A 56,494-nucleotide genomic window follows, 5' to 3' on the forward strand; every position below is an offset into this window, starting at 1 on the left:
TCGCCGTCTACTCGAATGTCGCGCGCTAATCAGCGTGCCCGTGCCGTTCAGGCTCCGCCGCTTGGGACATCAGCTCGGTCGGAACCCCCGGCGCTTGCTTGGATGTCCGGATCACGAGCGAGGTCTTGACGCTCTCCACGTTGGGCGCCGCCGTGAGCTCGTGAATGATGAAGTCCTGGAACATCGTCAGGTCCGGCGCCACGCAGCGCAGCAGAAAGTCGATTTCGCCCGACAGCATGTGGCAATCGCGGACCACGGGGCTCGCGGCGACCCACTTCTCGAAGGCGATCAGATCCGCCTCGGCCTGGCTGTGAAGCTTGATCATGGCGAAGGCGGAGACGTCGAAACCGAGCGCCCGATCGTTGAGCAGGACCGTGAAGCCCTTGATGATGCCCGCTTCTTCCAGCGCCCGGACACGCCGCAGGCAAGGCGGCGCCGAAATGCCCACTTTGCGCGCCAATTCGATGTTCGTGATCCGGCCATCGGCCTGCAATTCACGCAAGATCAGCCAATCCGTGGAATCGAGGCGGGCGGCACGCATCGGGCCCCATGCTCCCTAGACGATCGCGGGCCCATCGCGGTAGAAGGCGCGATGGCAGGTCACTGACGTTCAGTGGGGAAGTTTTGCATACTTTTATGCCTCCCACACAACGGAATCGAAAAGAATTTGAGCATTTCCCATTCTGGAAATTCTCGTGAGTAGGATTTAAGGAAGCCCATGCCGGAAACCTGGATCGTCACGGACGGCGCGGTGGGCATGGAGGCACAAGGTATTGCCGTGGCTGAAGCGGTGGGCCTGCCCTATGTCCTGAAGCGCGTGAAGCCCACGGGGCCGATGCAGCTGATTCCGACCCGTTTCCAGCACCTTGTGCCCGCGAAGGGCCGGATTTCAGCCTCGCAGTCGAACACCCCGCTCGCCCCGCCCTGGCCGCGCCTGGTCATCTCGATCGGGCGGCGCAGCGTGCCGCTGGCCCTAGCCATCAAAGAGATCGGCGGCGCCTACGGCGTCCACATCCAGAACCCCAAGGTCCCTGCGCACTTTTTCGACCTCATTGCCGCGCCCCTGCATGACGATTTCGAGGGGCCGAACGTGATCACGACGTTCGGGGCCGTTCATCGGGTGACGGCGGACAAGCTGGCCGAGGCCGGCGCGCGCTACGCGCCGCGCATCGCCGATCTGCCTCACCCCCGCATCACCGTTCTTCTGGGCGGCGAGAGCCGCGCCTTCAGCTTTCCGCCGGAAGCCGGTTCGCGATTTGGGCAAGCGTTGGCAGCGGCCGCCCGCGAGACCGGCGGATCGCTGCTGATCACGCCGTCGCGCCGCACGCGCCCCGACACGCTGCGCGCCGTGGCCGAGGCGGTGAAGGACGTGCCGCACGTCGTTTGGGACGGGAGCGGCGAGAATCCGTATCTCGCCTTTCTGTCGCTGGCGGACGCCATCGTCGTCACCGAGGACTCCGTCAACATGGTCACCGAGGCCACGGGCACCGGCAAACCCGTCTACATTCAGCCCCTGTCCGGCCGCTCCACGCGGCTGGCGCGATTCCACGCCTTGATGCGCGAACGCGGCGCCACAAGGCCCTTCGAAGGCCACGTCGATCCGTTCGACTATGCACCGGTGAACGACACGGAGGCGGTCGCCGCCCCGATCCGCGCGGCGCTCGGTCTTGATTCGACGGGACAAAAGAAGTTGTGAAGCAACTTGGGTTGCAGGAGGGCGCGCAACTGCTTACCTCTCGCACCCAACGCGACAAGGAGAGGCAAAGCCCATGGGTTCCCGCCACGAGAAGCTGATCATCATTGGCGCCGGTCCGGCCGGCTACACCGCGGCCATCTATGCGGCCCGCGCCATGCTGAAGCCGCTCCTGATCGAAGGCATCCAGCCCGGCGGGCAGATGACCATCACCACCGATGTGGAGAACTATCCGGGCTTCGCCGATGTGATCCAGGGGCCCTGGCTGATGGAGCAGATGCGGGCGCAAGCCGAGCATGTCGGCACGGAGATTATTTCCGACACCGTCGTCGAGGCGGATATCTCCCAGCGTCCCTTTCGGCTGAAAGGCGACAGCGGCGAGGAGTACACGGCCGACGCGCTGATCATCGCCACAGGTGCGAAAGCGCGCTGGCTCGGCCTCCCCTCCGAGGACAAGTTCCAGGGCTTCGGCGTTTCGGCCTGCGCCACGTGCGACGGCTTCTTCTATCGCGGCAAGAACGTCATCGTCGTCGGCGGCGGCAATACGGCCGTGGAGGAAGCGCTCTATCTCGCCAACTTGGCGGACAAGGTGACGCTCGTGCATCGCCGCGATGAGCTGCGCGCCGAGAAGATCCTGCAGGAGCGCCTGTTCAAGAACCCGAAGATCGAGGTGATCTGGGACCACAATCTCGTCGAGGTGATCGGCGCGGACGATCCGCTTGGCGTCACCCATGCCAAGCTTGCGCACACCAAGACGGGTGATGAGACGACGATGGAGATCGACGGCATCTTCATCGCCATTGGGCACTCGCCCCAAACCGAGCTGTTCAAGGGTCAATTGGAGCTGAAGTCCGGCGGCTATATCCAGACCGCGCCTGGCTCCACAACCACCAGCGTGGACGGTGTGTTCGCAGCCGGCGACGTCACCGACGATGTGTACCGCCAGGCGGTGACGGCGGCCGGGATGGGCTGCATGGCCGCGCTGGATGTGGAGCGGTATCTCGCCAGCGTCGAGGCCCACGCCGAAGCCGCCGAGTGACGGTCCTCGAGCGTCCTTAGAACCACACCGACGCGACGCCGAACAGGCTCTCGCCCGCCACTAGCCCCGCGGCCACGCTCAAGAGGAAGCGCGTGGCCCAGCGGGGCGCGGATTTGTGCGCGATGGCGGCGAGGCCCGCGCCCGCGAACAGCATCAGCGACGTGCTTGCCGGGATCACGAACGCGAGGCCCAGCGCGGCCCCGCTCGGCACGAAGACCAGGCGTTTGGGATCGAGCCGGCGCTCCAGCAGCGCCAGCACCACGCCGAGCACCCCGCCGACGGCCATGGCCCATAGCGCGGACGGCGCGATCCCGCCAAGCCCGTCGCTGAGGGCCTCGGCCACGGCTTTCCAAACGGCGACGGCGGGCGCCGGCCATTCCGGCGTGAAGAGCTGCGTGGCCGGGTCCGGGATCAGCATGAGGTAGACGAGGCTGCTGACGATGCTGCCGACGACGACCCCCGCGCACTGGGCCACGACCTGACGCGTGGGATGCGCGCCGACCTCGTGGCCCGCGCGGAAATCGTTCAGGAGGTCCGCCGACTGCCCCGCCGACCCGCCGGCCACATTGGCGGTCATGAGATTGGTGATGGGCTGACCCGGCGCCATCACCCCGAACGTCAGCTGCGAAACCTTGCCGATCGCCCCGATGGGCGCGACCGACGTCTCCCCGACCACGCGCGCCGCCACCGTGGCCAGCACGAAGGCCACGGGGATGGACGCAAGCGCCATGGTCCAGTGCACATCGAACAGGATGACTTGCAGCACGATGGCAAGCGCCGCCGCGGCGGTAAACCCGGCGATCTGAAGCCGGCCGGTACTGGACCGCTGTCGGCCCGCGCGCCCGTGCCGGCCGTGCTTCGACGCCGCGAACAGCGAGGCGGCGAAGCTGGTGAGACTGGCCGCCACCATCACGGCGACGCCGGGCCACAGGAGCCAGCCGACCAGCGGCTCGAACCAGCTCACTTGGCTTGCCGAAACCTGAACGATGCCGTGATCGATCAAGGCGGGCCCGATCAGCCCCCAAGCGAGGAGCGCGCCGATCAGCAAGCCTAGCCCCGCCCGCAAGCCGATGATGCCGCCGAAGCCCAGCAGCAGCAGCGACGGGTCGAACACGAAGGTCAGCTTGGAGGCGGTCAGGGAGGGCCCCACCCTCGGGATCTGCCACACCAGCTTGTCGAGCACGTTGAACAGGACGGCCCCAACAAGAGACGACATCAGAACCTTGACACGCGACATCGCCTCGTCCGCATGGGCGAACATGTCCCGCATGGTTTGCGCCGCCGCCATGCCGGCGGGAAACACGAGGTCCGACTGCTCGATCATGCGCGGCCGCAGGAACCAGCCGATCCAGACGCCGAGGAAGCTCACTGAGAACACCCAGACGATGAGAGGCAGCCAGGGCAGGTTCTCGCCCGTCATCGCAGCGAGTGCCGGGATGGGCGCGACGAGACCGCTCGAGGTGATGGCGGCGGCGGCCGAGGCCGTGGTTTGATTGATATTGCTTTCGAGCATGCCCCAAGCGGGGCGCCGCAGAAGCCGCGTCACAGGCGCCCAGAACGCGAAGGCGAGCAGCAAGGCGGTGATCGACATGTTGAAAGCCCAGCCGATCTTCAGCCCTGAATAAACGTTGCAGGGGGCCAGCAGGGCGCCGAGGATCAGGCCGGTGGCCAGCGCCCTTGGCGTAAGCTCCCTCGGCGCAAGCTCTCTTGGCGTCATCCCCCGCTGTGAGGGAACGGCATCCGCCTTGGCTGACGAACCCGCCGTCGAGCTGTCGTGAATCCCCGCCATTACTTCAGCTAACTGCCACGATCGGATCGCCGCACCAAGCGAGAACTGGCCCGGAAGGCCCCAAAAGCGCGATTTTCGGGCCTTTGGCTGGATGGCCCGGCAAGCGTTCCTTAAGGCCCGTGCCGTAGCTTTCGTGGCCTAATATGCTGTATTCTATCTCCTGTATCGCGTTGGGCTCAGGGCCCTTTGAAGAAGAGAGCCGAGCTGAAAGGGAACCCATGAATAAGAAGCAAATGTTCGAATTTCCAACAGACATGCGTGACTTGGCCGAGAAGAACGTCGAGCAAGCGCGCGTGGCTTATGGCCAGTTCATGGAGTTCATGAGCCAAGCGATGAACGCCTGGTCCGCCTCCGGCGTGCCAGAGGCGAAGAATTTCAAAACCATCCAGGAACGTGCGATCGGCTTCGCCAAGGAAAACGCCGAGCGCTCGTTTGCGCTGGCGAGCGACATGGCCAAGGCCCACGATCTGCAGGAAGTCATGACGCTGCAGAGCCGCTACGTGCAAACGCAGATGCAGACCTTCGGCATCCAGGCCCAGCAATTGTCGTGGCTCATGGCCGATGCGCTGCAGAACATGCAGTCGGGACGCACGAAGCGTTAGAGCGGCAACCAACGCAGCCGACGGCGCGGATGGGTCACCCACAACCCAAGGGTCCTACGTGCATGGCGCAATGGCCATGCGCGCGCTTTCGTGTGCGCAGGATTACGCGCACGAGACATCAAGCGCCGATTGCCAACCTGCGAATCCTCACGCTACAACGGCTGCCACGGGGAACGGAGCTTTGCTTGATAGGCTCGAGCGAAACGAGAACGCTCTGGCCGGAGGACACTCAAGGACGGTGGCTCGGGACGGCTCTCGCCCGGGGCGTCGTGAACGATGGAAGGCCCTGATGGCGTATACCCGACTGATCGCGCTCGCGAGCGCTCTGCTTGTTCTGGCCACTGCCCCGGCGCTCGCCGCGCGCTGCGGCAACAATGCTTCCGGTTTCGAAAGCTGGAAGCGCTCTTTTGCACAGGAAGCCAAGGCCAACGGCATCGGCCAGCGCGGAATCAATGCGCTGATGGGCACCCAATACGCCTACGGCACCATCAAGGCCGACCGCGGCCAGCACAGCTTCAAGCTCTCGCTGGACCAGTTCATGAAGAAGCGCGGCGCCTCCGCCATCGCCTCGCAAGGCAAGCGCTACAAGGCGTCGAACGCGGCCCTCTTCAATGCGATCGAACGCCAATATGGCGTTCCGCCCGGACCGTTGCTCGCGATCTGGGGCATGGAGACGGGCTTTGGCCGCTATATGGGCCGGCAGAACACGCTCTCGGCCGTCGCCACCCTCGCCTACGACTGCCGGCGTCCCCAGTTTTTCACGCCGCATCTCTACGCCGCCCTGCAGCTTATCGACCGCGGCGCCTTGAGCCCGAGCCAGGTCGGCGCCATGCATGGCGAGGTGGGCCACACCCAGTTCCTGCCGCGCAACGTCCTGCTCTACGGCGTCGACGGCAGCGGTGACGGGCGTGTCGATCTCAACAACAAGGCCGACGCACTGGCCTCGACCGCCAACTTCCTGCGCGGTCACGGTTGGCGCCCCGGTGCCGGTTATCAGCCCGGCCAGCCAAACTATCGAGCCATCCAGGGCTGGAACGCGGCAGGCGTCTATCAGCAAACGATTGCGATTGTCGGCGCCCAGATCGATGGCCGCTAATGGCCCGGAAGACGACCTCCAAATCCCGGAGTAGCACGTCGACTCGCCGGCGCCCAACGCGGATGACGCGGCAAACGCTCATCAACCAGTTGGGGCGGGCCATCGCCCTGCTGCTCGTGCTGGGGCTGGTGCTGCTGCTCAACCGCTATTGCGGGATGGAGACCGAAGAGATCGGTCCGGGCGCGAAGCTCGTTGCCGTCGACGGCGACTCGCTGCGGGCCGGCAGCGGTGAGGAATACCGCATCTTCGCCATCGACGCGCCGGAGCTCCACCAGACCTGCACCGACGCCAACGGCAAGGAGTGGGACTGCGGCCGCGCCGCGAAAACCGAACTCGCCAAACTCATCAAGCGCGGCGACGTGTCGTGCGTCGAGAAGGCGACCGACAAATACGGCCGCAACGTCGCCCAGTGCCGGGCCAAGGGCGTGCCGGATATCGGCGAGACCATGGTGCGGGAAGGCTACGCGATCGATCTCGGCCGGCAGACGGGCTACGCCTACGCCGGCGCCGAAAGCGAGGCCCGCGCGGCCGGCAAAGGCATCTGGGCCGGAACCTTCCAGCGCCCCGGCGAATGGCGCGAGCAAAACCCGCGTTAAGATTGAACGCGCCAGCACGGCGGCAGCACTGCGGCCACCACTGTCATCGATTTCACGACCGAAGTTGCCTTCCGGTCGGCGCGCGACGAGCTTCGTCGCAGCGCAAGAGCGCCAGTGTTCGGTCTTTCGCCACCCGCGTGAAGCCGTAGAACGTGTTCACCGAAGGCAGTCTCCACGCCCTCGCCGTTGCTCAGGGGCGGCGCCAGCCCCGCATAATCGCGCGCTCGAAGAGTGCGCCGCATTACACGCTCGGTAACGCGCCATCGCCGAAATGTGACAGGGTTTGAGGCGAGTCTCGTCTCAAGCGCTGGTAGCGTTCTCGCGCGCACCAGACCAACGAGGTGCGCTAGGAAGAAACCCCAACGAAACCTGGAGTGCAAACATGAAGCTGAATGGAAAATCCGGCGCAGCGATCGCCGGAGCAGCAGCCGTATTGGTGCTTACCGCTACGGCTCCGTTGACGCCTGCCGCTGCCGCCGCCGACGTTCAATGCTTCGGGCTCAATTCCTGTAAGGGCCAGGGCCAATGCAAAACGTCAGCGAATTCGTGCAAAGGCCAGAATAGCTGCAAGGGCAAAGGCTTTATCATGATGGACAAAGCCAGCTGCCTGTCCCAGGGCGGAAGCTTGAGCCTCGGCTAAGCCTTCCGTGAGCCGAGACTTCTCGACCTCAAGGTCTGGAGTCTCGGCTCACTCTATCCTTCAATGTCCTGCGCGGATATCTACGCGGCCTTGGCGTAGCAGGACTTCAGCTGGTTCATGACCTGAGCCTTGTCGAACTCGGCGCCCATGACCGGAATGGCGCCAGCAGAACCCGCGCATCAACTGACCTTTCGTCGCTTGCTCTGATCGAACCTCGGCGCCTAAGGCGTAGCGGGCTTTTGTTCCGTGAACGTCCAATATCGGCCGCTATCGGTCGTCACTGGTGCAAGCCGCGAGCGCTTGTCCGGGCGTTTGCCTTCGAGAATGAGATCGCGCAGATCGCCGAGCACCGTGTCCGAGTCCCCGTAATAGCCGTGCCCCACGAAGTCGGTCCGAATGGCGCTGGCATCGATCGTGTCGACACCCGGCGCAATGATCACGCCATCGGCCGTGTCGCCCGCGCGCGGATAGCCGGCAAAGGTCTTTGAGGCCAGCAGCGCATAGTCGCCTGATGAGGCATACAGCGTCGTCTTGCCCTCCCCTGCCAGGATCTTCGGCGCGATGTCGCGCTTGAACGTGTCCGCGTCGATATCGGGCGCCGCAAGGATGATCTCGTCGAACTTGTCGCGGATACTCGGGTCTTCCAGCACGAGCTCCTTCAGCGCGCCGGTCAGGACACGCGTCCCCATGCTGTGGGCGATGAGATAGATGTGCTCCGCGCCGGACTGCGCGACGAAGTCCTTCAGGAAGTTCTTGAAGTCGAGCCGCGCCCACTCGGCGTTCGTCTCGTCCACCTTGTACGAGGCGTAGCTCGCTTGCGATGGCCAGCTATAGAGCACCGGCGCGCCACCGAAGCCGAGGTCGTAGGTCATCTGCGCCGTGCGCCGCACGGCATCGACAAAGGCCACGTTGTAGCCATGCACGAAGACGAAGGCGGACTTGCGGTCCGAACTCTTCACGCGGGCCACGACGTCTTCGAAGAATTTTTCCTTGTCGACCTCGTCCACCGAAAGCAGGACCACGAACTGTTCCGGGTCGTTGCACCATTCGAGCCGCCAGATCGACGGGGTTTCGACGACGCCGACCTTGTGTTGGGGCGGGATGCTGACCTCCGCGACGCCGAACGTCAGCGGTCCCCTGTCGCCGCCATAGACGGAGGCCGGATCGGTCTTGCCGGTGTTCTTGCGATCTGTGGCGTAGAAGACCTTTACCACCGCGTAAGAGGTCTCCTGGCGCAAATAGGCATAGCGATGCTTCTTCTTGCCTTCGAGCTTGCGGGCGGCGGCAAACGTCTTCTCCGCTTCCTTGGTGCGGCCCGCAGCCATGTAGATCCCAGCCAGCGCCTCCATCGTCGCGATGGACTTTTCGTTGCGTGCGCCGTACGCGGCTTGCCGGATGGACAGCGCGCGCTTCATCGAGCGCACCGCGTCCTTGTAGCGCTTGGCGCTCTGATAGAGATAGGCAAGCTGCTCGGCACTATCGGCCACCTCGACGCTGCGCGGGCCGAACGCGGCGACGCGGATCGCGAGAGCCTTCTTCAGCAGCGCCTCGGCCTTGCCGAAATCGCCCTGCTGCTGGTAGACGAACGCGGCTTCGAGCAGCGCCGGCACCAGTCCCGGCTGATCGGCGCCATATCGTTCCTTGGCCAGCGCCACATAGTGGTCCGCCAGCCGGGCGGCTTTCGCGTCCTTGCCCTTCGCCTGAAGCTCCTGAATTTCGGCCGGCAGCGCCTCGAGCATGCCGCGCCCAACCGCCTTCGCGCGGATGGCCTCCACGCGGACGAGAAGCGGCTCGGCGTCCGCAGCCCGGTCCTGCTGCTGGTAGACGCCGGCGAGATTGTTCAGGCTGGTCGCAACGAGCGGATGGTCTGGCCCGTAGGCCTTCTCGCGGATCGCAAGAGCCTGCTTGAGCAGGGGCTCGGCGTCGGCATAGCGCTGTTGTTGGCTGTAGACCCAGCCGAGCCAGGTGAGCGCCGTGGCGTATTCGGGACTGTCCTTGCCGGTCTCGGCGCCGGCCTCCGCCACATAGCGCTGCGCCAGGGCCTCTGCCGCGTTCATCTTGGCGCGTGCCGCAAGCGCGGGAATTTCGCGGCTGATCTCGGAAAAGTCTTCAGGCTCTTCCGCTTGCGCGCGGATGCCTGGAACGAAGAGGAAGGAAAGCGCGATCAGCGCCACGGCCAAGGGCACGGGCGCTGATCGCAGTGTTCTAACAATCCGGCGGCCTTGCGAAGCCATTCAACTCTCCCGACCGGGAAGAGGATCGCCGGGCTGATCCGTCTTACGCGGCCTTCGCGTAGTAGGACTTCAGCTGGTTCATCACCTGAGCCTTGTCGAACTCGGCGCCCATGGCGAGCATGGCGTCGGCGAAACGGCTGACGATCTCGGTGATCTGCTCAGGCGAAAGCTGGTTGAGGATACCGATACGGACCTGAACCGGCTCGGACAGGGTCGGCCAGATGCCGAAGCCCTGCGCGCGTGCGCCCTGGACCAGCTCCTTCTCGCGGCCGGCCAGCTTGCCTGGCAGGTTCAGCACCACAAGGCTCGGCATGTTCGACGTGACCTCGCAGCCCATGGCCTCGACGGCCTGGCGCAGCGCGGCTTCGTGATACTTGTAGTCCGACGCCTTGCGGGCGCGGCCATAGCCCAGAATGATGCGGAGCGCCTCGTGGAACGCGGCGATCGCATAACCAGAGTGCGTCTGGTGGTAGACCGGCGCATCGACGTCCTTGCCGTCGATGATGCCCCAGTGCCGTGCATCCAGGATCGGATGATGGACATAGGTGCGGCAACCCCGCTTCTTGACCACCTCGATCGCCTTGTCGGTGAAGCTCACCGGCGCGTAGGTCAGCGGCAGGGACAGCACGCCCTTCTGCGGACAGGAGGCCCAGGCCACGACTCCCGGATAGTCGTCGATATTGAAGTCGCCGACGCCAAGGCTCGAGACGGCATCGACCATGCCCATGACACCATGCTTCACGCAGGCATCCGAGAAGCCCTTGAGGTCGTTCACGCGGCCCGAACCCGTTTCCCAGTGCGCCATGAAGGCCCACATCGGCTTGTGCTCGGCGAGGGCCTTGTCGATGGTCTCGGCGGAAATGGACTGGCCGTGCGGCGTGTCGATGATCGTCACGCTGGCCGGCTTCGGATCGAGCGAGTTCTCGGCGAGCTCCTCATCGGTGGCGGCCTTCATGCGAATGGTCAGGCCGTCGATGCTGGAAAAGGTGCCGTTGACGAAGGCCACGACCTTGTCACCGGGAAGGATTAGGCTGTGCATGCAATCGAGACCGTCCCAGCCCGTGCCGGCGACGCCGAAGGTGTAGACATTCTTGGTGCCCCACAGTTCGCGGAGCATCAGCTTCGCCTCCTTCATGCCGCGGAGAACGTCCGCCTGCATGTGGTCGGCGACGCCGGTCTTGGCAAACGCCTCGAGCACGCGCGGATCCGTGTTGCCGGGCCCGGGGCCTGCGGCAAGGGTCTCCGGGATTACGAGCGCTGGAAATACAGTCATGGGATTACCCTCTGGAAGCTAACTGACATCGTACGAAAGTATAAGGCACCATCGTCTACCGGTATGGGAGACGCGGGGCAAGGCCCGGGGCCAAAATTTGGTAGCTCCAACCCTACCAGACGGCCCAGAACGAATCACCCCGCCCACCCTTGATTGAGCGCGATCAGGCGGCCTGATCGCGCCGGTGGGACAGGACCTGATCGGCCGCTTTGCCCACCAATTCGGCCAAATGATCGTGCCGGGCCTGGAACGTCCCCACGCCCGCCGTCGCCGACCGCAATTCCACGATCAGGGTCTGGATTTCGGCTTCGGGGATATGGGCTTGGACCACGTCCCAGCCCGGCCAGCCCGGTCGGGCGTCGAAGCCGAGAATCTGGCCGCGGTGCGAGGAGACGATGGAGTTGACCCGGGGGGTCGCCTCCGACGGCACCGCGATCTCCACGGCCATGATCGGCTCCAACAGCACCGGCTGGCACTGCGGCATCCCTTCGGCCATCGCCAGCCGGCCGGCCTGGCGGAACGCCATGTCCGAGCTGTCGACCGAGTGGTAGGAGCCGTCGACCAGGCACACCGCCACATCCACCACCTGGAAGCCGAGAGGCCCCGTGTTCAGATAGTCGCGCACGCCATGTTCGACGGACGGGATGTAGTTCTTCGGCACCACGCCGCCGGTAATGGTCTCGGAGAAGGTGAACCCGCTCCCGCGCGGTAGCGGCTTGATATCGAGCACCACATCGCCGAACTGGCCGTGGCCGCCCGACTGCTTCTTGTGGCGTCCGCGCACCTGTGTCGGCTTGCGGATCGACTCCTTGTAAGGGACCTCCCGCGGATAGGTGGAAGCCGCGGCCCCGTATTTGCGGATGAGGCGCTCCAGGGCGACGCGCAAGTGCATCTCCCCCTGCCCCCACAGGATCATCTGGCCCATGTCTTGATCGTGGGCGACGGAGATCGACGGATCCTCCTCGACGATCTTGGCAAGACCCGTGGTCAGCTTCACCTCGTCCTTCTTCTCCTTGGCGACCAGCGCCAAGCCGAAAACGGGCTCGGGCATCGCGGCCCGTTCGATCGAGGGGACCGCATTCTTGTCGGTCGACAAGGTGTCACCGGATTGCACGCTCTCGAGCCGCCCGAAGGCGACCGTATCGCCCGGCTTGCCGGGACCGCGCTTGACCGGCTCTTGCCCCAAGACGTCGAAGGTGCCGGCGATACGCTCCTCGGCCTCGCCGCCGAAGACCGCGTCCCCGTCAGCGAACGTGCCGGCGAATATCCGCGCCAGCGACAGCTTGCCCGCATGGGCCGTATGGATGGTCTTCATCACGTACGCGCAGGACGCGGCATCCGCGACGCCCAAACGCGCGGCCGCGACCTCGACGAACGGCGCCTCGTGGCGAAGGGCCTTGAGAAGCCGGGCAATGCCGTTGCCGTTCTCCGCCGAGCCCAGCAGCACGGGACAGATCACGCCTTCACGCAGGTCCTCGGCCAAGTCGTCGAAGATCTTGTCGCGCGGCGGCGGCACGTCCTCGAGAAGCTGCTCCATCAGCTCGTCGTCGTAATCGGCAAGCTGCTCGAGCATCGAGAAGCGCGCCTCCTGCTCCCGGTCGGTGAGAGCGTCGGGGATGTCGACCACCTTGGACGGCGCGTGCTCGCGATAGACGTGGGCGCGCTCCAGGGCGAGATCGATGAAGCCCGTCACGATGCCGCTCTCCCAGATCGGCACCTGCCGCAGCACCAGCGGCACGGTCGACGCGGGCTGCAGCATCGGCACGATGTCGCGCACGCGCGTCTCGGCCTTGTCGATCTTGTTCAAGAACAGGAGGTGCGGGATGCCCCGGTCCTCGAGTTGCTTCAGGATGAGCTGCAAGGCGGGCACCTTCTTCTCGTCCGGCTCGCACACCACGACCGCCGCGTCGCAGGCGCCAAGCACATTGGCGGCATCGGCCTGGAACTCGATCGAGCCCGGACAGTCGAGAAATGTGAATGTGTCACCGAGAAATTCGACCGTGGCGGCGTTGAGCTCGACGCTCATGCCGTGATGTCGGGCTTCCTCCGAGGCGTCTCCGACCGTGTTGCCGGCGGTCGCCGTACCCTGCCTGTTAATGGCGCCGGTCCGCGCCAGAATGGCTTCTAGAAGTGTTGTCTTACCGCTGAGATAGGGGCCAACCAGTGCGATGCAGCGGGCGCTGCGGGCTGGTTGGCCCTGCGCTTGGCCCATATCTTCCTCCCTTGGCAAAACGCGCCAGGTGGGCCGATTTTTTCCGGCCCTTCGTCCTTACGCGAGCCTTTACGACACCATCGTGACAAGGGAAATCGGGTCTGGCAAGAGCCCCGTCTTCAACCCCGGGAAACGGCCCCTCGCCCCTTCTGATCCGCTAGCTGAGACAGTATGGTGTCGCCGAAAGCTGCCGGGAGTTCCTCATGCGTCTTGCCACCGCCTTCGTACTGTTGAGTGTTCTTTGGTTGTCGCCCGTTTCGACCGGCCAGGACCGGGCCGCGGCCTTCTCCGCGCCGTCCCAGCCGGGCACGACGCTTGTCCAACGGGCGAAGATCGTGTGCGGCGACACGCCGGAAGGATATCGCTGCCGCAGCGAAGGCGGCGCCATCCGGCGCGGGAAGATGCCCGATATTCCGGACACCGGCCAACCGAGCGCGCCGAGCGGCGGCTCGTCCGGCGGCTTGTGGGGCGGCGGCGGACTGTGGGGCGGCGGATCGCTCTGGGGCGGCAACAAGAACGAAGCCCCGGCAGCCGCGCCATCCACCGGCGGAGCGGGCAGCGCCGCGGCAGGCGGCTGTCCTCCGAGTTCCGAAATGCTCGGCGGTCACTGCATCCCCTACAAACAAACCTGCAGCCGGGGGCTGGCCGCGAACGCCGCGCCGCAATCCTGCCGCAGCGCGCAGGAGAAGCTTGTCTGCGATTTCCGCGCCGACGGGCTGAAGGACTGCTGCTGCCGCATCTACAGCCAGAACTGACGGACCGCGCTTACTCGGAGGCCGCGTGCGGTCCGAGCGGCTGCCCGTACGAGAACTCGACGATGTAGCCGGTGGGGTCCTTGACCCCGCAAAGATACCCGGTGGGCGGCGCGTACTCGCGCGGCTCCCAGTGCAGACAGCCTTCGTCCCGGGCAAGAGCGGCAATCCGGTCCACCTCTTCTCGCGTCGCGACGCCGAATCCGTAATGGGTCATGTCGCCCTCGTCCTGCTCACGCATGGCGCCGCCGCCGAGGAGAACGAGAACGAACCGGTCGCCCGCGCCCGGGCTCGCCAGCCAGACCACGCGCTTGTCGTCCTCCCCGTGCTCCTTGACGATCTCCATGGCGCAGTAACGCGCATAGAAGTCGATGGACTTTTCGAGGTCGGCCGCCTGAAGGGCGCAATGTGTAAACGCTACCGTCATCGGACCCTCATTGGATCACAGACTGGGGGCATGGCGTAGGCTTCAAACGCCCGTAGTTTAAGACAGCGCGATGTCACAGATCGATGGTGCCGTAGACATCGATATCATTGGAGCCGTCGGGTTGCGTGGGGCCGCTCGCAGTGCGCTTCCGGCGCGGCGGCTTTGTCCGGATCCTGTCGAGGATGCGCTCGAACGAGCCGAACAGCCAGTAGTGTCCCATGCCCTCGATGACCTCGAGCCGGCAATTTGGCAGAACGTCCTCGAGACGATACGCCGCCTCGGGCGGCACGATCGTGTCTTCACTCCCCTGCCAAATCGTAACCGGTGTCTCCAGCTTGTGCAGGTTCAAGCTCCAAGGACGGCAGTAGAGGCGCAGATCCTGGACCGCCCCCTCGACCGAACGGCTCAGACCTTCACGCATGCTAGTGCCCAGGGAGTGGCGGAGACCGTACCGATCCAAAATGGCGCGATCCGTCTCGGTCGCGTACTGGGTCACCAGATATTCGGCGCTGTGCGGGAACCAGGAGACCATCGAACGCACGCCCTCAAAGTAGACGCGCGCCGCTGCCTCGGAATGCCCCAGATAGGAGAAGATGAAGTGCTGCAGGCTGGTCATGGAGACGCGCTCGGCATCGGCAACGAGGCCGACCGGAGAAATCAGGGCGACCTGCTGGATCCGGTCTCGCATCAGGAGCGCCGCCGCCAAGGCATGGGGACCGCCGCCGGAGAAACCGACCAGGAAGAAGCGGTTGATGCCCAGACCGTTCACCAAGGCTTGGATATCGTAGGCCGTATCCTTGAGGGTTGCGTGGTAATGCGGATCCGATAGGCCATAGCCGGCCCGGTCGAGCGCAACAATTCTGAACCCCATTTTGCGCGCAACGGAGTCCGTGCTTTCGAATAGCATCCGCGACCCCGGCGTGCCGTGCAGCACAACGACCGGCAGCCCCTCGGGCGCTCCGTACTCCGCAAATCCGATGCGACGTCCCTTTTCCAGCCGCAGCACACATGCCGTGCGGTCAACAACAGTATGGGGTTCGTCCAAGACGCGCTGGTCCATGACCTTACGGTGTTCGATGTTGACTGGAACTTGGATGCAATGGCTCTGCAGGGTGCGCGGCTCCAAAGGGCCGCAGCCGTCGAAGGCACGGTTGGGCACCCAGCGCTATTCGCAACCGATCATGATGTCGACGGGGTTGACGATCAACGTGACCGCCTTGCCCTCGTAGAGCTTGAGCGTTTCGAGGGACGCGATCGTCACGCTGACTTCAACCAACGTATCGCCGGCAATCTGCACGTAAACGATGGCCGTCACGGCCCCTTTGCGGATCTCCATGATCTTACCCGCGAACTGGTTCGCGGTACTGAGCTTGGAGAACTTCATCCCCGGTTCGTCTGACATCGCCCCCACCTCTTCAGTCGTTATTGGTTTTGTTAGCGTCGCGCGCTCACGAGAGACTAGCGCAGAAGCGCTGAATACGCATGCACGCCTCTTTCAGCGCCTCGATCCCGGTCGCATAGGAAATACGGAAGAAGGGCGACAGACCGAAGGCCTCGCCATGCACGACGGCAACGCCCTCCTCCTGCAGAAGCAGTTCGGCGAAGTCGCCGTCGTTGTTGATCACATCGCCCTTCGGGGTCTTCTTGCCGATCGTGCCTGCGCACGAGGGATAGACATAGAACGCACCCTCGGGCGTCGCACAGGTGATGCCTTCGGCCTCGTTGAGCATGGACACGACGAGATCCCGGCGCTCCTGGAACGCCTTGACCCAATCGGTCAGGAAGTCCTGGGGCCCGCGCAGGGCCTCGACGGCCGCCCACTGGCTGATCGAACACGGGTTCGACGTGGACTGCGACTGCAGCTTACCGATGGCCTTGATGAGCGCGGCCGGGCCGCCGGCGTAGCCGATACGCCAGCCCGTCATCGAGTAGGCCTTGGACACGCCGTTCAGCGTCAAGGTGCGATCCTTGAGCTTGGGCTCGACCTGCGCCGGCGTCGAAAATTCGAAGCCGTCATAGACGAGATGCTCGTAGATGTCGTCGGACAGGATCCAAACACGCTCGTGACGCAGCAGCACATCGGTGAGAGCCTTGACCTCATCGCGCGTGTAGGCCGATCCGGTCGGGTTCGACGGGGAATTGAAGATGAACCACTTGGTCTTGGGCGTGATCGCCTTTTCCAGGGCCTCGGGCGTCAGCTTGAACCCGTCTTCGAGCCTTGTATCGACGACGACAGGCTCGGCGCCGGCCAGCAGCACGATATCGGGATAGCTCACCCAATACGGCGCCGGAATCACGACCTCATCGCCGGGATCGAGCGTGGCCAAAAGCGCATTATAGAGGACGTGCTTGCCGCCGCTGCCGACGGTCACTTCCGCGGGCTGGTATTCCAGGCCGTTCTCGCGCGCGAACTTCTCGCAGATCGCCTGCTTCAGTTCCGGGATGCCGTCGACGGCCGTGTACTTCGTTTCGCCCCGGTTGATGGCCTCGATCGCGGCCGCCTTGATGTTGTCCGGCGTGTCGAAATCGGGCTCGCCGGCGCCGAGGCCGATGACGTCGAAACCGGCGGCCTTCATCTCACGAGCCTTGTTCGTGATGGCCATTGTCGGTGAGGGCTTGACCCGTTCAAGCGTGCGGGAAACCAGTCCCATGAAGTGCTCCTGATGATTTCAGAGGGCTGCAAAAGCGCAGTCGCTGCGGAAAAATCTGGGCAACCCTATGCGTGCGCCTGTTCTGTCGCAAGTGCATTGCACCATAGATTTTCGGAAGCCTCGACTGTGGGGAACAAACGGCCCGGGCAGGGTTTCAGATGAGCGCCGATCGCAAGCAGCAGCGTGCGCAAACCGGCGAATATCGCCCCGGCGGAGCTCACGCTTGCGTGTGGTAAACGGGCGATGCTCGTTCCGCATCAGGCGTATCGCGCGCAGCGGACCCACACAATGTCATTTAAATACAATAACTTAACTGAAGGCAGGCTGCAGCAACCCTCCTGTCACACTTGCATACCGGGCCGTGGGCACCCGGTCCTCACGGCCGTCACGCCCATCAGCCCTCTTTCGGAGGCCCAAGTCTGTGGTAATGTTGCCGACCATGCGGGAATCGGCCCAGCCTGGGGCCGGAGAAAGTGACGGGACCCTTGGGAATGCTAGAAGCCTTGGCACTATGCGTTTTTCTGCTGGCAACGCTGGGCGTTGTTGCGCGGCAATTGCGGCCGCAGCCCGCGCGCGTCAAGGCTGCGCCGCGGCGGAGCCGGAGGAGCCTCTGATGCAGAGACTGACCCTGAAGCCGTCCTCTCCGCCCGCACCGCGCCGGCGCATCGCCGCGAAGACGTGCCTGGCCGCATCCGCCGCCCTGGTGGCGATGTTCGCGGCATCGGGCGTTCGCGACGTCTTTCCCGCCATGAACCAAGACGGTTTCGCACAATCCTTGCGTCAAAGCGCCTGGACCAAGGCCCTGTCCGATGAATCGGCTGCCGAGGCGTGGCCATGGCAGAACGTTTCGCAGAACATGTCGGCGTTGCCGTCGGCGAAAGTGCGCCGGCTGGGACTGAGCGCGGCCTTGCGCGACATGACGGAAACGCCGATCGAGCCTGTCGCGGCCCGCGACTCCAGCCCGTCTCTGACCAGCCAGAAGCCCATCCCTCGCTCTACGCAGGGCGACGTGGCGCTCGGTGATGTCGGTTCCGGCACGGTTGCCATCGGCGACAGCATCACCTTTACGGCGAACGACGGGGCGACCTGCGTCTATCGCGTCACCGGCCGTCCGGTTGTGGATCCGCACCTCGGGTCCCGCCAGGCCGAAGGCGCCAGGGACGAAGCCGGATTGTTCGAGTGCAGCCCGCTCGACACCTTCATCATGCGCGCAACGCAAGGGGCCCAGAAGGCTGCACCTGAGGCGCACCCGCTCGAGCACCAGCGCAAACTTTAGGTCTCTGACGGCAAATAGGCTTTAGCGCGCGCGGCGACGGTAGACTCCGGTCCGCGCGGCATTCAGTGCTGCCCGGCACATTGCTCGGAACCTTAGGGCTGCTGCGTGGGAGCCTCGGCGGCAGGAGCCTCGGCCGCCGGAGCATCGGGAGCCGGCGTCTGTTCCGGCACCACCGATTCACCGCCTTCAGGCGTTCCGGCCGCGGGGGTCTCCACCGGCGCCACCGGCACGACGGGCGCGGTCTGCGGGCTTGCTTGCGCCCTTGTGGACTCGACTGTCTGCTTCAGCTTCTCCAGGCCGTCTTCGTAGACCTCGCCGATATAGCCGTCGAGCATCAAGCCCTTCCAGCGCTTGATTGGGCTGGAGCCGGATTCGAATTCAAACGACCAGGTGACCTTGGATCCGGCGCCATCGGGCACGAGCTCAAAATTGCTCGTCCCCTGCACGCCTTTCACATCCGCAGCCAGCGTCAGGCTGTGGGGCGGGTCCGATTCGACGATCTGCATGCTGCCGTCGCCCACGGCGGCGACATCGCTATCCCACTGCACCTTTGCGCCATTGCCCTCGGGCGGACCCGAATAGGTCATCTTGATATTCTCGTCCTTGACCGCCCACGGCGCCCATTCCTCCTGTCGGCGCAGATTGTTCAAGTAGGGATAGATCACGTATTCGGGTGCGTTGATGACGACCGACCGCGTGGCGGTGACATAAGCCGGGAGTCCGAGCGCGACCGCCGAAAGAATCAGAACAAGTACACCAAGCCCAAGGATGAGCCGCATCATCGGCGCCATACCTACATCTCCTGTATTCCCGGCGATGAACCCTGCAAACGGCCGCCACTGTGGCGCGAGCGCCACGGTTCCGCGCTCGCAAAGTCACAGAAAACGATTACAGTTTCAACGTCAACATGAGGGAGGGTTTGACATGAATCTATCTGCGCCAACGACCATGGTCTTCGTCATCTCGATCGTTTTGGCGATTTTGGCGGTGCTCAGCACATTTATGCCGCTGCCGATTATCGGCGAGTACAAGTTTTGGGTCGCGATTGCGGCCTACGTGATCCTCGCCATCGGCAATATTTTCAGGGGCGTATAGGTTTCGATCCCGCGCGGCTGGGCCTTGCGGCGGGCAAAGACCGGCCGCGCACGTGCCCCCTTGGGATGCCGCAACGGCTTGAGAGCGCACGAAACGCGAGGGCGCACAAAATAAGAAGGGCCAGCATCGCTGCTGGCCCTTCGTGTTTTCATCCACAGCCGCTCTAGTCGTCGTCCCGCGCCCACGAAGGCCGGTAGGGCATCGGCGTGGGCGTTGGCCCCGGCGTGCTTCCAGGCATTGGTGGCCGCGGAGGCTGATAGCCGGGTATTGCGCTTCCGGGGCTCACGTGCCGCGGAGGCGTACCGCCGGCGCCTGGCGACGACGGACGTGCCGGCGACGGCGAGGGCTGAGCCAATGGCGGCCGTTGTGCCGGCTGGGCCACAGGCGGCCTTGGCGCCGGAGACGCGACAGGCTTTGGCGTGGGTGCCACGGTCTTCGGCTCGACCTTCTTCGTCTCGACCTTCTTCGGGGCGGCCTTCTTCGGGGCGGCCTTTTTCGGGGCGGCTTTCTTCGCAGCCGCCTTTTTCGGCGCCGCTTTCTTCGCGACCGTTTTCTTCTTGGCGACGGTCTTCTTGGCCGCCGTCTTCCGGGCCGCTGTCTTTTTCTTCGCAGCCGACTTCTTTACCGCCGGCTTCCTGGCTGCAGTCTTCTTCTTGGCAGCTGTTCTTTTCTTAGCTGGCGCTTTTCGGGCAGACGCCTTTCGCGCCGATTTCTTGGCTGCGGATTTCTTCGCCGCAGACTTCCGAGCCGTGCCCCGCCGGGCCGCGCTCTTCCGAGCCGTCGACTTGCGAGCGGTGGACTTGCGCGCAGCAGACTTGCGGGCCGTGGATTTGCGGGCCGTCGATTTCCGCGCCGCTGTCTTGCGAGCAGCTGTCTTGCGGGCGGGGCTTCTGCGGGCCGCTGTCTTCCGAGCCGCACTCTTACGTGCCGTCGACTTCCGTGCGGTCTTCCGCGCTGCGGTTTTGCGAGCCGCAGTCTTGCGCGCGGGGCTCTTCCGGGCCGCCGTCTTCCGAGCCGCACTCTTACGTGCCGTCGACTTCCGAGCGGTCTTCCGTGCTGCCGTCTTACGAGCAGCGGTCTTGCGCGCCGGGCTTTTCCGAGCCGCCGTCTTCCGGGCCGTGCTCTTCCGCGCCGTCGATTTGCGCGCCGTCTTACGAGCGGCAGTCTTACGCGCGGTCGTCTTGCGGGCAGCCGTCTTCCGGGCTGCCGTCTTGCGCGCGGCCGGCCGACGCGCCGCCGTTCGCCGTGCCGCCGTCCGGCGGGCTGGTGTCTTCTTACTCGCTGTACGTTTCTTCCCAGTTGTTCTCGTAGCCATTGGTTTGCTCCGATGCTGTTTGGTGTCGCTCAGCGACCCGTTCACGAGGACGCGTACTCCAGATTACGCTTCACTAGTGCTCCAGGCTTGCCGCACCACATGGCAAGTGAACTCTTTTTATTTGGTATACGCACATATAATGCGCATTGTGGCAATTCAACAGATCACACCGTTGAACTGCAACACGCGAATCTTTCACAGCGCGCTTCACAATACAGCCGTTCGTGCCTCACGGTCATCAACCGATTCGCCTTGTCCGTAGAAAGCGCCGCGTTCTTATTGCAGTGCGGGACGTCCTCAAAACCCCTGCGCCGACCGGTTGAACCGTACACGGCTTTTCCTGCGCACGCTCCAACCGGCGCACGCCATGGCCTTAGTTCATCTGCAGCAATGCGTCGGCGAACGGCCCTTTTGAAATGTGCGGATCGCCCGTGAACGGAAAGTCGAAGGCGATCCCGAGAAACAGCGTCAACGCCAGCAGCGCCGACAACGACGCAGTCATGAGCACCTGGGCATACAGATTGTACGAGGCAAAAAACGCGGGATAGCCGACCGTGATCATGCCGCCCACGATAAGCACGAACCAGAGCACCCCCGGCACCGAACCGTTCGCGCTGTCCAGCCGTTCGTTGCGGTTGTCCGTGATCAGCGTAAGCAGGTTGATCGCCTGCTGGAACAGCACCTGCTCCTTACGGCTCGAGGGTTCCAGATCGAGTATCGCCTGATTGAGCGCTACGAGGTTGCGGCCAACGACCTCGCTTCGTCCGCCGAGGGCCATGGAATCCCACGAATTGTCGTAGACGCTCTTCGTGTACCGCAGAACGGCCTCACGGACATTGCTGCCCTCGTCCGGCAACGCCAACGCGACGTGATACAGGTCGATGGCGGCTTTGGCCTCGTCCCGGACCGAGTCCTCGGTATGGCTGTAATCCTCCCAGACCGCGATCACGACGAAAGCGAGCAGCACGGCATACAAAACGCCGACCACGGCGTATTTGAAGCCCGCGACCTCGTTGTTCTCCTTCAGGCGGTCCGCACCGTACCGATACCGCGTGAGGAGCATCAGGCCGACCGCATAGCCGACCACGACGACAGTCACGACAACCCCAATCACCCACAGGGGCGTGTCGCGCATCAAGCTGAGAAAGGCGATCGGGGGAGCGTCGTCTACCATGAGGCGGCAATCCTGGCGTCGGCAGTGTTGGGCGCGTCTGGCGATGTCCGCTAGACTTCGGCGGCACGCAAAGCGATTCGGGACACAGAAACCTATGGCCGAAAAAGGTTCAAGCTCAAACGAACCCAAGCCGCAAGAAGGACTGACACGCCGGGAGAGCAAGGAGGCGAAGGAACGCCGCCGCCTTCGCGCCGCCGTGGTGTACGAGATCATACGCCTGGAAGGCGAAGCGGAACTGTCTCGCAGGTTCGCTGCGCTGTGGTGGTCGGCTCTCGCCGCCGGCCTGTCGATCGGCTTTTCCGTGCTGTCCCAAGCGCTGCTTGAAGCGTATCTGCAGCCCTTCCCCAGCGCAGCGATCATCGCCGATTTCGGTTACTGCGTCGGCTTCCTGATCGTGATCCTGGCCCGGCAGCAGCTCTTCACCGAGAACACGCTGACCGCAGTCCTACCCGTCATGGTGCGAAAGGATTGGAGCGCCGTGTGGGACGTTCTTCGCCTGTGGGCCATCGTCCTTGGCGGCAATTTGGTCGGCTGCTTCCTATTCGCCGCCTTCCTTGCCTATTCGGGCGCGTTCTCCGACACGACGCAACACGCGATCACCGAGATCGGACGGCATCTGATGGCCAACAGCCCGACGGAAATGTTCATGAAGGGCATTGTGGCCGGCTGGCTGATCGCCGCGCTCGTGTGGATGCTGCCCTCCGCCGAAGGGACCGAGATATTCATCATCACCCTGATCACCTACATCATCGCGCTCGGCGATTTCACCCACATCATCGCCGGCTCGGTAGAGGCGATCTATATGGTCCTCATCGGCGAGACCAGCGTTTGGCAAGCGTTCGGCGGCTTCTTCATACCAACGCTGCTGGGCAACGTGGCGGGCGGCACCGTCCTCTTCGCCATGATCAGCTACGCGCAGGTCCGTCAGGAGCTGGAGGGCTAGAACTGCGGCCGACTTCCGCCAATTCTCGAACGGGCTCCTGTCGGGATAACGCTGTCCAACGAACGCGTCAGAGTTCGTAGCTGTACGTCGCGCATGGGTCGGATTCGGCCGTCGGCGCGTCTTCGCCCGTGAAGACCCCCAATACCATCTCATCGCCTTTCGGATTGGGGGCGATCATCACATAGGTCACGGGCTGGCCGGGCATGCCGCAGAGCTTGTTGCCATTGAGAAGTTCCGGATCGGCGGGGCTCTCGAGCTTGTAGATTTCCCCATCGCCACCCGAACCGCTAGCGAACACGGCCCAAGGCGCCGGCGCATTGGCCACGGCGGTCATCGTCAGCGCGGTACCGTTGGCGAACGTTAGGCTGTTGGGGAGATACACCACGTCTCCCGTGATGGACTCTGCCGTGTTGCTGGTGGCGTGCCAGGTCACGGGCTCGCCCGGCGCGGGCTGCTCCTTCGCAACAGACGGAGCACACAGGGCCAAAACGGCGACTCCGGCCAACAAGTACGTCCGACGCGTCATCTGAAGCACCTTTCTCATGAGTTCCACGCCCTCACTGTGTGCACATCCTGCCCAAGAAACCATGAAGACAATCATCAGAACTGGCATGGCGACGCACCGCGACGAGCGCGCTTCACGGCGCACCTAGGCCCCGTCCGAAGAGCGACCTCTCGCCCCTAGCCAACGCCCGTCCCGGTCGCCATATTCGCGAGCATGCCTCCTCGCCCACCCAAGACTTTCGGATCCCGCGCTGAGCCTCGTGCCGTCACCGGCGAAGCCGCCGGCATGCCCCTGTCCGGCGACCGGCGCGAGCCCGGTTTCGGCGAAGCGCCCCAGCCCCTGATCCAGGACCATCCGCTCGTGACAGGCGCGGCCATGGCCTTCACGCCTCATCGGCCCGCGCGCCCGAAGAAATCCGAAGGCGGCATCGAGCTCAAACTCCAGACGGAGATGGAGCCGAAAGGCGATCAGCCCCAGGCCATCGCCGAACTGGTGGCCCAGGCCAACGCCCAAGAGCGCGACCAGGTGCTGCTCGGGGTCACCGGCTCTGGCAAGACCTTCACCATGGCCCAGGTCATCGCGCGCACCCAGCGCCCCGCCCTCATTCTGGCGCCCAACAAGACGCTGGCCGCCCAGCTCTACGGCGAGTTCAAGAGCTTCTTCCCGGACAACGCGGTGGAGTATTTCGTCTCCTATTACGACTACTACCAGCCGGAAGCCTATATCCCGCGCACGGACACCTATATCGAGAAGGACTCGTCCATCAACGAGCAGATCGACCGCATGCGCCATGCGGCCACGCGCGCGGTCATGGAGCGGGACGACGTGGTGATCGTCGCCAGCGTGTCCTGCATCTACGGTATCGGCTCGGTCGAGACCTACACGGCCATGACGTTCAGCCTGAAACGCGGCGACCGCATCGAGCAGCGGCAGCTGATGGCCGACCTCGTGGCGCTGCAATACCGGCGCAACGACGTGAACTTCGCGCGCGGGTCGTTCCGCGTGCGCGGCGACACGATCGAGCTGTGGCCGGCCCATCTGGACGACCGGGCGTGGCGTATCTCGCTGTTCGGCGACGAGATCGAGTCCATCGTGGAATTCGATCCCCTGACCGGCGCCAAGACCGACGAATTCGCCATCGTAAAGATCTACGCGAACTCGCACTACGTGACGCCCAAGCCCACGCTGAAACAGGCGGTGCGCGGCATCAAGGAGGAGCTCAAACAGCGCCTGAACGAGTTGAACGGCGCCGGGCGGCTCTTGGAGGCACAGCGCCTGGAGCAGCGCACCCTGTTCGATCTGGAGATGATCGAGGCGACGGGTTCGTGCGCGGGCATCGAGAATTATTCGCGCTACCTCACCGGACGCAAACCCGGCGAGCCACCCCCGACCCTGTTCGAATACCTGCCCGACAACGCGCTCGTCTTCGTGGACGAGAGCCATGTCACCGTGCCTCAGATCGGGGCCATGTTCCGGGGCGACTACAAGCGCAAGTCTACGCTCGCCGAATACGGCTTCCGCCTGCCCTCCTGCATGGACAATCGTCCCTTGCGGTTCGAGGAGTGGGACGCCATGCGTCCGCAGACGATCTATGTCTCGGCCACGCCTGGCGGCTGGGAGCTGGATCAGACCGGCGGCGTATTCGCCGAGCAGGTCATCCGGCCCACGGGACTTGTCGACCCGCCGGTCGAGATCCGCCCCGCCACCACGCAGGTCGACGACCTCATCGACGAGACCCGCAAAGTGGTGGCCGCCGGCTATCGCGTGCTCGTCACCACACTGACGAAACGCATGGCAGAGGACCTGACCGAGTACATGCACGAGCAGGGCCTGCGTGTCCGCTACATGCATTCGGACGTGGAAACGCTGGAGCGCATCGAGATCATCCGCGATCTTCGGCTCGGCGCCTTCGACGTGCTGATCGGCATCAACCTGCTGCGCGAAGGGCTAGACATTCCCGAATGTGCGCTCGTCGCCATTCTGGATGCGGACAAGGAGGGCTTCCTGCGTTCCGAGACGTCGCTCGTGCAGACCATCGGCCGCGCCGCCCGTAACGTGGACGGCAAGGTGATCCTTTACGCGGACGGCATGACCGGTTCCATGGAGCGCGCCATCGCCGAGACCACGCGGCGGCGCGAGAAGCAGGTGGCCTGGAACGAGGCCAACGGCATCACGCCGGAAAGCGTGAAGAAGAACATCGGCGACATCCTGCAAAGCGTGTACGAGCGCGACCACGTACTGGTGGACGCGGGCGCCGGCTTCGCGGAGGACGGCCAGACGCCGATCGGCGGCACGGTCGGCCACAATATCGAAAGCGTCATCGAGGACATGGAGAAGCGCATGCGCGCTGCCGCCGCCGATCTCGAATTCGAAGAGGCCGCGCGCCTCCGCGACGAGGTCAAGCGCTTGCGCCAGATGGAGCTCGCCATTGCCAACGATCCGCTCGCGCGGCAATCGGAATTGGAACGCTCCGCGTCGTCGGTCGACGTCTCCCGCCCGCACAAGCCGAGCCTCGACGAGATGGGACCGCACAATCGCGAGATCCCGCTGCGGAAGCCCAAACCCCGCTCCCGCTCCGGCAAACCGGGCACGCGGACATTCAAAACAAACCGGACTTAGGCGTTTTCTGACAGACGTCGGAACTTCCAGAGGCCTGCACTTGATCCAACGCAAGGCCGGCGCCTGTCCACCGCGCTAGAATTCGTCCTGGGTGGAAAGATCGACCGCGCTTTACGTCTCCTGCCGCATGTCCTGGGAGTTCCGCGAACGCTTCCCGAGGACATGGATCTTTCAACCCCGCTCCTCGTGGCACAAGCGAGGGGCAGCCTATCGACCCGGAAGCCTGGCGTTCGCGCCGGGCTTCTCGGTTATTTGGGACAACGAAAAGCGCGAATACCAGCCGTTCCAAACCGAGCCGCCCTTTAACGCTTTCTCAAGCCTATGAAGCGAAAGTGGTTGCGTACCGATTTGAGTACGCAACGCGTAGAGGGAATCAGTTATGCGCACCATCATCGCACTTGCGGTCATTTCCGCGACACTCGCTCTGGGCGGGTGCTTCCACATGCATCAGTCTGCCGTCGTCACGGAGCTTCCTCCTGCCCCGGTGCCGTACAAGTAGTCCGATGTCGTCATAAGCTTTTCCGGTTTCGCCTCCCCCCGTCCGCGCCCTCCGATGCGGACACGTCCCCGAGACCGGAAAGCGATAGTTTTGCGTCGAAAAGCTCGGCCTTCGCGCCGGGCTTTTTCGCGTGCGTGACCTCGCGAAGCGGTCAAGCGCTTGTGAGGAGATATGAGCCTCACGTGACGACAAGCTCGGCTAGCTTGGCTGCAGATGAAAACCGGCAGCGGGGGAGTCGAAATGTCCGCACTCGTCAGATTATTGGAGACCGGCCGGCGCTTGGCCGAAGGTATTCCGTACAGTCTCGTCGCGCTGGTCGCGCGCCTCTCCGCGGCGTCCGTGTTCTGGCGATCGGGTCTCACCAAGGTAGACGAGACCTTCCAGGTGAGGAGCGCCACGTTCTTCCTCTTCAAAGAGGAATACAGAGTGCCCGTCATTCCGCCGGAAATCTTGGCCTATATCGCCACCTATCAGGAACTCATCGGCGCCGTTCTGCTGGCGATCGGTTTGGCCACACGCCTCACGGCGCTGGCCTTTATCGGCATGGTCGCCGTCATCCAGATCTTCGTTTATCCGCAGGGCTGGCCCGACCACATCCTGTGGTTCGCGCTGCTGTTCCTCCTCGTCGCGCGCGGGCCCGGGGCGATCTCGGTCGATCGCCTCATCTGGCGGCGCGTGACGTAAGGAAGGACTGGACCCGCGCAAACCGCGGGCCCGTATGCCTAACCGCCGGCCTGCATCTTCCGCAGCAGGGCGTGGCTCGGATAGCCGTCCGCGGGCAAGCCGTACTGAAGCTGCATCGCGCGGATCGAATCCCGCGTCGCCGCGCCGATCACGCCGTCCACCTTGCCGACATCATAGCCGCGCTGCACGAGCAGCCGCTGCAGCTGCTTGGTCTCCTCGGCGCTGAAAGGTTCGGGGTTGCCGGTGCGAAGCGGAGGCGCGCCCGCTAACCGCGTGGCGAAGTAGCCGGCGGCCGTCGAGTAGACCAGCGAGTTGTTCCAGTCGAGATAGACATTGATGAAGTTGGGATAGGCGAGAAACGCCGGCCCGTCGCGCCCCATCGGCAGCAGCAGCGCCGCAGGCATGGCGTCCGCGGGCACGGGCTGTCCGTTGCGGTACTTCACCCCGTATTGAGACCAGAACAGGCGCGGCCGCTGAATGGTGACGTCGGCCTGATCCCACGGCAGGTTCTGCGGCACGATCACTTCTTCCAGCCACGGCTGCCCGGCCTGCCAGCCTTTCGAAGCGATGTAGTTCGCCGCCGAGGCGAGCGAGTCCGGCACGCTGCGCACGAGGTCGCGGCGCCCGTCGCCATCGTAGTCGACGGCGAAGTTGTAATAGGTGCTGGGCTGGAACTGGAACTGCCCCACCTCGCCATGGGTGGGTCCCTTCATCTGTGAGCGCTGAAGATCGCCCCGGTCGAGCACCTTCAAAGCGTCCAGGAGCTGCGCGCTGAATTCCTCGGACCGGCGGCAGTCGTAACTCAGCGTCGCCAGCGAACGGATACTGTCCATGTTGCCCATGAACGCGCCGAAGTCGGTCTCGAGCCCCCAATAGGCCACCAGCACCGGGCCGGGTACGCCGTATTGCTGTTCGATCTTCTCAAAGATCGGCGCGTATTTCTGAAGCCGCGCCCGACCCGACGCCAAACGGTTCTTGTTCACCATCCGGTTCTGGAAGGTGAGATAGTCTTGCGCGAACACGCCCTGGGCGCGGTCTTTCGCGACAACCCGCGGATCGTAGGTAACACCGTTCAGAGCGCTGTTCACGGTCTGTGGTGAGACGCCTTCGGCAATGGCCCGCTGTTTGAAGCCTTGCAGCCACTTATTGAATCCCGCAGGGCCGGGGCATTGCACCGCATGCGCGGATGTAGCGGAACCGAACAGCACCGCCGCACACAGGCCAGCAAGCACTGAGAATCGAATGACGCGAGTCGGGGGGTATGTAGACATGCGCGCCACTGAACCCAGTCGGGCGGCATCCGTCAAGTTAAGAGGAATGAGTTCGAACAGATCGGCAAACGCGTGTCATGCCATTGTTGAATGGCCCGGCCGCAATGCAGCCGCGTCTGGAAAAAGCACGGGAGGCGCGTGTGATGCGCGCCGCCGTTTGTAGGCAAGTGCTCCGCAAGAACCGATGCTAGTCGGTGTGCGGCGGCAGCTCCCAAATCCTGATTTTCTCTCGCAGCACGTCGATGCGCCGAGAAGCCTCGCTGCGGCTGAGACCATGCTCAAAGGCCTTCGGATCGTGCATCTGGTCCGCGAGTGTCTTGAGGTAAGTTGCCTGCGTCACAGTCATCGGCTCCAGCCCATTGCCGTCCCCAGCCATATACTGACTTTCCTGACCTTCAGGCACCCTCTTCTCTTGTTCCATCTCTCAAGCGTCCTTGGCTTTCCCCATTGGAATCTGTTTGTACATAAGAGTGTTACAATGAGGACTAAAAAGGGCAAGCTTTAGGTGATGTAAGTCAATGATTTGGGCACGGATTCGGATAGCCTAAACTGACGGCAGATATCGTCGAGACTTGCCGGCTACAAGAACGGCCGTCTCGCCGCGAAACTTGTCGCCTCGCTAGGGTCTTGCGCCGCAATGCTTTCCCCCATCGCGCCGGCACAATCTGGCACAAAAAGATAAGCTTTTGTAATATCTGGCAAAAGCGTGGCCGCGCCGTCAGCAAATGGCCTTCCAAAGACCGCGTGGCCGCCAGCTTTCCGCCGCCTTCTTCCATAAATTCCAGACCCCGCAGATCGAGCACTGCTGGCTCGCGCATAAGCGAGACCTAAAGCTCGAACCCCCTCCCAAGATTGAAGGAGAGAGAAACGCATGTTGAAAATGCGCGTAAGACTGTGGTTGGTGGGACTTCTTTCGGCGGTATTTCTGCTGCCGCTCAACGCCGCGAACGCCGCCCAGGTGGGCAACGCTTCGTGGTACGCCCTCCACTCAATGACGGCGAGCGGCGAGCGCATGAATCCCAACGCTCTCACCGCCGCCCACCGCTCCCTGCCCTTCGGCACCAAGGTGCGCGTGAAGAACCTTCACAACGGCCGCTCCGTGGTCGTGCGGATCAATGACCGCGGCCCCTTTACCGGCGGCCGGATCATCGACGTGTCGAAAGCCGCCGCCGCGCAGCTCGGCATGATCAGCTCGGGCACCGCCAAAGTGAGCCTCACCCGGGTGAATTAGCGGGTCGGCCAGATCTCCCGCCGAAAGGCGGAATCACATGTTGAGAGGGACGCCTGGCGACACCGGGCGTCCCTTTTTTCGTTGGGCGGCCGGGGCGCAAAACGCAGAACAATTCCGACCGTTGCCCGGATGCCACAGGCACGGGCCGAAAAAGCCTGCATAGTCCGATTTCGAAAGCTTTTCGAAGATATTGTCTTCGAACGTGCGTGCAAGTGACGCCCGAACCAAATACTGTGAGGAATCGAACGACGGGCCAAACGGGCCCGGCCCGACCGGAGGCTACCTAAATGCTCACGCTAGCGGCGTTCTTCAGAGCGCTTCCCCTCGCGACCCTTATCGTCGCGACCTCAATTGGCCTTTCCGTCGAGACGGCCGAAGCCCAGAACAACGCCAGCGGCGAACGCTCCGGCGGCATCTTCCAGAAGCCTCATCGTGGACCGGCCATTGGCGGCACCTCCTGGACCTTGAGCGATGTCTGGGGCACACCGGAAATGCCGGAGCCGGCCGTCGAAGCGCCTGGCTTCGATTACGGCGCCGGTGGCTACGAGCTCAACGGACCGCCGAACCAATCGCCGTACCCCAACTAAACGCCTCATTTGTACTGCCTTAGCCTGTCGCAACACCCACTTGGGGTCTTGCGCATGACTAGCAGACACAACTAGAGTGAGGCGCTTTATTGGGCAGACTGCGAACCAGGGTTGAGGCTGGCCGCTCACGCTCCTTGGGAAGTGACGTGGTTTCTTTTCCCGTTTCCTAGACTTGCCTATATTTCCCGCGCGCGCGGGACCTATTGGAGGGGGAAAGGAGCTTCCCATGCGTCAGACCGGTACGGTCAAGTTTTTCAATCACACGCGAGGCTTCGGCTTTATTACGCCGGACGACGGCGGAAAAGATGTGTTCCTGCATATCTCTTCTCTGCAACGGTCCGGACTGCCGGCGCTCGACGAAGGGGCACGGGTCTCGTTCGAGACGGAGCCGGACCGCCGGGGCAAGGGGCCCCAGGCAATCAATGTCCAGCTCGGAGAATAACGTCCCGAATAGTTGAGGTTGTTTGCCCGCCGCGACTCTGGCGTCATTGGACGCTAATGTCGCCGGCGGGTTTTTGTTGGCCGATCGAGCCAAAACGGCCGAAGAGAACAAGACGGCCAGATCGAAGACGAGCGAGTTCATGACGGTGCAGGACAACGGCGTGACGCGACGCGGGGCGGACCTTGCGCCCGACAGCGTTCTCGACACGCTCGAGAAAGATCGGGCTGCTGCGCTCGCCCGGCTCACCGCGTTCCTGGCCATCCCCAGCATTTCGACCGACCCGGCCTATCACGACGCCTGCCTTGAGGCAGCCGGCTGGTGCGCCGAGACGCTGCGCGGCATCGGCTTCGAGGCCGGCGTCGAGCCGACCGACGGCAAGCCCATGGTCGTGGCCCGGTTGCGCGGCGAAACGAACGGCCAACCGCGCCCGCATGTCCTCTTCTACGGTCACTACGACGTGCAGCCGCCGGATCCGTTGGACGCCTGGAACGCGCCGCCCTTCGACGCGCAGATTGTCGACGACCCTACCCACGGCAAGATCATCGTGGCGCGCGGCGCCTCGGACGACAAAGGTCAGGTCATGACCTTCGTCGAAGCCTGCCGTGCGTGGATGGCAGCGACCGGTGCGCTCCCCGTGGATGTCACGATCCTGCTCGAGGGTGAGGAGGAATCCGGAAGTCCCAGCCTCGAACCGTTTCTTCAAGCGCATGGAGAGTCTCTCAAGGCCGACATCGCGCTCGTGTGCGACACGGGCCAATGGGACGCCGAGACGCCGGCGATCACGGCCTTCCTACGCGGCTTGGCGTTTTCCGAAGTCACCTTGCATGGGCCGTCGCGCGATCTGCATTCGGGCATCTACGGCGGCCCCGCTCAAAACCCCATTCGTGTTCTGGCCGAGTTGATCGCAGGGCTGCACGACGAGAACGGCCGCATCACCATCCCCGACTTCTACGACGGCGTGTCGGATCCCTCGCCCGAGCAACGCGATGCCTGGCGCGCGCTCAATTTCGACGGAAAAGCTTTCCTCGGCGAAGTCGGCTTGAGCGTGCCGGCGGGAGAAACGGACCGAAGCGTCGTCGAGCAGCTTTGGAGCCGGCCGACCATCGAGGTAAACGGAATCGTCGGCGGCTACACGGGCCCCGGGACCAAGACGGTCATTCCCGCGGAAGCGTCGGCGAAGTTCTCCTTCCGGCTCGTGCCGGGCCAAGAACCGAGCAAGGTTATCGAAGGCCTCCACCAGTACATCGCGTCACGCCTGCCCGCCGATGTCGACGTCACTTACAAAGGCGAAGGCGGATCCCCGGCCGTCGGCTTCGACACGGGCGCACCGGCCTTTCGTGCGACGGCGCAAGCGCTGGAGGCCGAATGGGGCAAGGCGCCGGTGATCGTCGGCTGCGGCGCCTCCATTCCGATTGTCGAGGCGTTTAGGACGCGGCTCGGCATGGATGCGCTGCTGGTGGGCTTCGCCTTGGAGGACGACGCGATTCATTCGCCGAACGAGAAATACAATCTCTCAAGTTTCGAAAAGGGCGCGCGGAGCTGGGTGCGTATCCTGGCTGCGCTCGGAGCCGCCGATGCCGCCGCGTAGCACAGCGCTCTCCGCGCTCGCGATGTTGCTACTCGGCGTCGCGCCTGGGCTCGCCGACAAGGGCCCCGAGCCGCACGCTTACCGCCACGCCGAACCCGGCGACGTCGATTACTATGCTCTCGTGCTGAGCTGGTCGCCGACCCATTGCCTCACCGAAGGCCACGAGCGCGGCGACGTACAGTGCGACCCGGACCGCCAAGCCGACTTCGTCTTGCACGGGCTCTGGCCGCAATACGATCTCGGATGGCCAGAAGACTGCTACCACGGCGAACGCCCATGGATTTCGTCGGACGTGATCCAGGAGATGCAGGGCATCATGCCCGACAAGGAAGTCGTCATCCACGAGTACAAGACGCATGGCACGTGCACCGGGCTCTCGCCGTCGGCCTACTTCGCGAAAGCACGAAAGGCCTACGAACAGGTCACGATACCGGCCGCGCTCGACGACCCACAGACACAGCTCTTCCTGTCGCCCGAAAAGATCGAAAGCGAATTCCAGGCCGTCAACGACTGGCTGCAGCCGGACATGATCGCGGTGACCTGCCGGCGCGGCAATCTCTTCGACGTGCGGATATGCTTCAGTACGGACCTGGAGCCGCGGGCATGCGGGGCGAACATTGACCAGAAACGGTTATGCCCGCTTCAGCGCATCACGGTGCCGGTCTCTAGAAGCGATAGATGACCGAGCCGCGGAACGAGTTCGAGTCCGGATCGAAGGTCTGCTTGTTGCCACCCTGGAATTTGACGGACTCTTCGCCGAAATCCGTGAACTGATAATCCAAGCGCAGGCTCCAATCTTTCTGAAAGGCGTATTCGGCGCCGCCGCCGGCGCTCCAACCGGTGAACGAGGTTTCGCGAAAGCCGCCGCCCGGCCCGCTCATATAGACATCGGCGCCGGCCCACGCGCCGCCCAAGGTACCGAACAGCAGCAGGTTCGGCGTGATGGTGTAGCCCAAGCGCATGCGCAAATCGGCCAGATTGTCGAAGCCGATCTTGGCCTTGTTGGCTCCGTTGTTGATGCTGCCGCCGCCTTCAATATCGGCGCCCATGTAATCGCCTTCGAGGCCGATCACGAACGGGCCGTGCTGCCAGCTGAAACCGCCGATGACACCGCCGATAAAGCCGTCCGAATCGACCGAACCGGGCGAGGTGCTGTAGCTGACGGTGGAACCGCCGATCGTAGCGCCAAGCCACCACCCCTCGAATGTCGAGTCAGAGCCCATCGCGCTCGAGCCGTAGTACGACGTGCTGTCGTAGAGGCCGTAGTCCTGCGCGCTGGCAGGCACGGAGGCCATTGCAAAAATGCCAAGAGCTGCGGAAAAGGCGATCGCCCGGTAAAATCCCGTACGCATTAGTTACTCCCTCAATGGATCGAGCGCCGGTTTCGTCCAAAATCCCGTCACGAAACCAGGCCTCACCCCCCAAAGATAGAGCCCGCCCCTAAACGTCTCTTAACGATGAAGGTCGGCAAAACTTCGTATGGTTAGTGGCCGGTTAAAGGCTGCAAGGCGGCGGCCGGAACAGCCCAGTCCCCTGTTTCGCCACGGCCGCATGCGGCTTGCCGCCTGAATGCAAAACACGAAGACTCGGCGGGAAAACGGGGCGCGGAGGCGCGCCGCGACGACGTGGCGCGAAGACGGGTCCGCTCGCCTCTTGCAATACCCCTTCGGCGGGACTGGAGGTGCCGCCAAGACGCGGTATGGTGACCGCCTATCGGGCAGATAAATCGAGGCAATACATCGTCGTGGGCAAGAGCGGATCGCGTAAGCTGAGAGACCGCTTCCTGGAATGGCAGTGCCAATTGAGGAAGACGGCAATGCGGGAACAAGGGGGACGGCCGTCGAGCGGCATGTGTCCCCGCGTGCTGAGCGACTCCGGCGAGCAGCGGCTGCTCGCCCTGACCGTCTTGCTGGCGCCCGAAGAACCGAAGGAAAGCACCGCCTTCTTCCGCTTCCAGGTTCAAAAATCGGCGGACCCGCGGGAGACCTACGAGAAGGCGCTGCGCTTTCTACAGTCGGAGTACTACCAAGACGCAGATGAGTTCACCGACCGTCTGCTGGCGGTCCTACCGCCCGACGCGCCGATTACCGATACGCTCATCGAGGCCGGCCGGTGCATCCTCGAGTTTTCCGAAGGACGGCACAGCTTCCGCATCCCCTGCAAGGTCAAGGCTGTGAAGGAAGGCAAAGCCAACTACGAGGCCGCGGTCTGGCATAACCGCATCTTCAATCCCACCCTGCCCGACGGCATGCAGGTGCTCGCCTTCAAGCCCGATTGGAAGTCGGTCGAAACGAACTTCTAACGGGGCCGCAGCGCCGGCGCGGAAACCGGTGCCTGCCCGATTATCTAACGGACATCCTTACCGAAAACGTAGAAGGGCGCCCGCGAACGGCGGGCGCCCCCCTTTGCTGGCGGTCTAAGTGAGGGCTTAGACCGAGTGGTCGTCCAGAGCCTTCTTGAGGGCTTCCTTGCTGCCATACTTGGCCACGTCCTCCTGGAACTCTTCCTTCTCCTCACGGAGTTGGACGATGTGCCAGAGGATCCAGAACACGACACCGGCGATCACCATGATCAGTTCGCTGCCTTGCCAAGGATAGATCGCGCTTACGTTGGCAAGATCGACTGCCCAAGTGCTACCCATGATGGTTTTCCTTTCTCTGTCTTGCCGTCATCGTTACACAAGCGCCTTTTCGGCTTCGCGCACGTCTTCCCGTGCATGCTCTTCGTCTGCCAGGGTCTTGAAGTCCAGACCCATGAGTTCAACTTCGCGCGGCACCCGAAGGAGCCCCATCCCGTTGAGGATCTTGGCAACGATCCAGGCGGGAACGAAGCCGAGAACGAAGAACATGATGACCGCACCGATCGTGTTACCGAGCGGATTGATCGTCGCGTAGCCTTCATAGGGCGACGACGGGTAACCCCAGAGCATGAACCCTGCGATCACGAGACCGACAAAGCCCGCGTAGCCGTGGACGGCCACCGCGCCGACTGCGTCGTCGATCTTGAATGTCCGTTCCACCCAATAGTGCATCTTGTAGGCAATGAACGTGCCGATGCCTGCGATGAACATCGCCTGGATCGGATGGTAGAGATCGTTGCCCGCCGATGCCGTGATGATGCCCGCAAGACCGCCCGAATACGTCCAGAACGGATCGCCTTTCGAGATGATGTAGGCCACCATCAGACCACCTGACAGAGACATCAGGAAGTTGAAGGTGATCGCACCGAGCGTCGTCGGAGTGAGATAGATGGTCGTCGCCGTCCATGTCTCACCGGTGATCAGACCGCCGATACCTTCCGGCGAAATGATCGGCACGTTACAAGCGGCATAGAAGCCCCAGAAGCCGGTGTAGATCAGGAACAGACCGACAGTCACCAGCCAGGGATTATGCGGCACGAAATCCCGCGCCGTGCCGTCCGCCCGGAAGCGGCCGAGTCTTGGCCCGAGCACGACGAGAACGCCGAGCGCCGTGCCGCCGGCAATAGCGTGGATGACGCCGGACGCGTACGCATCGTGATAGCCGAGAAGCTTGACCATCCAGCCATTGGCGCTCCAGCCCCAGGCTGCATCGATGATCCAGGTCACCGAACCGATCATGACGGCAATGATCCAGAACGCACCCGAGCGGATACGCTCAATCACCGAACCGGAAACGATGGAGGCTGCCGTCCAAGAGAACAGGAGAAAAGCCGCCCAGAACACGCCGGTAATACGATCGGAAAGGTCGGTCGCCATCGTCGGAGAGGTCGGCAAATTCGCGGCTGCCGTCTCCGTGTCGAGTCCGCCGGTGATGAACGGCCCGTTCGGGAAGGCCCAATAAATCCACCAGCCGAAGAAGAAGAACGTAATGGTGACCAACGGGATCAGCATCGTGTTCTTCATGAGGGTATGCAGATGATTCCGCCGCCGGCTGACGCCGACCTCGTACATGCAAAACCCAACGTGAATAAGAAACATGAAGACAACCGTTACCCAGTAATAGAACTCGGTAAAGACGGTTGTCAGCGCGTCTAAGTTATTGCCCATATTTGTAACCCCCCTAGGGTTCAGTGGCGGGACTTATGTTTTAGCTTTGTCCCTTTGCCATGTTGATTGGACTTGAGTTCGCGTAATTTGCTCGCTCGCACACCTCCTTCAAAACCCATCGGAACTTTGCCCAAGGTTATACTTGGTCAACACACCGACTAGTCTGACATGCTAAGCGCCACCAAGCGGCACGTCAATCATGTGCAAAATTTTTTACTAGCAGGAAATTTCTGTGCATCCCTGCCATACCCTATGGGGTCACGTGGTCCTGTCTGAAACCACACTTTCCTGCCGTGAAAACGCCGACACAGCACCAAAAAAACGGGCAAGTGCCGGACGAAGCAGCGGGCGCGCAAACCCTGATTAGCCGCCAAAAACACGAATGACCGAGCCCAATAGTCGGGGCCCAGCCATCGCGGCGGAAAGGCGCCGCAACGACGCCTTTCCGCGATGTTCAGGCGCGCGTCACGTCCAAAAGATCACGTAGCCGATCGCGGCCGATAGGACGCCACCCGCCAAGGCGATATAGGGCAATGCACCTGCCTTCGCCTGCGAGATTGTCTTTCCGTCTACTGACAAATCCGACAGCATCTGGGCCGGAAACTGTCCCTTGTCTTGGATGTAGTGCCGGAAAATAAAGACCGGAATGACGATGCCTATGGCGATCGCACCCGCGACCAAAGTCCCCGATCCCCAGACCTCCGCACCCGCGCCCAACAGGAACGCGTTGACGAAAGCCAGCACCACGCCGATGCCCATAAGGAAGGTCGGCGCCTTCCACGGCCGCTTCACATGGGCATTGTCGATCCGGTGGATCCAGCCTGCATTCAGGTTCAAGAAGTTGAACACGATGTAGCAGACATTCGAGACGGCCAGCACGAACAGATAGTCCGACATGAGCAGAAGGATTAGATTGAAGGCGAGATCCGTTGCCATGCCGCTCGTGGGCGCGCCGTTCTTGTTGACGCCGCTGAGATAGCGTGGAAGCCATCCGTCTACGGAGCCTTGGTAGAGCGTCCGCGAGCTGCCGGCCATGGCTGTCGTAATAGCCAGCATCAAAGCCAGCAGCAGCATCACCACAAGCAGGTTCGTGATGAAGGCGCCGCCTCCGACCATGCCGGCCATGGCCTGGGCCACACCCGAACCGTCGACAATCCCCGGCGCGATGACACCGGCAAGACCGAGCGCACCCTGGAACGACAGCGGCACCAGCACATAAACGGCGATGCAAAGCAGCCCCGAATAGAGGATCGCCTTGTAGGTGTCCGTCGCGGGATCTCTGAACTCGCTCGTGTAGCAGATGGCGGTTTCGAATGCATAGGCCGACCAGGCGGCGATGAAGAGTCCGCCGAAGAACAAGGTCCAGCCTGCCTTGTCCCAGGCCGCTGTTGCCGGATCCGTGCCCGGCGCGAACGGCTTGAATGCCTCCATCGCCACGTCGCCGGTGATCAGCGGCACGATACCGATGATCAGAAGCGGGATCAGGACCGACGCGCCCACGATGGTCTGCACCTTCGCGGTCGACAGAATGCCCCGATGCTGAATCGCAAACGAGATCAGCATCAGGATCGCACCGATGAAGAACGTCGCATCGACGCGAAGGCTGAGCCCTTCCTTGAAGAAGGAGAGATCGAGGAACTGGATTTCCCATGCCCGGATCGCCGAGTCTGCCGGGAAGAGCGCCGTCAGAATGTAGCCGGCGGCGATGCCGCAACCTATCGCCAGGACCGGCGTCCACGCCAACCAGTTGCACCAGACCGAAAGCGGCGCAATCAGCCGGCTATACCGAACCCAAGCGGCAGCACCGTAGACCGACGCCCCGCCCGACTTGGTCGGAAAGAGGCCGGCGATCTCGGCGTAGGTGAAAGCCTGAATGAAACCGAACAGGACCGAAAGCGTCCAAACCAGAACTGATGGCGTTCCGACCGTGGCGGCGATGCCGCCGATTGAAAAGAGCACAAGCGCCGGGACGCCACTCGCGACCCAGAAGGCATCCTTCCAACCAATCACGCGATGAAGCGCAGACTCCGTGCTCGGACTTCCGGCGACGGAAGCCGTGGTTACATCTGACATTTAGTTCCTCCCTCAAGGAATCCGCCGCATTTGCGGCTGTTGTATCGCCCTCGCTGGATTGTTCTTTTGCTCAGGCGTTCTGTATTTGCGTTCTTAGTTCGTAACTGCGGACGCACCTCCCCCGTTGACTGACTCCAGTTTTTGAAAAGCGGCGAACCGCAAGTTCGTTAGAACTTGCGGTAGGCCTTATTCAGCTCGTGAAGCGGATGGTTGGGTGAAGTCTGGAATCGGATCAGCAATTCACGGGCGATCATGTCCCGGTCCTGCTGATTGCCAGGCAGCGCCATGGACTTCGGAATCCGGACCCAGCCGTTGATGTTGCGATCGAAGATCGCGGGCTGGCCTTCCTCATAGCCCATGTGGACGTCCTCCAACCAGTTGAGGTCGTCCCACCCCATGAACTCCATATAGTCCTTGAGGAACGGCGTGATCCGGTCGTAGTCGGGCAACAGGTTCACGTCGTAACGGTAGCCGATGTGCTGTCCGATCACCTTCTCGCGCTCGGTGTCGAGCCCGGCGGAGTCCTTCAGATACTTATCGACGTCGCTTTGATCTTTCTTGGCCATCGTCCTTACCCCAGCTTGTGATAGTTCTCGACACCGACGGTCATTTCAGTGCCCGCCAATGGGACTTGCGCCATGGCGGAGGCTTCCATTGTCAGTGCAGCAAGGTCTTCCGGCTCCAAGCTGTGGATGTCGGTCTTGCCGCAAGCGCGGGCCAGAAGCTGCGCTTCCAAGGTCAGCGTGTGCAGGAAGTTGTAGACCCGCTCTGCCGCCTCTTCCGGATCAAGCCGCTTGCGCAGCTCCGGATCCTGCGTCGCCACACCCACCGGGCATCGGCCCGTGTGGCAGTGGTAGCAACGGCCGGCGGGCACGCCCATCTCGGCCTCGAAATCCGATTCCGGAATTTCCTTGTTGCAGTTGAGCGCCATCATGACCGAGTGGCCGATTGCGATCGCGTCCGCACCCAGTGCCAGCGCCTTGGCGACGTCGCCGCCGTTGCGGATACCGCCGGCATAGACAAGGCTCACCTTGCCGCGCATGCCGAGTTCGTCGATCGCCCGGCGTGCCTGACGGATCGCGGCGATACCGGGCACGCCCGTGTCTTCCGTCGCGATGTGTGGACCCGCACCCGTCGAACCTTCCATGCCGTCGATATAGATGGAGTCCGGCCCGCACTTCACGGCCATGCGCACGTCGTCGTAGACACGCGCGGCGCCGAGCTTCAGCTGGATCGGAATCTCCCAATTGGTCGCTTCGCGAATTTCCTCGATCTTCAGCGCCAGATCGTCCGGACCCAGCCAATCAGGATGCCGCGCAGGCGACCGCTGATCGATACCGGCAGGCAGAGAGCGCATCTCGGCGACCTGATCGGTCACCTTCTGGCCCATCAAGTGCCCGCCGAGGCCGACCTTACAGCCCTGACCGATGAAGAACTCGCAACAGTCGGCCAGCCGCAGATGATGCGGATTGAATCCGTAGCGCGACTGAATGCACTGATAGAGCCATTTCGACGAATACCGGCGCTCGTCGGGGATCATACCGCCCTCGCCCGAGCAAGTTGCCGTACCCGCCATGGTCGCGCCGCGTGCCAAGGCGATCTTGGCCTCGTAGGACAACGCGCCGAAGCTCATGCCGGTTACGTAGACCGGAATATCCAGTTCCAGCGGGCGTTTCGCCTGCGGCCCGATCACCGTCTTGGTATCGCACTTCTCACGATACCCTTCGATGACGAAACGCGTCAGCGTACCCGGCAGGAAGGTGAGGTCATCCCAGTGCGGGATTTTCTTGAAGAGCGAGAAGCCGCGCATTCTGTAGCGGCCCAACTCTGCCTTCACGTGGATGTCGTTCATGACCTCCGGCGTGAAGATCTGACTCTTGCCCAGCAGAAACCGGCTTTGTTCGGCGGGCTCTTTCGCGCCGTTCGCCTTCTGCTTCTTATCCTTAGCCATCTCTTGGAAGCTCCCTTTACAGAACCAGTTTCTTCTCGGTCGGCTCCAGATTGTCGTAGTTCCAGAGCTGCTTACCGGCGACGATTTTGCGGAACGATCCGATTCCGCCTTTCGGCATCACGTCGTACTTCGTGAGTTTCCTCTCGAGCCACTCCCGATCGAGATCGGTCATGTCGCTCCAGATCGCGTCAACGCCGAGGCTTCTCGGCTCGCCACCCAGGAAGATGGTTCCGTCGTACATGGAGTCGCCGAGGTTCTTGCCGGCATTGCCGCAGATCACCATGCGGCCTCGCTGCATCATGAAGCCGCTGAACGAACCGGTGTCGCCACCGACGATGATGTTGCCGCCCTTCATGTCGATACCCGTCCGCGAACCGACATCGCCCTTGCAGACGAGGTCGCCGCCGCGGAGAGCGGCACCGAACTGCGAACCGGCATTCTTCTCGATGAGAATGCTTCCGCTCATCATGTTCTCGCCGCAGGACCAGCCGACGCGGCCGTTGATGCGGATATTCGGTCCGTCAATCAGGCCGCAGCCGAAATAGCCGAGCGACCCTTCAATGATGAGATTGAGCCGATTGAGAATGCCAACCGCCAAGGAGTGCTTCGCAGCGGGGTTCTTGAGAACGATCGTCCCGTAGCCCTCTTTCATCATCTCCCGGATGCGGGCATTGACCTGCTTCGCCTCCATATTGGAAGCGTCGATCTCACCGCGCTTGTTGAAGTCCACGTCGAACGTGTCGGGCAGACTGAACCCGTGATGGGCCTCGTTGAGATCGATATCGAAGAAAACCTGTTGCGTACGACCGGTGAGCTGTTCCGTGTGCATGCCCATTTCATGGGACTTGCTTTCCTGCTCAGACGGCGCAGCGCGCGTTAGCGTTGCCATACCCGCACCTCCTCATCATAGGGATCAGACGTATCGATTTCCCGGGGAACGATGGCGCGGATGGCCACTTCCTCCGAGGCGAGCGCAACGATGTCGTCGCTTTCGTAGAGAACCATCGGCTTGGCGGCCATCGTGTCCTTGGCCATGCCGAGCTCTTTGTCCGTCGCGACGATGTAGGTGAAGACGCCGTCGATCTCCTTGATCGACGCCCTCAGGGAGTCCTCGAGCGTTGCGCCCTGCTCCAAATTGTTGGCCGTGTAGACGGCCAGCAGCTCGGAGTCGCAGTTGGACATGAACCGGTGACCAAGCCGCTCCATCTCACGGCGCATGATCCAGTAGTTCGTGATCTGCCCGTTATGGACGACACTGATGTCGTTGTACGGATAGGCCCAGTACGGATGCGCCGAGCGGATATCGACGTCCGATTCCGTGGCCATGCGCGTATGCCCGATGCCGTGCGTGCCCTGGAAATCGGCAAGGCCGTACTGCTTGGACACCACCGTGGCGTCGCCCAGATCCTTGATCAGTTCGAGAGAGTTACCGAAAGACAGCACTTCGCCGCCCTCGATATGCTCCAAGTCCGTGGCCAGTTGCTTCGTATCGCCGGAAAACTTCAGGCGGTAGCGAAACGCATAAGGCGTCGGCTGCTCGACTTCGAGCGTCTGCGCACCGAGTTCGGCCAGACGATTGTCGACCAAGGCCTGACGGTCGCGGATCTTGTCACGGATGTTGTAGTCCGTGTCGAAGTCCTCAGCTTCAGCGAGCTTCAAACGCATGACGTACTCGTCAGGCTTGGTCACGCCGTAAACAGCAAACCCAGTCGAGTCGGGCCCACGATGCTTCAGGCTTTGGAGCATCGCGGTCATCTCTTGACCGACGCCCACCGCATTACCGCGATGAATGACACCAGCAATCCCGCACATTGTTTTTGTTCCTCCGTTTCACCAAGCGCGCCGCGCAAGATGCGCGACGCGTTCAACTCGTTGTTCAACTGCTATGGCAGGCAGTTGAGGTAGGTCTTCACATCCCATTCGGTGACGGTGTGGTTGAAACGCTCCCACTCGTCCCGCTTGTACTCGCTGTAAAGACGGTACATTTCGCCGGGCATGCCACGCTGAACGACCTCGTCGTCCTCCAAAGCCTGCAGCGCCTCGCCGAGATTCATCGGCAGCCGCTTCACGTCCTTGCCGGCCGCGATGGCTTCGTAGATGTTGCGCTCCTCGGGTTTGCCCGGATCGAGGTTGTTGTCGATACCGTCGTCGGCAGCCGCCAGGATCGTCGAACCCATCAGATAGGGGTTCACCATCGAGTCCACGGAGCGGTACTCGAAACGGCCCGGCGCCGAAACGCGCAAGCCAGTGGTGCGATTCTGGAAGCCCCAGTCGGCGAAGATCGGCGCCCAGAAGCCGGTGTCCCAGAGACGGCGGTAAGAGTTCACCGTCGAGGAGCCGACCGCGGTCAAGGCGCGCAGGTGGTGCACGATGCCGCCGATGGCCGCGAGCCCCGCCTTGCCGGGCATTTGCGGATCGTCGCCGTCGGGCATGAACGTGTTGTCGCCGCCCGAAACATACATGTAGTTTTCACGCATGCCCGGAAGGTTGTCCGGGTCGTTGCCGGTCGGACGGAGATGGTCCTCACCGCCGCGCCACAGCGACATGTTGTGGTGACAGCCGCTCGCCGACACACCCATGAAGGGCTTGGTCATGAAGCAGGCGATGATGCCGAACTCGCGCGCTACTTGCGCGCAAATCTGACGGTACGTGGTCAGACGGTCTGCGTTGCGCAGCACGTCGTCGTACATCCAGTTCAACTCGAGCTGACCGGGCGCGTCTTCGTGGTCGCCCTGGATCATGTCGAGCCCCATCTTGCGGGAATATTCCATCACCTTCATGTAGACGGGACGGAGGCTCTCGAACTGATCGATGTGATAGCAGTAGGGCTCGGAATAGCCGCCGGCAGGCTTGCCGTTCTCGTCCTTCTTCAGCCACATCATCTCCGGCTCGGTGCCGACGCGGAGCTGCAGGCCGTTGTGCTTCTTCTGGAAGTCCTGATGGAGACGGCGCAGGTTGCCGCGGCAATCAGCGGTTAGGAAGCCGCCCGGATCCTGTTTTTCCTCACGGTTCCGGAACAGCGTGCAGTACATGCGCGCGACCCGCTTGTCCCACGGCAGCTGCATGAATGTTTCCGGATCGGGGATGCCGACAAGCTCGGCGGCTTCAGGACCATAGCCGAAATATTCGCCATGCCGGTTGAGGAACAGGTTGACCGTCGCGCCGTAAACGAGTTGGAAGCCCTTCTTGGCGACGCTCTCCCAGTGATCTGCCGGGATGCCCTTGCCCATGATGCGGCCCGTGATCGACACGAACTGCAGGTACAGATACTCAATTCCAAGTTCGTCGATCTTCTTACGAACTTCCTTGACCAGCTCTTGGCGTTGCGGGTCATCCACGTAGGTTTCGATATCCATTGACGTCTCCCTAACATCAACTCCACGGAAATGGGCTGTGAGAGACCGGATGCAGTTCACCCTTCGCAAAGCGCCCGAAGCGGAACGGCTCCAGTAGCTTGCTCTTCTCCCCAACCAGCTCTTGCGCGACGAGCTTACCAACCCCGATCATTTTGTAACCGTGGTTGGAGTCGGCAATGACGTAGACATTCTCCCGGAAGGTATCGAAGACCGGGAAGTTGTCCGGCGTGAAGCAACCGAGCCCGCCGGATTTTTCTTTGTGTTTGTATACGGAGATCTTGCCTTCGAACCGCTTCTGGCAGTGAGCCAGCATCGAACACCACATGTGGATGAAGTCGTCGCCCACGATGAAGTCCGGCGAGTCGGGGCCGTAGGGATCGATGGCGACCTTGTCGGGATCTTCGTCCACCTTGTAGGGAGAGGCGCCGCCCTGAATGCCGCCGAAGTTGAAGTCGGGCTTGTAGTAGAGGCCCCACAGCTTGTCGGTGATCAGCGATCCATCGACGTCCGAATAGAGCGGCGCATCGGTGTCCACGTGGATGACCGGCGGCATGCTGCCGTCGTTGGTTTTGTGCATCTCGGGATCGACGCCGAGCGTCCCCTCCTCCAGGCACCAGAACTTCCACATCGGCACGTCGTCGTGCATCACGCCGTCCGGCCCCTTGATGGAGATGGCCTTCGGCAGATCCAGCATGTCCCAGAATTTCAGCACCCACGGGCCTGCGCCGACGACCACCGCATCGCAGGCGATCGTGCCGCGGTTCGTCACGACACCCGTGACGGCGCCGGAGTTGTTGCCGTACTCGAAACCAAGAACCTCGACGCCGGTCGCGATGCGCACGCCCTCTGCCTCGGCCTTGCCGGCCAGGCCGTAGAGCGAGGCCGTATTGTTGGCGTAGCCGCCGCGCTTTTCGTGCAGGACCGACGTGATGCCTTGGGCCTGCCAATCGTCGAAGATGCCGAGCATGTATTTCCGGCAGTCGTCGGTCCCCTCAATGAAGGTGGACTCGTAGTCGATGGCCTGCTGCTGTTCATAGATCGTGGCCACGTCCGCATGCATGCATTCGGCGCTGATCTGCATGTACCCGACCGGGTGATAGCTGTAGGCCTTGGGATCGCTTTCCCAAACGCCGACGGAGTGCGCCATCAACTCGCGCATGGCCGGCTGGAAGTAGTTGTTGCGCACGACGCCGCAAGCGATACCCGATGCACCGCCGCCGATTGCCGTCTTGTCGACGACGAGAATATCCTCGCCGGACCCCTTGCCCGTGGCTTTGAGCTGGAGGGCAAGGTGATAGGCCGTGCTCAGGCCGTGAATTCCGGCCCCGATGATGACGTATTTCGAGCTGGATGACTGTTCCATGCGTCCGTCTTCTCGCCTAATCTGCTGATATCGAAACACAAAATCCGTTGTTTCGTGTCAGTCTCGGTTGTTGAACGTGGTTCAACTTACCCATTCACTTCCGTGCAATTCCATACCCATTGGAGGGTAGGTGTCGGAATTGTGTCCGGAAGCCCGCGAAATTCGTCGCACCCAATGCCCCTTATCCTAGGCCCAAATTGCCCCTAAGTTCAACGTTTGCGGGGGTCATGCTGAGGCGGCGATCGTCCGGCTCTTCGCTGAGCACATCGGTCGAGCGCCTGTAGGGCGCCCAAACCGCCTTCCTCCTGAGGATTATCTCTTCGGGTGTAGTTTCATCAGTTGAAAGCTCGGGTATCGTAATTCACATGAGACAAGATCACTTTTGCTCGGTAGCCGACGCCGTCGAGGATTTGCAGCGGGGCCGCATGGTCGTTCTGATCGACGACCCGGACCGGGAGAACGAGGGCGACCTCGTGATGCTCGCCGAGCATGCGACGCCCGAAGCGATCAATTTCATGGCCACGCAAGGACGCGGCCTGATTTGTCTTCCGCTCCAGGAAGACGACTGCGATCGGCTCGGGCTCGAGCTGCAGCCGCGGCGACACAGCAACGCCTACGGCACCGGCTTCACCATTCCCATCGACGCTGCCGATGCGCCGGGGCCCGGCATTAGCGCCCAGGCCCGCGCCCACACGGTCCGTCGCGCCGCCGATCCCGATGCGTCCTCGGCGGATTTCAACCGGCCTGGCCACATCTTTCCCCTACGGGCGAAGAACGGCGGGGTCTTGGTACGCCCGGGTCACACGGAAGCCATCGTTGATTTCGCCAAACTCGCCGAGGCGCGGCCCGCAGGCGTGATCTGCGAGATCATGAACGACAACGGCACCATGGCGCGGACACCCGACCTGCACAGATTTGCGCGGAAGTTCGACCTCAAGGTCTGCACGATCGAAAGCCTTGTCGCCTACCGTCAGCAGACCGAGCGGCTGATCGAGCCTGTTGAGCTCAACATTCCGATGCCCACACGGCATGGGACATTCATGCTCCACCTGTTCCGCAGCATCCTCGATGGTTCCGAGCATCTCGCCCTGACTCGCGGGATCGCCGGCCCCACGAAATTCGGGGCCGCCCGCACGCAGGACCCGGTGCTGGTGCGTCTGCACTCGGAGTGCATGACGGGCGACGTCTTCCACTCGCTGCGCTGCGACTGCGGCGAACAGCGCGATGCCGCCCTCGAACGCATTGCGGCGGCCGATCGCGGCGTCTTGCTCTATATGCGCCAGGAAGGGCGTGGGATCGGGCTCGCCAACAAGTTGGCCGCCTACAGGCTGCAGGACGAAGGGCTCGATACAGTCGAGGCGAATCTTCATCTCGGCTTCCCCGCGGATAAGCGCGACTACACGGTCAGCGCACAAATTCTGAAGTTTCTCGGCATCCAGCGCATCCGTCTCCTGACGAACAATCCGCGCAAGATCCACGCGCTCAAAGCCGATGGGCTGCAGATCGTTGAAAATGTGCCGCTTCATATCGAACCCAATGCCGCCAACCAACGCTATCTGGAAACAAAGCGCGACAAGCTGGGCCATCGGTTGCCGCATCTGGAATCGGTGAGCGGTGAAATGAATGGAACGCCATCGACCCGATAGCGCCTCACCCGCACACGCGACGGGGCCCCTGCGGCTGCCGGATAAGAAGCGCGAAAGTCACTCCAACTCTCTCACTTGAGGACCCCATGGCCATCAAGGACCTACTCATTAGTCTTGATTCCCTCACGGCCCCCGACGCTCAACTGCCCTACGCCGTTCAGGTGACCGAGGCGCTGGGTGCGCACGCGATTGGCGTGGCCCATATACCGGCGGGCGAGACGGAGCCGCGCGAGGAAGTTCAACGAGCGATGGATCGTTTCGCGAGCGCCGGCGACCGGAGCGGCATCAGCCGGGAGACCCGGCTTGCGAAATGCAGCGCGGGCAAATTCGCTGAACAGCTCTCCGTCCAGGCCCGCCATGTGGACCTGACCATCATTGGCCAGCCGTCCTCGGAAGGCGCGAATGGCAAACAACAGACGGCACTCTATGAGGAACTGCTGTTTCACAGCGGCCGCCCCGTCCTTGTCGTGCCGTGGGCAGGTCATCCCAAGCCCAAGCCGCGCACCGCAATCGTCGCCTGGGATGCAAGCAGCACCGCCGCGCGTGCGCTATCCGATGCCATGCCCATTCTGAGCCTCACCGAAAAGGTGATCGTTCTGGTCGCCACGGACGACCGGCAGTCGGACCTCGGCACCGATCCGGGAACCGACATCGCGCATCACCTCGCCCGGCACGATCTCAACGTCGAGGTCCGGCGCATTCCGCTCGATCCCGAGACCCCGACCGCGGATCTCCTCTTGTCGCAGAGCGCCGACCTAGGCGCAGACCTCATGGTCATGGGCGGTTACCACCACAGCCGCATGCGCGAGGTTCTTTTCGGAGGCGTCACCCGGACCGTCATCAAGACCATGACGGTACCGGTTCTCATGTCTCATTGATCGGATTGCCGGACGCATGACCGGCGTAGCGGCGGAAGAGCCGGGGTCCGCGTGCAGGCGCCGACCTAGGCCCCGTCCTTGGGTCCGGGCTCGACGATGAGCGACAGAAACCGTATCGGCAGCTCGATAAGCTCCACCGGCCCGTGCGCGGTCGTTCCCTCGAAGAAAAGAGAATCGCCTGGAGACAGCCGGTAGGGCTTTCCGCCGTGCTCGTAGACCATTTCCCCGCCGAGCATGTGGATGAACTCTACCCCCGGATGTTGAAACAGGGGAAACACCTCCGACGTGTCGTTGAGTTCGATCATATACGGCGACACGGACAGCTCCTTGCCGACGCCGTGTCCCAGCAGCTGATATTGGTGGCCGACCTTGGAACCTCGGCTTTCGATGAAGAGACCGCCGTCCTTCTTGACGTAGCAGCAGCCACGCGTCTCTTGGTGCGTCTCGAAGAAGAAGGTCATCGGGACCCGGAAAACGCGGGACAGCGCGTGCAGCGTCGTTAGCGACGGGAACGCATTGCCGTTCTCGACCTTCGACAGCATTCCCGAAGACAAACCAGTGAGTTGGGCCACTCTCGCCACGGTCATGCCGTGCCGGTTGCGCGCGACGCGCACCTGGACACCAATCGATTGAGCCACATCCCGGCCCAAGCCTTCGTCGTAGTTTTCTTGAGTATCGGCCGTCCGGCCAGGGGCGTCAGTCTTATCGAGGGCCATTGCTTAGTGTCCGTTGGTCGCCGCTGTGCTGCAGCGCAACACGCCATCCGAATGGCAGCATAGCCGATTACTATTAGCCCTGGCCATGAATATTATTCAATGATATTGAACAAAGCTGCTGTGCTTGATCGAAGTCAAATTAGGAGATCAGCCGCGCCGAAGAGACGGAGGCTCTTTTCCTGCGGATCTTCGCACTGAGATGTCGCAATGGGCAAGGTGACACCAGCCACGAAAAATGCCGAGAGGAACGCGGCATGACGGAAGCGCGAGGGACAAAGTTGGCCCCGCGCTCCGCGAGGTTTGCCCCCTGCCTTGTCGGCGGTGAGAGAGAGCAAAGCCCAAGCACGACAATAAATTTGCTCAACAAGATTCTGACTCGGCTGCTCTCCGACCCGGACTCCGTAGAGCCCTTCGAACTCGTTCTTTCTCACATCATGGAAATGACTGATGCCCGGTCCGGCGCGATCTTCGTCAGCACCGAAAGCGGCCGGCAATTGGTTCAGCTCGCGGTCGTTGGAGACGACGATCGCTCCCGCTGGCTCCGCGTCATCCGGCAGAGCCATCTATTTTCGTCACTGGACACGCCCGAGGGTCCCAGGATCGTCAGCGATGCGACAGACCCGGACTCTTCGGTCGTCGTGCAGAGTTTCTCCCAAGGCATTTCGGGAATCGGCCTTCTGCTGTTGCGCGTCGAAAGCAGCGAAATCCCTGTGTCCAGGAAAACGCTGGAATCGTTTACCGAGTACCTCTCAGGCGTCATCGAGAGCGCACGCTGCGCTCGCATGAAACTCCGCAGTGCGCAGAGCGAGGAACGTGCGGCGATCGCACGCGAGCTGCACGACTCGCTCGCGCAGTCCATATCGTATCTCAAGGTGAAGGTAAGCCTGCTGCAGGACACGCTGAGAAAGCGGACCGACAGTATTCCCGATATCGAAAAAACGCTTCAAGAAGTGCGGAGCACCCTCAGTACCGCGGACCTGCAACTGCGCGAACTGATTACGACCTTCCGCCTGACGATGCGCGGGAGGACGTTTTCGCAAGCGCTGGAAGACTCGATCGAAGAGTTCGAACGCCGCAGCTCTATCGCCTTCGACCTGGACAACCGGTTGAAGGCGGGACGGTTGACGGTCTCCGACGAGATGCAGCTGTTGCTTATTCTTCGCGAAGCGCTTTGCAACGTCGTCCGCCACTCCCACGCGAGTCTTTGCTGGGTCAGCGTCCGCGTCCGCGACGACGGAGCCATCCTAATGCGGGTCGAGGACAACGGGATCGGCGTGCAACTCGCCCTGCAAGACGGCGAGCACCATCACGGCCTCATTATCATGCAGGAGCGCGCCCGCGCCCTTGGCGGAACGTTCCGCATCGAGGACCGTATTGGCGGTGGCACGCGGCTCAACGTGTATTGCCCCGGCACGGACGATTCGGGTTTCAATGCGATTGTCGACTGAGAAGGTGTTGGTATGGCTGAGTGCTGCAGAGTCTTGTTGGTGGATGATCATCCTCTGTTCCGCTCCGGAGTCGCACAGCTGATCTCGTCTCAGCCGGACTTCGAGGTCGTTGGCGAAGCCGCCACCTGCGACGACGGCGTGGCACTTGCGGAATCGCTCGGCCCGGATCTCGTCATCATGGATATGCACATGGGCGAAGGAAGCGGGCTAGATGCGCTCCGGCGCATCAAAGAGGCCGAACTCAACACCGAGGTCATCATGCTCACGGTATCGGACGCCGAGACGGATTTTCTTCGCGCCGTGCGGGCCGGAGCCAAGGGCTACCTGCTGAAGGGATCCGAGCCGGAGGAAATCCTGACCAAGCTGCGGCTTGCCGCGCGCGGCGAGTCGGTCTTTACGGAGCCGCTGATGAATCTCCTTCTCGGCGCCATGCGCGACGGCGCACCGAAGCCCGCGCCCGATGCCGATTGCCTCACGACGCGAGAGAAGCAGATCCTGCAATTAATCGCCGCCGGCAAGAGCAACAAGCACATTGCGCGGGATCTCAATATCAGCGACGGCACCGTCAAGGTTCACGTGAAGAATCTTCTGCGAAAGCTGAACTTGCAGTCACGGCTGGAGGCTGCCGTCTGGGCGCTTACGCCGTAGTACGACTCCGTGCCCCAGCGCCCATCCGTCCCCTGCTGAGGCGGCCGCTACCGATCCGGCTTCTTCTAGGAGAGCTTTCTCTCGCAGAAAGATCTCCGCGTGCCGGTCCTGTCCGCGCCGTCCCATTGGACTTAGACAACCGATGATCTCGGCGATGGTTAGCGCGCATGTCCCTCCAACCCGAGAGTTGCGTTTGTGCCGCAAGGAACGCTCGCGCTACAAGGAGACACTCGATCAGTTGATCAGCGCTCCCATCGATACCACCAATGTAGTACCCACTAAGATCATCAACACTTTTGTTTGTTGACTAACCGTTGTGCCGAGCGAGACAATCTTCAGTGCGCCAAGGGTGAGGATCTGAGGATCGGACGCGCCGCAGAGTCCAGAAGAGCTTTTGCGAAATGGGAAATTCCACAATCAAAGACCTGTCGGAGATCCTTGCGCGCGCGGGTTCCTTGTTTGAGACCGGGTCCTCCGGTTTCGTGCCCACGCAACCGCATCTCTTCGAACTGCTTCTCGATGCCGTCGAGACAATCGTGTTCGTCGCGGACACCGATGGCAGGCTCCGCTATACCAATGCAGCCTGGGAGCGCCTCACCGGCTTTAGCCCAACCGATACGCGCGGGCTCCCGAACGCCTACTACCTCCACCCGTCGGATCAGGACCGCTGGGTACGCTTTTTGGACGCGTCCAAGCGCGATCCCGAAGGACATCCCATTCTCGTTCTTCGCTTCCTGACGCGCTCGGGCGAAACGGTCTACTTGGAGGCTAGTGCGCAGGGGCTGATTTCCAACGACAACATCTGCCGCGGCTTCGTAGGCACGCTGTCGGAAGTCGGCAACCGCGTACAGCAGGAGAACATCAGGCAAGCGACCCACCGGACGCTAGATACGCTGATCAACAACCTGCCCGGCCTCGTCTACCGTTGCCGCAACAATCGTCAGTGGACGATGGAATATATGAGTAAGGGCTGCGAGGCCTTGACCGGATATCCGGCGGAAGCGCTCGTCAACAACAAGAAACTGACGTATGCCGACCTCATCCTGCCTCAAGACCGGGAACAGGTCTGGGAACACGTTCAGGCGGCCTTGCGCGAGAACCGTCCGTTCGAGCTGATGTATCGTATCCAGACCGCGACCGGCGACGTGAAGTGGGTCCTCGAGCGCGGACACGGCAACTTCTATACCAGCGGCGAGCTTCTGGGCGTCGAGGGCTTCATCACGGACATTACGCGGGAGAGGCACGAACAGCTGAGACTGAGAAGCGACAGCCTCTACGATTCCGCCAGCGAACTTCCAACGCCGGCGCTCTTCCTCGATCGCATCAAGATGGCGTTGTTGAACGCCACGCCCGGCGAGCACCCGGCGGTTCTGGTCGTTCATCTAAACCAACTGCAGAACTGGCACGAGTCCCTCGCCCCCGAGGACAGAGAGCGAGCCCTGCTCAGCATCGGCCGCCGTATCGAGGGTGCCCTGGAACGGTCGGACTCTCTGTGCCGTTGGACGCGCAATGAGTTTGCCATTTTGCGCACGAGAACGCCGTCGGTCGACGACGCCATCAAGCTCGCCGAGAAGGTCCAGAAGGCCTTGCGCGCGCCCATCGGCGACGGCGATGACGCCTTCTTCCTCACCACGAGCATCGGCCTTGCAACCGGCTTCGAAGCCGCCACAACGGACAGCGCCGAAGACGTCATTGGGATCGCCTCCGGCGCCGCTGCGCGTGCGAGCAATATCGGACTTGGCCGTATCGAGATTGCAAATCTGGACGACGCGCCTGCTGCCTAGCGTGGCGCGGACAGACGCGTCGACGTGTCGTCAGGAGGCCTGGTCGCGCAGTTCCTCCGCGATCTCGAACATGTCTCCAACGATGCCGTATTTCGCAATCGTGAAGATGGATGCCTCGGCATCCTTGTTGACCGCGATGATGTTCGGCACATGCTTCATGCCGGCCATGTGCTGGACGGAGCCGGAGATACCCAGCGCCAAATAGACCTTGCACTTGGCGACGGTCTTGCCGGACTGACCGACTTGGCGGGACTTCGGCAGCCAGCCATTGTCGGCGATCGGCCTGGAACAGCCCAAAGTGAAGCCGAAAGCATCGGCGAGTTCTTTGAACTCCTCGACGTTGTCTTCCTCGCCGACGCCACGCCCGATCGAAAGCATGTACTCCGCTTGCGTGATATCGACGTCGCCGGTCTGTTCCGGCTCGACATAGGTCAGGTGTTCCGTCCGCGCTTCCGCCGATGGCGCCTCGAAGGAGGTCACGGCGGGTGCCCCATCCTCCTCCGAAGGTTTAAAGACATTTGTCCGGACAGTCAGCAGTACGGTTTCCTTGCCCGGGAAGTCGATTTCCATATGCAATTTTTCCGCATAGGCGGCACGGACGGCAACCAGGCCCTCGGCCTCGAAACGCATCTCGAACACATCCGTCGCACACCCGAACTGGCCACGGGCCGCGACTGCCGGCGCATAGCCCCAGGCATCCACCGTGTGCGGACACATGATGACGGCCGGCTTCCGCGCGTCGGCCAGCGCCAAGACGGCAGCCTCGTAGGTGTCGTTCTGAAACGACGCCACCGGCACGGGGACTTTCACGACTTCATCGACACCCGCCTTCGCCACGAGGCCTGCGAAGTCGTCAGGCGATTGCGCGAAAACCGCGACGGTCACCTTGTGTTCAGACTCCTCCTTCAACGCGACAGCCGCGGCGATGATTTCCAACGTCGCCGGGTTGAGTTGCCCCTGACGGTGCTCCGCGATCACAAGGATCTCTCCCATTATGCCGCTCCCTTGAGTTCTTTGATGATTTCCGCAAGACGCGCGGCCTGTTCGGCCGGTGTGCCTTCAATGAGTTCCGCTTGACCGGTCTCCGGCTTGTACATGCGCCGAACCCTAAACGAGGCCTGTTCGGCGAGGCTGTCGCCCGATAAACCGAGATCGTCCAAGGACAATTCCTCGACGGGCTTCTCTTTTGCCTGTTTCAGGCCGCGCAATGACGCGTAGCGCGGGGTGTTGATACCAAGCTGGATCGTCAGGACCGCGGGACACTCCACCGAGAGCTTCTCCACGAGTCCGCCCTCGAGTTCACGAAGAAGCGTGGCCTTGGGATCGCCGGGCGTCCACTCGAGCCCGGTGACGACCGCCACATGCGGCCAGCCCAGAGCCGCCGCAAGGGCGACACCTGTCTGCGCGTAAGACCGGTCGGAGGACAAAGTTCCGGTCAGGATCATGTCCGGCTTTTCGCGCGCTGCGACGCCGGCAAGCACTTGCGCAACGACGGCGGGGTTTGCGTCTTCCAACGCGTCGTCCCACACCCGAATGCCGCGTTCGCCACCCTTGGCGAGGCAACGGCGCAGAACATCCTCCGCATCGTCCGGACCGACGGTCACGGGAACGACTTCGACACCGTCCGACGCTTCCATGATGGTCAGCGCGGCTTCGTACGAATAATCGTCCCACTCATTGGCTTCGAAGTTCAGAAAGTCGGGATCGACGTCCTTGCCATCGTCGCGAAGCTCAAAGTCCTCGTCCACGACGGCGATTTGCTTGACGGGAACTAGGATTTTCATGGTCTTACCCTCACACCAATATTCCTTCCGATGTTGTCCTCAGGTCGAATTCGCTCTGTCGATCAACGCGCTTGCAGCCGAGAAGCGCACTTGTGGCTCGGGATCGCCCAGCATCGCGACGAGGTCGGTCTCCGACAGGTTTCGATGCCTGGCCAGAAAGGCGCGATTGATCGGGTACGGATCCTCGAGCAGCGCGACCAACGCCCCGCGCGGCGCCTGTGCATTCAGGATGACCGACCGGCGGACGTCGGCGTCGGCGCTGCCAGCGATGCGAATGAGAAGATCGAGCGGCGTGCGCGGGTTCCGCCCCAGTGCCGATAGGACATCGGGGTCGTCATCCCGTCCGAGCGCGCCGATCACGTCGTCGGGCACATCGGCGCGAAGCGCGACCCCTGCGCGGACCCAGGCGACCGTATCTTGCGACAACTGTCGCAGCAGGCCGAGCGGGGCCGACCGGTTGCGGCTTACGCTGCGCCGTACATCGGCCTCTTCGTCGACGGCAAGGCGAACGAGGACATCTTCGGGCACCGTCGGATTGCGGGCCAGCCAGCGCCGGACCCAGGCATCCGGATCGTCTGCAAGCCGCCGCGCGACATCTGCGTCCAACCCGTCGCGGCGGGCCTCCGCGCGGCGGACCCTGATGCACGGATCGCCCGCGACGGCATCGGGCAGCGCCTCATCGGGGGCGAAGCTGCGAATGGCCGCCGCCCGAACCGTCCCGTCGGGATCGCCCAACAACGTCGCAAGCGCTGCCGCTCCGGCCGACGGATTGGACGCGAGCTTGCGCCGGACGAGAGCCTCGGAATCCGTCAGAGCTGCATCCAAGACCTCCTTCGGCGCAGAGGGATGCGCCGCGACCTCGGCACGCGTGTAAGCATCGCCGTCTTTCCAAAGAAGGCTGAGAATGTCCGCCGGCGTATACGGATTTCCGGCCAGGGCCTTCTTGTTTGCAGGCTCCGCCACGGGATAGAGGGCGCGCAGCGTCTTCGCCGGCGTGTTCGGATTGCCGCAAAGCGCATGACGGACCGCGAGCGATGGGGACTGCCCGAGTCCCGCCAGCGTGTCGGGACTGACGTTCGCATGCGCAGCCACGGCGACCGCCATCTCCTCGAGACGGTCGCCTTTGACAAGTTTCGCCAAGGCTTGCGGTGAGGCCGCCGGATTTCGCGCCACCCGCAAGCGCACCTTGCCGTCCTCGTCGCTTGCCAGACTGTCCAACAGCGATCGCGGAACATAGGGCGCGGCACCAAACTGACGCCGGGTCTTCGCGGTCTGGAACAGCAGCTCTTCGAGCTTCTGCCGCTGCGGAGGCGGGGCGGCACCGTGAACGGCTGCTGCCAAGTACACGTCTCCGGAGACTAGGGCGCGGTTCACCAGGCTCATGACGGTCCTACTGGACACCTGGGACCGCTGCGTCCGCCGCGCGCTGCTCCTCAGCCGCGACAGCTCCTGAGCCCTCACCGAAGTCCATGCACTCCTCGACGAGCTCTATAAGCTCCATGACACGGAAATTGTCCTCGTTGCCGGTGGATTTGCGCGCGTCTTCGAACATGTTCATGCATTTGGGGCAGTTCACGACGAGAACATCGAGCCCCTCGATCTTGGCCGCTTCGCGGACGCGATTTTCCGACGGCTTCTCCTTGTCCGTGGGATCGGCAATCCAAATGCGCCCGCCGCCCGCGCCGCAGCAGAAGGAGTTGTCCCGCGATCGTTCCATCTCGATCAGTTCCGCACCGAGCATCCGGATGGACTCCCGCGGCGGCTCGAACCCCTTGTTGAGACGCCCGAGATGACATGGGTCGTGATAGGTCACGCGCGCATCGAAGGTCTTTGACGGCTTGAGCTGCCCCGATGCGAGCATCTGCTGAATCATGGCGCTGGCATGCTCGATCTCGAACACACCGTCGAAGTCCGGGTACTCGTTGCGGATCGTGTTGTAGGAATGCGGATCGGTCGTCACGATGCGGTTGAAGTCGCAAGCCTCCAGCGTCTCAATGTTCTGCTCGGCGACATGCTGAAACAATCCCTCTTCACCGACACGGCGGACATCGTTGCCTGCGTTCATCTCGGCTTCGTACAAAATGCCGAAATCGACGCCGGCATGATGCAGAAGGCGCGCGAAGGCTTGTGAGACCCGCTGGTAGCGCGGATCGAACGACGCGAAGTCGCCAACAAACCAAAGAACGTCGACGGGTTCTTTCCGCGCGTCCTTGATCTCGAAGTCCAATTTCTTGGTCCAGCCGGGGCGCTTGCGCTTGTTCTCGCCGAGCGAGTTGCCCTTGTTGTGGATGTTCTGCAGCGCTTTCTGAAGCGTAGGCTCCATCTCGCTGGCATCCACCAGCGCACGGCGCATCTCGACGATGATCGGGACATGCTCGACGCCCACCGGACAGATCTCGACACAGGCCGCGCAAGTCCGGCACGACCACAACGTCTCCGGCCGCACCTGATTGACGCCGTCACCGATCGCCGCCAGGGCGTCCTGCGGCGGCAGCCTGAACCCTTCGAGGGTCGCGTTCGACAATTCGCGCAGCGTCAAGACGAGGTCACGGGGTGACAGCGGAAAGCCCGTTGCGTTGGCAGGACA

At 62.7% G+C, this 56,494-nt stretch carries 53 protein-coding genes and 1 pseudogene (2 of these 54 running past the window's edge); 24 read left to right on the forward strand and 30 right to left on the reverse strand.

Going from position 1 to position 56,494, the window contains the following annotated elements; all coding sequences use genetic code 11:
• A protein-coding gene (locus GL4_RS12630) for a TIGR03808 family TAT-translocated repetitive protein (protein ID WP_052464482.1) crosses the window boundary here: on the forward strand, positions 1-29 show its final stretch. It extends 1,348 nt beyond the left edge of the window; the window shows 29 of its 1,377 coding nt (coding positions 1,349-1,377); its start codon lies off the left edge, out of view; its stop codon occupies positions 27-29.
• Here GL4_RS12630 and GL4_RS12635 read toward each other — a convergent pair.
• Entirely contained in the window at positions 26-541 is a 516-nt protein-coding gene (locus tag GL4_RS12635) for an Lrp/AsnC family transcriptional regulator (protein WP_045368070.1), read from the reverse strand. The genes GL4_RS12630 and GL4_RS12635 overlap by 4 nt on opposite strands.
• 177 nt (positions 542-718) lie before the next feature.
• Here GL4_RS12635 and GL4_RS12640 point away from each other — a divergent pair, with 177 nt between their 5' ends.
• Positions 719-1,696 (forward strand): mitochondrial fission ELM1 family protein, encoded by a 978-nt coding sequence (locus GL4_RS12640; protein ID WP_045368072.1) that lies wholly within the window; start codon positions 719-721, stop codon positions 1,694-1,696.
• A 73-nt stretch (positions 1,697-1,769) separates the two neighbouring features.
• Entirely contained in the window at positions 1,770-2,732 is a 963-nt protein-coding gene (trxB, locus tag GL4_RS12645) for a thioredoxin-disulfide reductase (RefSeq protein WP_045368074.1), read from the forward strand.
• Between the two features lie 16 nt (positions 2,733-2,748).
• On the opposite strand, the gene GL4_RS12650 is transcribed toward trxB, so the two are convergent.
• Positions 2,749-4,449 carry an OPT family oligopeptide transporter gene (locus GL4_RS12650; protein ID WP_045370100.1) on the reverse strand — a complete coding sequence of 567 codons (1,701 nt, stop codon included), beginning with the start codon at positions 4,447-4,449 and terminating at the stop codon, positions 2,749-2,751.
• 290 nt (positions 4,450-4,739) lie between these two features.
• Here GL4_RS12650 and GL4_RS12655 point away from each other — a divergent pair, with 290 nt between their 5' ends.
• From GL4_RS12655 to bufA2, 4 genes are all read left to right on the forward strand, one after another.
• Complete coding sequence (locus GL4_RS12655; RefSeq protein ID WP_045368076.1) at positions 4,740-5,123, forward strand: phasin family protein; 384 nt, start codon at positions 4,740-4,742, stop codon at positions 5,121-5,123.
• Positions 5,124-5,412: 289 nt separating this feature from the next.
• Complete coding sequence (locus GL4_RS12660) at positions 5,413-6,219, forward strand: lytic murein transglycosylase (protein WP_045368078.1); 807 nt, start codon at positions 5,413-5,415, stop codon at positions 6,217-6,219.
• Between the two features lie 62 nt (positions 6,220-6,281).
• Positions 6,282-6,815, forward strand: a complete 534-nt coding sequence (locus GL4_RS12665; protein ID WP_052464484.1) for a thermonuclease family protein — start codon at positions 6,282-6,284, stop codon at positions 6,813-6,815.
• 382 nt (positions 6,816-7,197) lie between these two features.
• Positions 7,198-7,455 carry a BufA2 family periplasmic bufferin-type metallophore gene (gene bufA2 / locus GL4_RS18290; RefSeq protein WP_045368080.1) on the forward strand — a complete coding sequence of 86 codons (258 nt, stop codon included), beginning with the start codon at positions 7,198-7,200 and terminating at the stop codon, positions 7,453-7,455.
• A 221-nt stretch (positions 7,456-7,676) separates the two neighbouring features.
• On the opposite strand, the gene GL4_RS16865 is transcribed toward bufA2, so the two are convergent.
• The 3 genes from GL4_RS16865 to GL4_RS12685 all read right to left on the reverse strand — a co-directional run bounded on the left by GL4_RS16865 (position 7,677) and on the right by GL4_RS12685 (position 13,174).
• The gene (locus GL4_RS16865; protein ID WP_082025654.1) at positions 7,677-9,689 is read right to left on the reverse strand and encodes an alpha/beta fold hydrolase; all 2,013 of its coding nucleotides are present in this window, start codon (positions 9,687-9,689) and stop codon (positions 7,677-7,679) included.
• 43 nt (positions 9,690-9,732) lie between these two features.
• Positions 9,733-10,962, reverse strand: coding sequence for a pyridoxal-phosphate-dependent aminotransferase family protein (locus GL4_RS12680; RefSeq protein ID WP_045368081.1), 1,230 nt, complete (start codon positions 10,960-10,962; stop codon positions 9,733-9,735).
• A 163-nt stretch (positions 10,963-11,125) separates the two neighbouring features.
• Positions 11,126-13,174: an elongation factor G gene (locus GL4_RS12685; protein WP_045368082.1), complete on the reverse strand. Its 2,049-nt coding sequence runs from the start codon at positions 13,172-13,174 to the stop codon at positions 11,126-11,128.
• A 203-nt stretch (positions 13,175-13,377) separates the two neighbouring features.
• Between GL4_RS12685 and GL4_RS12690 the strand changes: the two genes are divergently transcribed.
• Positions 13,378-13,929, forward strand: coding sequence for a hypothetical protein (locus GL4_RS12690; RefSeq protein WP_045368083.1), 552 nt, complete (start codon positions 13,378-13,380; stop codon positions 13,927-13,929).
• Between the two features lie 10 nt (positions 13,930-13,939).
• Here GL4_RS12690 and GL4_RS12695 read toward each other — a convergent pair whose 3' ends face one another.
• The 4 genes from GL4_RS12695 to GL4_RS12710 form a co-directional block, all read right to left on the reverse strand.
• Positions 13,940-14,353, reverse strand: coding sequence for a VOC family protein (locus GL4_RS12695; RefSeq protein WP_045368084.1), 414 nt, complete (start codon positions 14,351-14,353; stop codon positions 13,940-13,942).
• A 73-nt stretch (positions 14,354-14,426) separates the two neighbouring features.
• Positions 14,427-15,413, reverse strand: coding sequence for an alpha/beta fold hydrolase (locus GL4_RS16870; RefSeq protein WP_156137591.1), 987 nt, complete (start codon positions 15,411-15,413; stop codon positions 14,427-14,429).
• Between the two features lie 105 nt (positions 15,414-15,518).
• The gene (locus tag GL4_RS12705; protein ID WP_082025655.1) at positions 15,519-15,755 is read right to left on the reverse strand and encodes a TOBE domain-containing protein; all 237 of its coding nucleotides are present in this window, start codon (positions 15,753-15,755) and stop codon (positions 15,519-15,521) included.
• A 46-nt stretch (positions 15,756-15,801) separates the two neighbouring features.
• A complete protein-coding gene (locus GL4_RS12710) occupies positions 15,802-17,004 on the reverse strand; it encodes a pyridoxal phosphate-dependent aminotransferase (protein WP_045368088.1) in 1,203 nt (400 codons plus the stop codon).
• Positions 17,005-17,617: 613 nt separating this feature from the next.
• Between GL4_RS12710 and GL4_RS12715 the strand changes: the two genes are divergently transcribed.
• Positions 17,618-18,280: a DUF1109 domain-containing protein gene (locus GL4_RS12715; protein WP_156137593.1), complete on the forward strand. Its 663-nt coding sequence runs from the start codon at positions 17,618-17,620 to the stop codon at positions 18,278-18,280.
• Between the two features lie 92 nt (positions 18,281-18,372).
• Here the strand turns inward: GL4_RS12715 and GL4_RS12720 are convergent, their stop codons facing one another.
• Complete coding sequence (locus GL4_RS12720) at positions 18,373-19,071, reverse strand: SRPBCC family protein (RefSeq protein ID WP_052464490.1); 699 nt, start codon at positions 19,069-19,071, stop codon at positions 18,373-18,375.
• On the opposite strand from GL4_RS12720, the gene GL4_RS17775 reads away from it, so the two are divergent.
• Positions 19,049-19,375, forward strand: a complete 327-nt coding sequence (locus GL4_RS17775; RefSeq protein ID WP_172653255.1) for a hypothetical protein — start codon at positions 19,049-19,051, stop codon at positions 19,373-19,375. The two genes, GL4_RS12720 and GL4_RS17775, sit on opposite strands and share 23 nt — an antisense overlap.
• Positions 19,376-19,538: 163 nt before the next feature.
• On the opposite strand, the gene GL4_RS18255 is transcribed toward GL4_RS17775, so the two are convergent.
• Positions 19,539-20,690: a histone H1-like repetitive region-containing protein gene (locus GL4_RS18255; RefSeq protein ID WP_082025656.1), complete on the reverse strand. Its 1,152-nt coding sequence runs from the start codon at positions 20,688-20,690 to the stop codon at positions 19,539-19,541.
• Between the two features lie 373 nt (positions 20,691-21,063).
• Positions 21,064-21,864: a bestrophin-like domain gene (locus GL4_RS12730; protein WP_045368092.1), complete on the reverse strand. Its 801-nt coding sequence runs from the start codon at positions 21,862-21,864 to the stop codon at positions 21,064-21,066.
• A 94-nt stretch (positions 21,865-21,958) separates the two neighbouring features.
• Here GL4_RS12730 and GL4_RS12735 point away from each other — a divergent pair, with 94 nt between their 5' ends.
• A complete protein-coding gene (locus GL4_RS12735; protein WP_052464493.1) occupies positions 21,959-22,807 on the forward strand; it encodes a formate/nitrite transporter family protein in 849 nt (282 codons plus the stop codon).
• Between the two features lie 67 nt (positions 22,808-22,874).
• Here GL4_RS12735 and GL4_RS12740 read toward each other — a convergent pair whose 3' ends face one another.
• On the reverse strand, positions 22,875-23,333 hold the full coding sequence (locus GL4_RS12740; RefSeq protein WP_156137595.1) for a hypothetical protein: 459 nt from the start codon (positions 23,331-23,333) through the stop codon (positions 22,875-22,877).
• 360 nt (positions 23,334-23,693) lie between these two features.
• Here GL4_RS12740 and uvrB point away from each other — a divergent pair.
• Both uvrB and GL4_RS12750 read left to right on the forward strand, forming a co-directional pair.
• Positions 23,694-25,778 (forward strand): annotated as a pseudogene (uvrB, locus tag GL4_RS12745) (excinuclease ABC subunit UvrB); the annotation flags it as partial.
• Between the two features lie 892 nt (positions 25,779-26,670).
• Positions 26,671-27,114, forward strand: coding sequence for a DoxX family protein (locus GL4_RS12750; RefSeq protein ID WP_045368097.1), 444 nt, complete (start codon positions 26,671-26,673; stop codon positions 27,112-27,114).
• Between the two features lie 38 nt (positions 27,115-27,152).
• On the opposite strand, the gene GL4_RS12755 is transcribed toward GL4_RS12750, so the two are convergent.
• Both GL4_RS12755 and GL4_RS12760 read right to left on the reverse strand, forming a co-directional pair.
• Positions 27,153-28,385, reverse strand: coding sequence for a lytic murein transglycosylase (locus GL4_RS12755; protein WP_045368098.1), 1,233 nt, complete (start codon positions 28,383-28,385; stop codon positions 27,153-27,155).
• Positions 28,386-28,572: 187 nt separating this feature from the next.
• Positions 28,573-28,806: a DUF3072 domain-containing protein gene (locus tag GL4_RS12760; protein ID WP_045368099.1), complete on the reverse strand. Its 234-nt coding sequence runs from the start codon at positions 28,804-28,806 to the stop codon at positions 28,573-28,575.
• Positions 28,807-29,256: 450 nt separating this feature from the next.
• On the opposite strand from GL4_RS12760, the gene GL4_RS12765 reads away from it, so the two are divergent.
• From GL4_RS12765 to GL4_RS12785, 5 genes are all read left to right on the forward strand, one after another.
• Positions 29,257-29,616, forward strand: coding sequence for a septal ring lytic transglycosylase RlpA family protein (locus GL4_RS12765; protein ID WP_082025659.1), 360 nt, complete (start codon positions 29,257-29,259; stop codon positions 29,614-29,616).
• A gap of 287 nt (positions 29,617-29,903) precedes the next feature.
• On the forward strand, positions 29,904-30,203 hold the full coding sequence (locus GL4_RS12770; RefSeq protein WP_045368100.1) for a hypothetical protein: 300 nt from the start codon (positions 29,904-29,906) through the stop codon (positions 30,201-30,203).
• A gap of 226 nt (positions 30,204-30,429) precedes the next feature.
• Complete coding sequence (locus GL4_RS12775; protein WP_045368101.1) at positions 30,430-30,645, forward strand: cold-shock protein; 216 nt, start codon at positions 30,430-30,432, stop codon at positions 30,643-30,645.
• 139 nt (positions 30,646-30,784) lie between these two features.
• Positions 30,785-32,233: a M20/M25/M40 family metallo-hydrolase gene (locus GL4_RS12780; RefSeq protein ID WP_045370113.1), complete on the forward strand. Its 1,449-nt coding sequence runs from the start codon at positions 30,785-30,787 to the stop codon at positions 32,231-32,233.
• Complete coding sequence (locus GL4_RS12785) at positions 32,220-32,915, forward strand: ribonuclease T2 family protein (RefSeq protein ID WP_052464495.1); 696 nt, start codon at positions 32,220-32,222, stop codon at positions 32,913-32,915. Before GL4_RS12780 ends, GL4_RS12785 begins: the two co-directional genes overlap by 14 nt.
• Here the strand turns inward: GL4_RS12785 and GL4_RS16880 are convergent.
• On the reverse strand, positions 32,899-33,585 hold the full coding sequence (locus GL4_RS16880; RefSeq protein WP_052464496.1) for an outer membrane protein: 687 nt from the start codon (positions 33,583-33,585) through the stop codon (positions 32,899-32,901). The two genes, GL4_RS12785 and GL4_RS16880, sit on opposite strands and share 17 nt — an antisense overlap.
• Positions 33,586-34,049: 464 nt before the next feature.
• Here GL4_RS16880 and GL4_RS12795 point away from each other — a divergent pair, with 464 nt between their 5' ends.
• Entirely contained in the window at positions 34,050-34,535 is a 486-nt protein-coding gene (locus tag GL4_RS12795; RefSeq protein ID WP_045370116.1) for a hypothetical protein, read from the forward strand.
• A gap of 126 nt (positions 34,536-34,661) precedes the next feature.
• Here the strand turns inward: GL4_RS12795 and GL4_RS12800 are convergent, their stop codons facing one another.
• The 9 genes from GL4_RS12800 to GL4_RS12840 form a co-directional block, all read right to left on the reverse strand.
• Positions 34,662-34,874 carry a hypothetical protein gene (locus GL4_RS12800; protein ID WP_045368102.1) on the reverse strand — a complete coding sequence of 71 codons (213 nt, stop codon included), beginning with the start codon at positions 34,872-34,874 and terminating at the stop codon, positions 34,662-34,664.
• A gap of 33 nt (positions 34,875-34,907) precedes the next feature.
• Positions 34,908-36,260 carry an ammonium transporter gene (locus GL4_RS12805; RefSeq protein WP_045368104.1) on the reverse strand — a complete coding sequence of 451 codons (1,353 nt, stop codon included), beginning with the start codon at positions 36,258-36,260 and terminating at the stop codon, positions 34,908-34,910.
• A gap of 465 nt (positions 36,261-36,725) precedes the next feature.
• Positions 36,726-38,333 (reverse strand): trimethylamine N-oxide permease, encoded by a 1,608-nt coding sequence (locus GL4_RS12810; RefSeq protein WP_045368106.1) that lies wholly within the window; start codon positions 38,331-38,333, stop codon positions 36,726-36,728.
• Between the two features lie 167 nt (positions 38,334-38,500).
• On the reverse strand, positions 38,501-38,899 hold the full coding sequence (locus tag GL4_RS12815) for a hypothetical protein (protein WP_045368107.1): 399 nt from the start codon (positions 38,897-38,899) through the stop codon (positions 38,501-38,503).
• A gap of 5 nt (positions 38,900-38,904) precedes the next feature.
• A complete protein-coding gene (locus GL4_RS12820) occupies positions 38,905-40,284 on the reverse strand; it encodes an FMN-binding glutamate synthase family protein (protein ID WP_045368109.1) in 1,380 nt (459 codons plus the stop codon).
• A 16-nt stretch (positions 40,285-40,300) separates the two neighbouring features.
• A complete protein-coding gene (locus GL4_RS12825) occupies positions 40,301-41,173 on the reverse strand; it encodes a GltB/FmdC/FwdC-like GXGXG domain-containing protein (RefSeq protein ID WP_045368110.1) in 873 nt (290 codons plus the stop codon).
• Positions 41,161-42,096 (reverse strand): class II glutamine amidotransferase domain-containing protein, encoded by a 936-nt coding sequence (locus GL4_RS12830; protein WP_045368112.1) that lies wholly within the window; start codon positions 42,094-42,096, stop codon positions 41,161-41,163. Before GL4_RS12830 ends, GL4_RS12825 begins: the two co-directional genes overlap by 13 nt.
• A 71-nt stretch (positions 42,097-42,167) precedes the next feature.
• Complete coding sequence (locus GL4_RS12835; protein ID WP_045368114.1) at positions 42,168-43,640, reverse strand: glutamine synthetase family protein; 1,473 nt, start codon at positions 43,638-43,640, stop codon at positions 42,168-42,170.
• A gap of 16 nt (positions 43,641-43,656) precedes the next feature.
• On the reverse strand, positions 43,657-45,003 hold the full coding sequence (locus GL4_RS12840) for an NAD(P)/FAD-dependent oxidoreductase (RefSeq protein WP_045368116.1): 1,347 nt from the start codon (positions 45,001-45,003) through the stop codon (positions 43,657-43,659).
• 365 nt (positions 45,004-45,368) lie between these two features.
• Here GL4_RS12840 and GL4_RS12845 point away from each other — a divergent pair, with 365 nt between their 5' ends.
• Both GL4_RS12845 and GL4_RS12850 read left to right on the forward strand, forming a co-directional pair.
• Positions 45,369-46,649 carry a bifunctional 3,4-dihydroxy-2-butanone-4-phosphate synthase/GTP cyclohydrolase II gene (locus tag GL4_RS12845; RefSeq protein ID WP_045368117.1) on the forward strand — a complete coding sequence of 427 codons (1,281 nt, stop codon included), beginning with the start codon at positions 45,369-45,371 and terminating at the stop codon, positions 46,647-46,649.
• Positions 46,650-46,735: 86 nt separating this feature from the next.
• Positions 46,736-47,527 (forward strand): universal stress protein, encoded by a 792-nt coding sequence (locus tag GL4_RS12850; protein ID WP_052464500.1) that lies wholly within the window; start codon positions 46,736-46,738, stop codon positions 47,525-47,527.
• A 65-nt stretch (positions 47,528-47,592) separates the two neighbouring features.
• Here the strand turns inward: GL4_RS12850 and GL4_RS12855 are convergent, their stop codons facing one another.
• Entirely contained in the window at positions 47,593-48,243 is a 651-nt protein-coding gene (locus tag GL4_RS12855) for a helix-turn-helix domain-containing protein (protein WP_045368119.1), read from the reverse strand.
• Between the two features lie 356 nt (positions 48,244-48,599).
• Here GL4_RS12855 and GL4_RS12860 point away from each other — a divergent pair, with 356 nt between their 5' ends.
• From GL4_RS12860 to GL4_RS16885, 3 genes are all read left to right on the forward strand, one after another.
• The gene (locus GL4_RS12860; RefSeq protein ID WP_172653356.1) at positions 48,600-49,691 is read left to right on the forward strand and encodes a histidine kinase; all 1,092 of its coding nucleotides are present in this window, start codon (positions 48,600-48,602) and stop codon (positions 49,689-49,691) included.
• 39 nt (positions 49,692-49,730) lie between these two features.
• Positions 49,731-50,339 carry a response regulator gene (locus GL4_RS12865; protein WP_244462615.1) on the forward strand — a complete coding sequence of 203 codons (609 nt, stop codon included), beginning with the start codon at positions 49,731-49,733 and terminating at the stop codon, positions 50,337-50,339.
• A 401-nt stretch (positions 50,340-50,740) separates the two neighbouring features.
• On the forward strand, positions 50,741-52,123 hold the full coding sequence (locus tag GL4_RS16885) for a sensor domain-containing diguanylate cyclase (RefSeq protein ID WP_052464504.1): 1,383 nt from the start codon (positions 50,741-50,743) through the stop codon (positions 52,121-52,123).
• 30 nt (positions 52,124-52,153) lie between these two features.
• On the opposite strand, the gene GL4_RS12875 is transcribed toward GL4_RS16885, so the two are convergent.
• The 4 genes in view from GL4_RS12875 to GL4_RS12890 are tightly spaced (at most 39 nt apart) and all read right to left on the reverse strand, a layout consistent with a single transcriptional unit that may run on beyond the window.
• Positions 52,154-53,116, reverse strand: a complete 963-nt coding sequence (locus GL4_RS12875) for an electron transfer flavoprotein subunit alpha/FixB family protein (protein ID WP_045368123.1) — start codon at positions 53,114-53,116, stop codon at positions 52,154-52,156.
• On the reverse strand, positions 53,116-53,907 hold the full coding sequence (locus GL4_RS12880; RefSeq protein ID WP_045368125.1) for an electron transfer flavoprotein subunit beta/FixA family protein: 792 nt from the start codon (positions 53,905-53,907) through the stop codon (positions 53,116-53,118). The genes GL4_RS12875 and GL4_RS12880 overlap by 1 nt, the downstream gene beginning before the upstream one ends.
• A 39-nt stretch (positions 53,908-53,946) precedes the next feature.
• The gene (locus GL4_RS12885) at positions 53,947-55,290 is read right to left on the reverse strand and encodes a hypothetical protein (RefSeq protein ID WP_156137597.1); all 1,344 of its coding nucleotides are present in this window, start codon (positions 55,288-55,290) and stop codon (positions 53,947-53,949) included.
• Between the two features lie 7 nt (positions 55,291-55,297).
• On the reverse strand, positions 55,298-56,494 hold the 3' portion of the coding sequence (locus GL4_RS12890) for a heterodisulfide reductase-related iron-sulfur binding cluster (RefSeq protein WP_244462616.1). The gene runs 1,044 nt beyond the window's last position; 1,197 of the gene's 2,241 nt are visible here — the last part of the coding sequence; its start codon lies off the right edge, out of view; it ends in the stop codon at positions 55,298-55,300.

Source organism: Methyloceanibacter caenitepidi, assembly GCF_000828475.1.
GTDB classification, from domain to species: Bacteria; Pseudomonadota; Alphaproteobacteria; order Rhizobiales; family Methyloligellaceae; genus Methyloceanibacter; species Methyloceanibacter caenitepidi.

Coding starts and splice junctions, on each gene's coding strand:
- GL4_RS12710 (WP_045368088.1), bottom strand. CDS start 17,004: ATGGGACTGGTTTCCCGCACGCTTGAACGGGTCAAGCCCTCACCGACA.
- GL4_RS12775 (WP_045368101.1), top strand. CDS start 30,430: ATGCGTCAGACCGGTACGGTCAAGTTTTTCAATCACACGCGAGGCTTC.
- GL4_RS12685 (WP_045368082.1), bottom strand. CDS start 13,174: ATGGGCCAAGCGCAGGGCCAACCAGCCCGCAGCGCCCGCTGCATCGCA.
- GL4_RS12880 (WP_045368125.1), bottom strand. CDS start 53,907: ATGAAAATCCTAGTTCCCGTCAAGCAAATCGCCGTCGTGGACGAGGAC.
- GL4_RS12800 (WP_045368102.1), bottom strand. CDS start 34,874: ATGGGTAGCACTTGGGCAGTCGATCTTGCCAACGTAAGCGCGATCTAT.
- GL4_RS12875 (WP_045368123.1), bottom strand. CDS start 53,116: ATGGGAGAGATCCTTGTGATCGCGGAGCACCGTCAGGGGCAACTCAAC.
- bufA2 (WP_045368080.1), top strand. CDS start 7,198: ATGAAGCTGAATGGAAAATCCGGCGCAGCGATCGCCGGAGCAGCAGCC.
- GL4_RS16870 (WP_156137591.1), bottom strand. CDS start 15,413: ATGGACCAGCGCGTCTTGGACGAACCCCATACTGTTGTTGACCGCACG.
- GL4_RS12820 (WP_045368109.1), bottom strand. CDS start 40,284: ATGGCTAAGGATAAGAAGCAGAAGGCGAACGGCGCGAAAGAGCCCGCC.
- GL4_RS12840 (WP_045368116.1), bottom strand. CDS start 45,003: ATGGAACAGTCATCCAGCTCGAAATACGTCATCATCGGGGCCGGAATT.
- GL4_RS12755 (WP_045368098.1), bottom strand. CDS start 28,385: ATGTCTACATACCCCCCGACTCGCGTCATTCGATTCTCAGTGCTTGCT.
- GL4_RS12855 (WP_045368119.1), bottom strand. CDS start 48,243: ATGGCCCTCGATAAGACTGACGCCCCTGGCCGGACGGCCGATACTCAA.
- GL4_RS16880 (WP_052464496.1), bottom strand. CDS start 33,585: ATGCGTACGGGATTTTACCGGGCGATCGCCTTTTCCGCAGCTCTTGGC.
- GL4_RS12740 (WP_156137595.1), bottom strand. CDS start 23,333: ATGACGCGTCGGACGTACTTGTTGGCCGGAGTCGCCGTTTTGGCCCTG.
- GL4_RS12805 (WP_045368104.1), bottom strand. CDS start 36,260: ATGGGCAATAACTTAGACGCGCTGACAACCGTCTTTACCGAGTTCTAT.
- GL4_RS12830 (WP_045368112.1), bottom strand. CDS start 42,096: ATGTGCGGGATTGCTGGTGTCATTCATCGCGGTAATGCGGTGGGCGTC.
- trxB (WP_045368074.1), top strand. CDS start 1,770: ATGGGTTCCCGCCACGAGAAGCTGATCATCATTGGCGCCGGTCCGGCC.
- GL4_RS12760 (WP_045368099.1), bottom strand. CDS start 28,806: ATGGAACAAGAGAAGAGGGTGCCTGAAGGTCAGGAAAGTCAGTATATG.
- GL4_RS12765 (WP_082025659.1), top strand. CDS start 29,257: ATGTTGAAAATGCGCGTAAGACTGTGGTTGGTGGGACTTCTTTCGGCG.
- GL4_RS12720 (WP_052464490.1), bottom strand. CDS start 19,071: ATGGCGCCGATGATGCGGCTCATCCTTGGGCTTGGTGTACTTGTTCTG.
- GL4_RS12690 (WP_045368083.1), top strand. CDS start 13,378: ATGCGTCTTGCCACCGCCTTCGTACTGTTGAGTGTTCTTTGGTTGTCG.
- GL4_RS12770 (WP_045368100.1), top strand. CDS start 29,904: ATGCTCACGCTAGCGGCGTTCTTCAGAGCGCTTCCCCTCGCGACCCTT.
- GL4_RS12735 (WP_052464493.1), top strand. CDS start 21,959: ATGGCCGAAAAAGGTTCAAGCTCAAACGAACCCAAGCCGCAAGAAGGA.
- GL4_RS12785 (WP_052464495.1), top strand. CDS start 32,220: ATGCCGCCGCGTAGCACAGCGCTCTCCGCGCTCGCGATGTTGCTACTC.
- GL4_RS12795 (WP_045370116.1), top strand. CDS start 34,050: ATGCGGGAACAAGGGGGACGGCCGTCGAGCGGCATGTGTCCCCGCGTG.
- GL4_RS12715 (WP_156137593.1), top strand. CDS start 17,618: ATGCAGAGACTGACCCTGAAGCCGTCCTCTCCGCCCGCACCGCGCCGG.
- GL4_RS12695 (WP_045368084.1), bottom strand. CDS start 14,353: ATGACGGTAGCGTTTACACATTGCGCCCTTCAGGCGGCCGACCTCGAA.
- GL4_RS12650 (WP_045370100.1), bottom strand. CDS start 4,449: ATGACGCCAAGAGAGCTTGCGCCGAGGGAGCTTACGCCAAGGGCGCTG.
- GL4_RS12885 (WP_156137597.1), bottom strand. CDS start 55,290: ATGAGCCTGGTGAACCGCGCCCTAGTCTCCGGAGACGTGTACTTGGCA.
- GL4_RS12665 (WP_052464484.1), top strand. CDS start 6,282: ATGACGCGGCAAACGCTCATCAACCAGTTGGGGCGGGCCATCGCCCTG.
- GL4_RS12660 (WP_045368078.1), top strand. CDS start 5,413: ATGGCGTATACCCGACTGATCGCGCTCGCGAGCGCTCTGCTTGTTCTG.
- GL4_RS12730 (WP_045368092.1), bottom strand. CDS start 21,864: ATGGTAGACGACGCTCCCCCGATCGCCTTTCTCAGCTTGATGCGCGAC.
- GL4_RS12815 (WP_045368107.1), bottom strand. CDS start 38,899: ATGGCCAAGAAAGATCAAAGCGACGTCGATAAGTATCTGAAGGACTCC.
- GL4_RS12640 (WP_045368072.1), top strand. CDS start 719: ATGCCGGAAACCTGGATCGTCACGGACGGCGCGGTGGGCATGGAGGCA.
- GL4_RS18255 (WP_082025656.1), bottom strand. CDS start 20,690: ATGGCTACGAGAACAACTGGGAAGAAACGTACAGCGAGTAAGAAGACA.
- GL4_RS12680 (WP_045368081.1), bottom strand. CDS start 10,962: ATGACTGTATTTCCAGCGCTCGTAATCCCGGAGACCCTTGCCGCAGGC.
- GL4_RS12780 (WP_045370113.1), top strand. CDS start 30,785: ATGACGGTGCAGGACAACGGCGTGACGCGACGCGGGGCGGACCTTGCG.
- GL4_RS12810 (WP_045368106.1), bottom strand. CDS start 38,333: ATGTCAGATGTAACCACGGCTTCCGTCGCCGGAAGTCCGAGCACGGAG.
- GL4_RS17775 (WP_172653255.1), top strand. CDS start 19,049: ATGAGCCGCATCATCGGCGCCATACCTACATCTCCTGTATTCCCGGCG.
- GL4_RS12655 (WP_045368076.1), top strand. CDS start 4,740: ATGAATAAGAAGCAAATGTTCGAATTTCCAACAGACATGCGTGACTTG.
- GL4_RS12750 (WP_045368097.1), top strand. CDS start 26,671: ATGTCCGCACTCGTCAGATTATTGGAGACCGGCCGGCGCTTGGCCGAA.
- GL4_RS16885 (WP_052464504.1), top strand. CDS start 50,741: ATGGGAAATTCCACAATCAAAGACCTGTCGGAGATCCTTGCGCGCGCG.
- GL4_RS12635 (WP_045368070.1), bottom strand. CDS start 541: ATGCGTGCCGCCCGCCTCGATTCCACGGATTGGCTGATCTTGCGTGAA.
- GL4_RS12705 (WP_082025655.1), bottom strand. CDS start 15,755: ATGTCAGACGAACCGGGGATGAAGTTCTCCAAGCTCAGTACCGCGAAC.
- GL4_RS16865 (WP_082025654.1), bottom strand. CDS start 9,689: ATGGCTTCGCAAGGCCGCCGGATTGTTAGAACACTGCGATCAGCGCCC.
- GL4_RS12850 (WP_052464500.1), top strand. CDS start 46,736: ATGGCCATCAAGGACCTACTCATTAGTCTTGATTCCCTCACGGCCCCC.
- GL4_RS12825 (WP_045368110.1), bottom strand. CDS start 41,173: ATGGCAACGCTAACGCGCGCTGCGCCGTCTGAGCAGGAAAGCAAGTCC.
- GL4_RS12845 (WP_045368117.1), top strand. CDS start 45,369: ATGAGACAAGATCACTTTTGCTCGGTAGCCGACGCCGTCGAGGATTTG.
- GL4_RS12835 (WP_045368114.1), bottom strand. CDS start 43,640: ATGGATATCGAAACCTACGTGGATGACCCGCAACGCCAAGAGCTGGTC.